Consider the following 57,671-nt stretch of genomic DNA (forward strand, 5'->3'; position numbering starts at 1 on the left):
CGCTGCTCGATGCGCCGCGCCTCAATTACCGCCACTACAATATCGGCTCCGGCTCCAGCCAGACCATCGGCGAGATCATCGCCTGGGCAAAGGAGCGCGTTCCGGCGCTGAAGGTTGAGGTGACGCCCGGAGAAGACGCCAATATCGTACAGGACGTGTCGCTGAAAGGCGGCATGTGGGGCGCCTACGACATCGCGAGGATCATGCGCGATACGGCATGGCGGCCGCGCCCGGGCAAGGAGGCGTTCCACGCCTATATGGACTGGATTTCGGCCAACGAGACGAAGTGAGAGGGATTGCCATGACAAGCGCTGCCTCACAACCGGTCCAGCCGCGCGACTTCGTCGGCTATGGACCGAACCCGCCCTATGTCACCTGGCCGGGCGGCGCGACAGTCGCGATCAATCTCGTGCTGAACTACGAGGAAGGGTCGGAGTACAACTGGCTGGATGACGGCCGCAACGACAATTGGGGCGAATACAACAACCCCGGCCTTTCACCGCATCGCGACCTCGGCACCGAAACGCATTTCGAATATGGCAGCCGCGCCGGCGTCTGGCGGCTGGCTCGGCTGTTCGACCGCTACGATGTGCCGATCACGGTGTCGGCTTGCGCGGTGGCGCTGGAGAAGAATCCCGCCGTCGCCAAGTGGATGAATGCGCGCGGCCACGACCTGCTCGGTCACGGGCTGCGCTGGACCGATTATCCCGGCATGCCGCGCGAGGAAGAGGAGCGGCAGTTGCACGAAGCGATCGCGCTTTACGAGAAGGTGCTTGGCCGGCGCCCGCTCGGCTGGAACTGCCGCTCGTTTCCAAGCGTCAACACCCGCGATCTGCTGGTGCGCGAGGGCGGCTTTCTCTACCATTCCGATCCCTGCAACGACGAGCTGCCCTATTTCGTCGACCATGGTGAGGAGAAAATCCTGGTCGTGCCCTATTCCAAGACGCTCAACGACAGCCGCTTCCTCATCGCGCCGGGTTACAGCAATCCGCGCGACTTCGCCGAGGATTGCCGCTCGGCCATCGATTACATGCTTTGGGAGGCGGAAGAGACGGGCGGACGGATGCTCAACATCTGCGTGCACGCGCGCTGGATGGGTCAGCCGAACCGGGCGTCCGGCCTGCGCGAGGTGATCGAGCACGTGCAAAAGACGCCGGGGGCGATCTTCATGCGGCGCGCCGACATCGCGCGGTACTGGCTCGACAATCACCGGACGTTTGCCGGCAAGCGTGCCGGCTGAACAGCGGAATGTTCGAAGCCCTCATCACCGGCGCGACGATCGTCAACGCGGAGGGCGAAGCCCGCCGCGACATTGCCATCAACGCCGGCAGGATCGCGGCCCTGATCCAGCCAGGAGACGCGGCCGAAGCACGGAAGGTGATCGACGCAAGCGGCTGTCTGCTGCTGCCCGGTCTCGTCGATGCGCACGCGCATCTGCGCGAACCGGGACTGACCCACAAGGAAGACTTATCGTCGGGCACGCATGCGGCCGCGCTCGGCGGCGTGACGACGGTGCTCGACATGCCGACCGACGAGCCCTGGACGGCGACGGCAGACCAGCTTGCCGAGAAGATGTCGATGGCCGAAGGCAAGCTCAACGTCGATGTCGGCTTCCAGGCTGTTGTCAGCGAGAGGCTGGACAGTCTCGAAAGGCTCGCGGCGCTTGCCCCGGTGTCGTTCGAGCTTTTCACGGCGGATGTCCCAGAGCCGTTTCTTTTTCCGACGGTGGACACCGTTCTTCACGCGCTCAAGCGGATGAGCTCGCTCAAGACGATCGTCGGCATCTCGCCCGGCGATCAATCGCTGCTCGTGGGCAGCGCCGCGCGCGTTCATTCTGGCGACATCGCAGCGTTCCGCGAAAGCCGGCCACCACTGGCCGAGGCCAATGGCATCGCGCGGGCGCTGCTGGCGGCGGCCGAGACCGGCGCGCGCGTTCATGTCCGCCAGATCAACTCGGCGCTCGGCGTCGAGACCTGGCGGCGCCTGCGCGATCTTGCCGATGCCAGCGTCGAGACGACACCCCAGAACCTGTTCTTCTGCGCGGACGACTACGAAAAGCGAGGCGCGCGACTGAAGGGATCACCGCCGTTCCGGCCGAGGCAAGATGTGCAGCGGCTTCGCGAGGCTGTAGCGGCCGGGCTGATCGACGTCATCGCCACCGATCACGCGCCACACAGCCCTGCCGAGAAGGCCGCCGACTATCCGGCTTTCGCGCACATCCCGGGCGGTATGCCCGGACTGCAGACGCTGCTCTCCGTCATGCTCAAGCTCGTCGACGAAGGCCTGATTGGGCTGCGCGACATCGCGCGCCTGTGCGCGGCCAATCCGGCCGACCGGTTCGGGCTTGGCCGGCGCAAGGGCAGGCTGGCCGTCGGCCACGATGCCGACATCCTCGTCATCGACCCGACGCGAACCTTTGCCATCCGCGATGCCGACCAGAAATCAAAGGCCGGCTACACGCCGTTTGACGGTTGGAGCATTTCAGCAAGCTTGCGGCAGGTGTTCCTGCGCGGCGAGGAAATCATGCGTGACGGCGCGCTGGTCAAGTCGGGACAAGGCCAAGTGGTGCGGCGGGAAAGCTGAGGCGGGCAAGATGGGTCTTCTGGACGGCAAGGTTGCCATTGTCACCGGCGCGAGCTCCGGCATCGGCCGCGCCATCGCGCAACGCTACGCGCAAGACGGCGCGAAGGTGGTGATCGCCGATACGCGCGAGGGGCCTATCGAAGGCGGCGAGACATCGGTCCGGCTGATCGAAGCGGCTGGCGGTGAGGCGATCTTCATCACCACGGACATTGCCGATCAGCAGGCCGTCATAACCATGATGCGGCAGGCGGTGGACCGGTTCGGGCGGCTGGATATCCTGGTCAACAACGCCGCGATCTACACCTCGACCAATCTGCTCGAGACCACGCCGGAGCAATGGGCGAAGGTGATCGACGTCAACGTCGCCGGCTTCTTCTACTGCTCGCAACAGGCGGTTCTGCAAATGCTCAAGCAGGAGCCGGTCAACGGCGTACGCGGGCGCATCATCAATATCGCCTCGCAGCACGGTATGGTCGCCTGCCCAGGCGATTTCCCCTATTCGGTCAGCAAGGGCGCGATCGTGCAGATGACGCGCCAGATCGCGGTCGATCACGCCGACGACCTGATCGTCTGCAATGCGATAGCTCCCGGCAAGATCATCACCGGCAAGCCGGGCATCGCCAACGATCCAGATGCGCTCGACTATTCGCGCCGTCGCACGCCATGGCCGCGGCTTGGCGAGCCGAACGATGTCGCCGGCGCGGCGCTTTTCCTGGCCAGCGACCTTGCGACATACGTCACCGGGATCAACCTGATGGTGGACGGCGGCTGGATGGCCGGCTGAGCGGTCATCGCGCGAAAGCAAAGGCCGGCTGCAAAGCGGCCGGCCTCCTTTCCTATGCGACGATCACGACGATCGCAGCTACTTATTCGGCACTTCGTAGACCTTGCCGTGCCAAGGTGCTGCATCGATCTGGTCGAGGGCCATCACGTAAAGCTCCTTTTCATCGGGCCCGAAGGCGAAGTTCGGCATGGACGGCGACGGCACCGAAAGCGTGCGCAAGAGCTTGGCGTCCTTGTCCACCACTATGATCTTGCCCGGCGCGTCGAGCGAGCGCGGGCTCTGGCCGATATACATCTCGCCGGCATTGTCCATCTTGATGCCGTCCGGCCAGATATGCGGCTGGTTCGGGAACAGATCGTCGAGCCGAAGGAAGACGCGACGGTTGCTCAAGCTGTGATCGGCCCCGACATCGAACTCGATGATGCGGTTGTCCTCGGTTTCGACCAGGTAGAGCATCTTGCCGTCGTTCGACATGACCAGCCCATTGGCATTGTGCAGGTCGCCAGCCACCTTCTTCACGCTGCCGTCCTTGCCGATGTAGTAGGCCGACGCGTCGATCAGCGGACCGCCCTTGCCGGAGCCGGTGAAGTAGATGCCGCCGTCCTTGTCCGGCGCGAAATCATTGGGGCCGCTGAACGGCTTGCCGTCGGTGTCCTTGTCGTAGGCCGGCAGCGTCTTGCCGTCGGCCGAGATGCGGCCGATCGTGTTGTTGTCGTAGCAGGTGACGACGAATTCGCCCGTCGAAGTCGGCAGCACGGCCGAAGGGCCGCAGCCATCCATCTTCCAGAAAATCGCGTTCTTCTTGCCGTCCCACACGTCCACAGTGCCGCGGCCGTATTCGACGTAGAAAAGCTTGTCCTGGTACCAGATCGGGCCCTCGGCGAACCAGGCGTCGTCATTGACCACCTTGACGTTCGCGGCGTGTGCCGATGCGGTAAGAGCGAGGGCTAACACTGTGCCCAGCAAATGCTGTCTTGTCATGCGCTTCCCCTTTCTTTCGTTGAACTCCAGGCGCTTAGGGCTCGCCGGCGCCGATCTCCTCCTTGCGGCGCGCGACATAGGCGTCCAGCTCCTCGCGGATGGCTGGATCCATAACCGGTTCCTCGTAGTCGCTGAGTGCCTGCCGCCAGAGCTGCGTCGCCCGCTCCAGCGCATCGTGGCCGCCCGCTTCCTGCCAGCTGCCGTAATTTTGCCAATTGGACAGCATCGGCCGGTAGAAGGCGGTCTCGTAGCGCGCCATGGTGTGCTCCGACCCGAAGAAATGTCCGCCGGTCGGCACGGCCTTGATCGCCTCGAAGCCGAGGTCGTCCTCCTCGAACGGCATCGGCCGCAGGAACTCCATCATGTTCTGCAGGATCTCGACGTCGAGGACGAGCTTCTCGTAGGAGGCTGTCAGCCCGCCCTCCAGCCATCCGGCGGCGTGATAGATCAGGTTCGCGCCGCCGAGCACCGCGCCCCAGGTCGCCATCTCGGTCTCATAGGCCGCCTGCAGGTCGACCACATTGGAGGCATTGGCGTTGGAGGTGCGGTAAGGAAGGTTGTAGCGCCGCGCCAGCTGTCCGGCGACGATGTTGGCCTTGGCGTTCTCCGGCGTGCCGAAGGCGGGCGCGCCGGAGCGCATGTCGACATTGGACGTGAAGGCGCCATACATCACCGGCGTGCCGGGATTGACCAGTTGCGTCAGCGTCACGCCGAACAGGGCCTCGGCATTCTGCTGCGCAAGAGCGGCGGCCAGCGTCACGGGGGTCATGGCGCCCATCAGGGTGAAGGGCGTGATCGTCACCGGCTGGCCGTGCTCGGCCATGGCGATCAGGCCTTCGGCCATCGCCTCGTCGAACAGGCGCGGCGAGTTGACGGAAATAATCGTCGTGACCCCCGGCGAATTGCGCAGTGCCTCGATGGTCGTGCCGCGTGCGATCGCCGTCATGGCGATGCTATCCATGGCGCGGCCGCGGCCGATCGCCGAGCAATGGAAGCTCAGATCCGACAGCGTGAGATTGGCGCGATAGGTGTCGAGATGGCGCGAATTCGCCGGCAGCTCCATAGGCGCCACCACCTGGTTGCCGATGATATGGATCGCGTTGAAATGATGCGCGAGGCGGATGAAGTTCTCATAGTCAGCCAGATTGCCCTGCCGGCGGCCGTTGATGCGGTCATGCACATTGGGCGGCCCGGCGACCAGCCCGAACACCAGCGAATTGCTGCCGATGCGGATCTGCTTGTCCGGATTGCGCGAGCTTAGCGAGAAGGACGATGGCGCGTTCCTAAGCGCTTCTCTGACGATACTCTCGTCGATCCGCACCGTGTTCTCGGCCCGATCAACGATGGCGCCCGCGGCCTCGAAGATACCCAGCACCTTCTCGCCCATGACGCGGATGCCGAGTTCGGACAGGATGCGCATCGAGGTGCGGTGGAGCTTGTCCATCTGCTCCTCGTCGAGGATCTGCATCGGCGCGTAGGGGTTTGTGACCCGCTGCCAGGGCAGTTGCGCAATGCCGCCGCCACTGCGCCCGGCCGCTCTGGTGCGCCGTCCGCCGCTTCGCCTGTCATGCGCTGTCATCGGCCTGTCCTCCTTAATAGCCGCGTCCCGGATCGACGACATTCGCCAAAGGCTCGCCACGCCGGTAGCGGGTGAGATTCTCGGCAAACATGCGTGCCGACTTCACGTCCCAGCCGTCGTAGACGGACGAGCAATGCGGCGTGACGATCACGTTCTCGTAGCCCCACAGCTGATGCGCCGGCGGCAGCGGCTCGACGGCGAAGACGTCGAGCGCCGCGCCCTTGATCCGGCCACCGTCGAGCGCCGCAAGGAGCGCCGCCTCGTCGACGATGCCGCCGCGGGAAACGTCGATCAGCACTGCCGAAGGCTTCATCGCCGCGAAGGCTTCGCTGCCCACAATGCCACGTGTGCTTTCGAGCAGCGGCACGGCGCACAAGATGAAATCGGCACGGCCCCACAGCCTGGGCAGGTCGGCCATGCCGTGCACCTCATCGATGTAGTCGGTCGGCTTCGGCCTGGCGCGCACGCCCAGGGTCGTCATGCCGAAGGCCCTGGCCCGGGCGGCGACCGCCTGCCCCGTCTTGCCGAGCCCAAGGATCAGCAGCGTCTTGCCCTGGATCGGCTCGACCTTGCCGGCCGTCCAACTCCTGGCAGCCTGCTCGCGCGCGAAGCCGCGCAGGCCAAGAGAGAAGGAAAGCATCGCGCCGAAGACATATTCGGCCATCATGTCGGCGGCGACGCCGGCCGAATTGGTTATCGTCACCTTGGTCGGATCCCAGGGGCGCAGGTGATCGGTGCCGGAGCCGCCGACCGAAACCCAGCGCACGGTCGGGCTCTCGACCAGCGCCGCGCGCGGATAGTGCGATCCCCGGTCGAATTTGATGGTGAACACCACCTCGGCGCCGGTGTCCGCAATCAGGTCGGGAAGCGCCTCGTAGCTGTCGCAGCCAAGCACCCTGATATCTGGATGGGTTTCCGCCAGCACCGCAATCGGCCCGTCCGGCGCGTCGCTGCTGACGATGATTGTCGGCCGCGCGGACATTTCAGCCCCGCCTCGGACCTGGAATGTGATCGGCAAGAGGACCCAGCGCCTCGAGCAAAGCCTTGCCTGCCTGCGGGCTGGTGTTCTCATGCGGCGCGCGCAGATTGAGCCAGCGCTGGTCGCCGGAGCGCACGGCAAGTGCCGCTTTCATGCCGCCGATCAGCCCGGCGGTCTGAACCGCCTTTCGAAATTCCTTTATGGCGGCATCGGCGGCTGAGACGTCGCGGCCGGCGCGGGCGCCGTCATACACGGCGCGTATAGCCCTGGCGTTGAGGTTCACGGAAGCGGAAATGCAGCCCGCCGCGCCAGCGGCCAGGCCTTGGGTAAGCTGGCCCTCGGAACTCGGGAAGACGGACACGTTGGGCGCCGCCGCGATCACGGCGGCGGTGTTGTCCCAGGTCCCGGCACTGTCCTTGTAGGCGACAACGGTTTCGGGAAATGCCGCGTTGAGCCGCGCCGTCAGCGCCGGCGATACCGACACCCCGGAATTCTGCGGGATGTGATAGAGGATCAGCTTGAGCTTCGGGCTGGCGACTTTCTCGACCAGTTCCGAATAGTAGCGCGCCTGCCCGTCATCGCCCGCCGCGGTGTAGAAGAACGAGGGCAGCACCATGACGCCGGCGCAGCCGAGTTCCAGGGCATGCCGGCTGAGTTCGAGCGTCTCGGGCAGCGCGGTCACGCCTGTGCCGGGCATCATCTTATCCGCCGGGATGCCGGCCTCGGCCAGCCACTCCAGGGCTTGCATGCGTTCGCGCGGCGACAGCGACAGCGCCTCGCCGGTCGTCCCAAACGGCGAAAGGTGATGCGCGCCCTGAGCAAGCACCCATTTCGCATGGTTGACCCACAGATCGCGGGCGACGCTGCCGTCTTTGTCGAAGGGCGTCAGGATGGGCGCAATGACGCCTTGCACGCTGTTCATCGATGGTTCTCCCGGGTCGTCGTGTCGCCGTCGGCGAGCTGCGCCGCCGCGTCGACTGTTCTGATAAAGAATGCTGTCGAGGCGATGTCGAAGAAGATATCGAAGCCCCCCACGCTGCGCACAAGCACGGCTTCGAGATGGGCGACGCGCGTCTGCGCGATCTCGTCATCGGCAAAACGGGCAGGCCTGAGGTCCAGTGCGCAAAGCCTCGCCATCACCGCTTCTGCCGACTGGCCGGAAAGTCGCATCCAGCTCCAGCCCTCCTCGCGCCAGGACCAATAGCCGCGCGGGTCCTTCTCGGCCTGCCAGTCGGCAATAAGCTTTGCGGCGGCGCCACCGGCCCCTATATCGTCAATCGCCAGGAAATCTTCGCTGCCAAGTCTTAGCAGCCTGACGCCGCCCTGTATGGCGATGCGATTGACGGGCGGTAAGGAGAGACCCTGCGCTTCGAGCCAGGCTGAACTGCCCGGACCCTTGATGCCGAAGCGCGATCGGGCCGTCAGATCGGTCACTATCAGCTGCCCGTTTGGCAGAACTGCTTCGGCGGCCGAGCCGTCCGGCGACAGGGGAAATGTCCGCATGGCAAGACCGGCCATCGTTACATCTCCTGCCGGACGTTCTGCGGATCAACGAAGGCGTGACCGATCACCGGCACCTGCACCAATTCGCCGCTGCGACACTTCACCGTGACCTTGCTGCCGGGAGCAGCGTCGTCGATATGGACATAGGCCAGCGCGATTGTGTGGCCAAGCGTTGGCGAGAAGCCAATCGAAGTGATCTGCCCAACCGGGTTGCCGCCGCGCAGCACCAGGCAGGACTCGCCGGGGATATTGCTTGCACCCTCGAAAGAGAGACCGACGAGCCGGCGCGTTTCGCCAAGCCTCGTCCGCATCTCGATCGACCGCTTGCCGACGAAGAAGGGCTTCTTCTTCGAAACCGCCCAGCCGAAACCGAGCTCGTCGGGCGTGGTCAGCGCGTCGGTATCCTGGCCGATCAGGATATGCCCCTTTTCAAGCCGGAGCATGCGAGAGGCTTCGAGTCCATAGGGACCCAGGCCATGCGGCTTGCCGGCCTCGGACAAAGCGTCCCACAGCGCGACCGCGTAGCTCGAAGGACAGTGGAGCTCGTAGCTCACCTCGCCCGTGAAGCCGATCCGCATCACACGCACCGGCACGCCGGCCAGCATGCCTTCGCGCCCGTGGAGATAAGGGAAAGCGTCGCGCGAGAATTCGATATCGCCATCTAGCGCCTGCAAGACCTCACGCGCCTTCGGGCCGGTGACGTTGATGCCGGAAAATGCCGCCGTGACGTTGAGCACGTCGACCTTCAGCCGCCACTGCGCATTCCAGAACAGCATGTCGGCCTGCACGCGGGCGACGGCGCCGGTCGTCGCGGTCACGTAGAACAGGTCATCGGCGAGACGATAGGCGACGCCGTCATCGATAACCGTGCCCATCTCGTTGAGCATCAGGCAGTAGCGGACGCGGCCGACGGGCTGGTTGGCATGCGCCATCGTGTACATCCGATCGAGGAAGGCGCCGGCGTCAGGACCGCGGATCTCCAGCTTGCCCAAAGTCGACACGTCGAGCATGCCGACGCCGTTGCGGACCGCGGCGATCTCTTCGCGGACCAGGCCGTCTATCCGGTCTTCCGGCCCGTAAAAATACGGCCGCCGCCAGGCACCGATCGGCTTCATGCGAGCGTTGAGTGCGAGATGGCGCGCATGCAGCGCGGTGCGCCGCTCCAACGGCTCGTGATGGCCGGCGAGCACGCCGAGCTTCTCCGGTCCGGTCGGCGGCCGCGCCGTGGTGACGCCCACCTCGCCAACCCCACGCTCCGTCGCTACGGCGACGATCCGCGCCGTGGCGAGCGCCGAATGGCGGCCCTGGCTAGGCCCCATGCCGACGGTGGAAAAGCGCTTCACCAGTTCGAGTTCGCGATAGCCTTCCTTGACCGCATTCCGCAGGTCTTTGACCTGCAGATCCTCATCGAAATCGACGAAGTCGCGGCCCTTGGCGTCGCCGGCGAGCGGTTGTGCCCAGGCAGCGGGGTCGGGCTCGCATTCGTTCTGCACGTCAGGAGGATCGCCGTGGCCGAGCCGCCCCAGAGCCTCGCGCGCGGCGCGACGCCCGTCGGCCATCGCAGACTGCAACCGCGATTTGCCGGCAACGGCGCCTGCCAGCCGGACGGCCGCGCCCTCCGGCAGACTGAGCGTCGTTCTCGCCGTCGCATCGTCGTAGCCGACTATCGCTCCCGCGTGGCAGGGCAACTGCCAGGCAGGCACCGAGCCGACGGAGACCGCCACGAGATCGCAGTCGATCCAGCGGCTGCCAATGCGGACTCGCGCGACGTGCCTGTTGCCGCGCGTCCCGGACGCTTCCTCGATCGGGGCGCCTGCGAGGATCCCTATCCCTCTGGCCCGAAGCTCACCGGCGCGGTCGCCGGCATTTGGCCGAGGATCGACGATCGCGGCCAGTTCGACGCCAGCCTCGACCAGATCCAGCGCGCAGTCGTAGCCATCGTCATTGGCGGCCAGCACGACTGCCCGCCGGCCAGGCTGCACCGCGTAATGGCGGAGCAATCGTTGCACGGCGCCGCCGGTCATGATGCCAGGCAGATCGTTGTTGCGGAACACCGCCGGCTGCTCGATGGCGCCTGTCGCCAGGACAACCTCGCGGGCGCGGGTTCGGTAGAGCCGGTTGCCCTGGATCAGCGGCAGCCAATTGTCCTCATACCAGCCGTTGCAGATGGTGCCGGTCATGATGCGCAGATTGGGGAGCTTGGCTGCCTTGGCTGCCAGACTGAACAATATGCCCGGATCGCAGCGGCGATAGGTCAGCGAACCGCCAATTTCGGGATTGTCGTCGCACAACAGCACGTCGGCGCCGGCTTGTGCGGCCGAGATCGCAGCCGATAGACCCGCCGGCCCCGCGCCGACGACCAGCAGGTCGCAGTGAAGATGCGCCTTGTCGAAACTCAGATGCGGCGCCTTGACGTCGACGATCCCGAGCCCCGCCTTGCGACGGATCATCGGCTCCCAGAAGCGGAGCCAGCTGTCCTGTCTCGGACCCATGAAGGTGCGGTAGTAGAAGCCGACCGGCAGGAAACGTCCAAAGCGGTCGATCACCGCATCGCGGTCGTTTTCCAGCGAGCCGTTGACGTTCTGCGCCATCACCATCATGCCGTCCTGGAGCGGCGTCAGGTCGGCGGGAACATTCGGCTCCGACGGCAATTGCACCAGCGTGTTCGCTTCCGCGCCGGCCATGGTCATGATGCCGCGCGGCCGGTGGTATTTGAACGAGCGCGACAGGACCCACTGGTCCGAGGCCGCCAGCGCGCTGGCGATGCAGTCGCCGGCAAAGCCATGATAAGCCTTGCCTTCGAAGGTGAAGCGGATAGGCCGCGTCCGGTCGAGGCGCGAGCCGTATGGCGTGCCAAGCCGCGTCATGGCCGGCTCCCAGGGGCGTAGGTGCGGATGATCTCGTTGGTGACGACGTCGCGCTCGGCGAGGAAGAAGAAGTTGCTCGGCACGTGCCGCCACCACTCGACCACCACACCTTTTCGATTGTCCGCGCGGAAGAGATGCCTTGCCCACTCTGCGTCGGCGGCAGCGTCCGCATCGGGCCCCTGCCGCAGCGGACCGAAGGACTGGAATTCGTCGATGTTGCGCGGGCCGTTCATGGGGCAGTCAAGCAGCTTCATGGTCAGTGGCTCGCCGCCGTGGCGCCCATTTCGTTGAGCAGTCGGAACTTCTCGAAGCGCTCCAGCGCAAACGGCTTCAGCAGGTCGGGAACCCGGCCCCTGGCGATGGTTTCCGCCAGGCGCTTGCCGGCGACCGCAGTCGCCTTGAAGCCCCAGGTGCCCCAGCCGCAATCGAGCCACAGATTGGCGAGCGGGCTGGCGCCCATGATCGGGCTGTAGTCCGGCGTCATGTCGGTGATGCCGGCCCATTGCCGCAGCAGCCGAACGCCTTGCAGGAAGGGAAAGAGATGCACGGCGCCTTCCGCCAGATGCTCCTTCATGTCCAGCGTCGAGCGGGTCGAATAGAGCTGGTACGGATCCGAGCCGCCACCGATGACGATCTCGCCGCGCGAAGACTGCACCAGATAGGTGTGCAGCGACACGGACGAGACCAGCGTGTGGAGCCAGGGCTTCAGCGGCTGCGTCACCATTGCCTGCAAGGGGTAGCAGCGGATCGGCAGTTCCACGCCGGCCATCATGGCAACATCGTAGTTCATGCCGCCGGCGGCGATGAGCACGGAGCCGCAGGCGACCCGTCCGCGGTTCGTCACCACAGCGCGCACCTGACCGTTCTCGACCTCAAAACCTTGAACTTCGGTGCGCTGGTGGATTTCGGCGCCGCGGCGCGAGGCCTGCGCGGCGAAGCCCCAGGCAACCGCATCGTGGCGGGCCGTGCCGCCGTCGGCATGCCAGAGGCCGCCGAGAATCTCGAGCGCACCGCCGCGATCCATGTTGAGTTCGGGCACCAGCTTCTCGATCTCTTTTGCGTCGATCACCTCGGTGCGCGTGCCCATATGCTTGCCCATCTCGGCGCGCAGATGGAAGGCGCGCAGCGTCGCTTCCGTGTGTGCGAGCGTCAGCTGGCCGCGCTGCGAGAACATGACGTTGAAGTCGAGTTCCTGCGACAGCGCTTCGAAGAGCGAAACGCCTTCCTTGTAGAAAGCGACGCCTTCCTGGGTGATGTAATTGGAGCGGATCGTCGTGGTGTTGCGTGCCGTATTGCCTCCGGCCAGATAGCCTTTTTCGAGCACCGCGATGCTGGCGATACCATGGTATTTCGACAGATAATGCGCGCAGGCCAAACCATGCCCGCCGCCACCGACGATGACCACGTCATAGGACGGCTTCAGCTCAGGCGTCGCGGGAATGTCGCCCGTCACCGGATAGTCGCGGCTAAGCCCGTATTTGAGCAGCCTAAGCGGCATGGCTGCCCTGGCCGCCAGGAGGATCGTAGACGAGAGCGGTCAGCTCGGAAAACCGGCGGTCGGCGTCGATCAGGCCGAGAATACCGTCCCGGATCGCGGCGGCCCTGGTCGAGCCGAGAACGGGCGACGCAAACTCCATATACTTGGCGACGATATCGGCTTCGCTGAACGGGGCTTCGGGGCCGCCGCGTGCGTGGACATCTCCGGACTCCAGCCGCCGGCCGTCAACCGTCTCGATCTGCACGTCGGCCCAGCGCCCGGCGGGGAAACGGTCGCTGTGCTTCGCCGCCTCGTTCACCTCGACGCGCTTCAGCATGTCCGCGACGGCGGCATCGCGCAGACCCGAGCCCGAAATGTGCTCCACGCCGATCCGACCATGGAGGATTATCGTGGCCACGGCGAAGGGCAGGCTGTACTGCGCCTTTGATGTCGTGTCCGGCATGCCGGCAAACAGCGTCGCCGCATAGTGGAAGCTGTTGACATGGACTTTGCGTATGTCTTCCGGCCGAAGCCCATGCTGCAGGCAAAGCGCGCGCGTCGCGTCGATCGCGGCATGGGCCCAGCGGCAGACCGGATAGGGTTTTATGTATTGCCGGGTCATCTGCCAGAACAGGCCGAGGTCATCCCAATGTGCCGCGACCTCCGGCGCCTCGACAGTGATCGCCGGCGCGCCGGCGAAACCGGCTTCGGCAAGCACGGCGGCCGACAGCCCGACCAGCGCCCCCATGCCTGAGCCGTCGTGAAGCATGGTCGGCGTTGCGATCTCGCGCATCATCTGGCTGCGCGGCCCGTGATACTCGGCGATGCCGAAAGCATGGCGCAGTTGATCGTCGTCAAGCGAAAGCAGGCGGGCCGCGACCGCCGCCACGCCAAGAGAATTCCACGCGCCGGAGGTGTGATAATCGGAGACGGTTGCGTGCAGCGCAATGCCGGCCCGCCCCGCGATCTCATAGCCGACGACGATCGCGGCAAGCGCCTCGGGGCCGGTCAACTCCGGCTTTTCTTCTGCGAGCGCAAGCAGCGCCGGGATAACCGCCACGCCGATGTGCCCCTTGGTCGGCGGGTAACCATCATGGCCGTCGAGATTGTCGGTCTGGGTCGCTGCCGCGAAGGCGGCGCCGGCCATGCTGGCGCGCCTGCCGTCGAAGATCATCCTCGCCGCGTGCCGGTCGGCGCCGGAACCGTAGAGCATAACCGCGGCGTCGCGCGCGATTTGCCCCGCCTGCATCGGGCCGGCGGCGATGGCAATGCCCATCGTGTCGAGGAACTGCAGGGCTGCCGATTTCAGAACATCGCGTGGGAACGCGCCGGCCAACCTGCGCAGCACGAAGTCGGCAACACGGGCAAATGCGGTGGAAGCAGACTCACCTTCCGCCGTCCGCTGGTCCATGGCGCCACCTTTCCCGTCCCGATCGCTCCAAGATAACTACGAATAATTTGGTCTCATGACCCCGGCACGTAATTAGTTTGGCGCCATCGCACAAAAAAATCGAGGTCAAGGCGGTTGCGGAGGCCAACGAAGCCGGTCTAGTTTTCGCTTTGCCAAGGAGCGATCGCATGAAGCCGCCACCCCCACTGAACTATATCCGCTCGTTCGAGTGCTCGGCGCGGCATCTCAGCTTCACCCTTGCTGCCAACGAGCTCGGCTATACCCAGGCGGCCGTCAGCAATCATGTGCGGGGGCTGGAACATTATCTTGGCCGGCAGCTTTTCGTGCGCTATCCGCGCAGCCTGAAGCTGACCGAAATGGGCGAGGCTTTCCTGCCGACGCTGCGGCAGGCGCTCGACCAGATCGATCACGCCACGGAGGCGATCGTCGCCTCCTCGCGCAACAGGACGGTCGTCATCTCCTGTCCGATGAGCCTGGCCGAAAACTGGCTGGCCGGCTGCATGGCGGCGTTCCGGCAAATCCATCCGGAGATCGAGGTCGTTCTGCACGGCACGATCTGGGAAGACCTCAGCGAGCAGATCGCCGACATCACCATCTCGACCCGCCGCTTCGACGACCGCCCTCCGAGTGGCGTTCCGCTGTGGAACGACCAGCTCGCCATCCTCTGCGCACCCGGCCTGCTGTCCGGCCCGAAAGGTCTGCGCTCGCCGCGCGATATCCTCAACGTCGACTGGATCTTCGTGCATGGCCGCCAAGAATATTGGCAATGCATGGGCGACGCGCTGCAGATCGACATTTCGGATTATGAGAAAGGCATCACCACGAACGCCTCGAACATCGCGCTGGAACTGGCGGCGATGGGTGCGGGCTGCGTCGCCACGCAATATTCGCTGGCCAGAACCTATATCAGCCGCGGGCTTCTGGTGGAGCCTTTTCCCGTGCGAGCCGCCAGTCCATGGACCTATTATCTTTCGGAGAGCCAGCTTTCGAAAGGCAGCGTGGTGAGGACCGTCAGAGGCTGGATCATGGAACGAGCCAACGCCCATGTAGAAACCGTTTAGGCTGACGGCTCGGCAGCCATGATGATGACCGTAGCCTCAGCCATGCCCCCGTTTCCCATCCTCCACTCGCGTCCGGGGGAAGGAAGCAATCGACAACTACCCGAGGGTCTGACTTGCTAAGGCATAGGTCTTCGGCCTAGCCGAGCCGCCGTCGGAAAAATCGGCGAGGCATTTGCCCTTCGACATGGTCAGCACCGTGTCGAAGACCGGCATTCCGCTGTGCGACAGGAAGGCGGCGAACTCGCCATTGTCCATGTGCGTGTCGATCCTGAGGAAATATCCCGAATGGTCGGCCACGTGCGGCCTGACGACCGCCAGGGCGTCGGGGTCGCTTCCCGCCACCACCGGCCCTATGACATGGCCCCGTCCGAACGGTCGGCAGAGGGCAAAAGCGGTCAGCTTGTTCCCGTCGAAAAGCCCATAGCCGGCCGATTGCCCGAAGAGCTTTTCAACGAGCGCTGTGCGCCTCACGCCAAATCCCGCCGCGTCCAGCGCGATCGCTGCCGCAATATCGCCCGCGTCCAACGTCCGGACGCTACCGTGCGCCTCCGTCGGCCGGCCCGCTGTCGGCACGCGGGCGATGCCCTGGCATTGATAGACGGTCTTCTCCGGCTGGAAATCGAGGGAGAGATAAAGCCGCCGCGCAGCACGGGTTGCATTGAGGCGCAGATCGCGCCCGGGGATCCTGTCGAAGATCCGCTTCATCAGCCATTGCGCCGCCCCCTGCGTCTGAAGCCGCGGCGAGGTGATGACCATCCCCAAGGTGGCGAAATTGGCGCCGTGCGGGAACCACATGGCCGAACCGAGAGCCCGGCCGATCTCATCGAGCGCCACGAAGCCTTGGCCCGATTCACGCAGGAATTGCCAATCCTCGGCGCGATGCGGCCATCCCACCGACAGGGAGAGCGCGTGCAACCTCTCTAGGTCGACATCTTGGACGTCGCCGATACGCATGGAGAAGGCATCGATTTTCAAGCTCTCGGACGGCTTCACTTCCATGGCCCTGAAAGAACCCTCAAAAATAAAGAACCCTCAAAAATCAACGGGCGAGCAGACCGCTGCCCCGTGCCCGCCAACGCTAGACAAGCAAACCCCACAGGATTTGCTCGAAAGCCGTGCACCAACGCAAGATTCAACTGAAACACTTCCGCTTTCGGCATGCAATCGCGTGGGAACGCACCCATCCTCTGCGGAAATTCGCCAGCATGCGGCATCGATGCCGGCAAAACCCTAAATGCCCTGAGGGCTGGAATGGACGTCTTCGACATCCTCGACCGTCTCGTCGCCTTTCCGTCGGTCGCCGGCAAGCCGAACGGCGACATTGCCGGCTGGATCGAGGCTCATCTCGCCGAACAAGGCGCGAAGGTCACCCTGCTCCCAGGGCCAGAGGGCGACCGTTTCAATCTTTTCGCCACCATCGGCCCGGCCGAGGTTCCGGGCTACATCCTATCCGGTCATATGGACGTCGTCCCCGCCGGCGAGCCGCAATGGAGTTCGGCCCCTTTTTCGCTGCGCCGCGAGAGCGAACGGCTCTACGGACGCGGCACCACCGACATGAAGGGGTTTCTCGCCGCCGCGCTCGCCGCTGTGCCTGCGCTTGTGCGGCTGCGCCTCGCCAGACCGATCCACCTCGCCTTCTCCTATGACGAGGAGATCGGGTGCCGGGGCGTGCCGCATTTGATCGCCGGGCTGCCCGAGCTTTGCGCCAAGCCGCTCGGCGTCATCGTCGGCGAGCCGAGCGGCATGCGCGCCGTGCGAGGCCACAAGGGCAAGGCGGCCGCCCGCGTAATCATCAGCGGCCGCTCCGGCCACTCCTCGCGACCGGATCTTGGGCTTAACGCCATCCATGCGATGTCCGATGTGCTGAGCGCCGCCGTGAGTGAAGCGGAGCGGCTGATGCATGGCCCGTCCGACCCAACCTTCGAGCCGGCCTATTCCTCGCTGCAGGCCGGTGTGATCGCAGGCGGCCAGTCGGTCAACATCATCCCCGACAGCTGCACGCTCGACCTGGAGGCGCGCGCAATACCGGGCATCGAACCGGCTGGCTTGCTCACCCCGGTCAAGGCGCGGGCTGAAGCTCTTGCCGCTCAAGGCTATGTTGTTGAATGGAAGCCGATCAGCGCCTATCCGGCGCTGTCGCTGCCGCAAGACTCGGCTCTGGCGGGACTGCTGCGCGAATTGACCGGCGAAGCGCCTTTAGCAGCCGTCAGCTACGGGACGGAGGCCGGACTTTACCAAGGCTCCGGGCTCGATGCGATCATCTGCGGCCCCGGCGATATCGGGCGCGCCCACAAGCCGGACGAATATATTCTCGCCGGCGAGCTCGCCGCCTGCCAGCAGATGATCGAGGCGCTGGGCGCGCGATGCGCGGCCTGAAGGAGCAGCCGGAATGACATTCCTCTTCAATTCCGACGCGCGGCGTGGCGCGATCTTCGCCGAGGCCTTCGCGAAGGAGTTGCCGGACCTCCCCTTCACGATCGATGCCGCTACGGTCGATCCCGACGCAGTGCGCTACCTGATCACCTGGACGGTGCCGGAGAACCTCGACCGCTACACCAACCTCGAAATCCTGTTCTCCATCGGCGCCGGCGTCGATCAGTTCCGCTTCGACGCGGTGCCCGCGCCGGTGAAGATCGTGCGCATGGTCGAGGAGGGCATCGTGCGCATGATGCAGGAGTATGTGACGCTCGCCGTGCTTGCGCTCCACCGCAACTTGCCGGCCTATCTGGCGCAGCAGCGCGCCGGAGAATGGCGCGACATCCCTCAGCCTCAAGCCGCGTCGCGCCGGATCGGCGTGCTCGGCCTCGGACAGCTTGGCCAAGCCGTCCTCGACCGGCTGAAACCTTTCGGCTTCCAGCTCTCCGGATGGAGCCGCTCCCCGCGGCGGCTCGAAGGGGTGACCTGTTATCATGGCGAGCTTGGGCTGGAGCAGATGCTGGCGGCCAGTGACATACTGATCTGCCTGCTGCCACTGACCGAGGAGACGCGCGGATTTCTGAACGCCGGCCTGTTCGCGAAACTGCCTGACGGGGCGGCTCTCGTTCATACGGGTCGAGGCCCGCAGCTCGATCACGAAGCGCTTGTCGCCGCGCTCGATAGCGGCCATTTGTCGTCGGCGATGATCGACGTGACCGATCCCGAACCGCTGCCCGCGGGACATCCGTTCTGGTCGCATCCGAAGATCATCCTGACTCCGCACATAGCCAGCGTGACCCAACCCGCGACCGCCGCCCAGGCCGTCATCGACAACATCAAGCGCCACCGCGCCGGGCTCGATCCCATCGGGCTCGTCGACCGGTCGCGCGGCTATTGAAACTCAACTGGAAAGGCCATCCTTTGTCCCTGCTCAAGTCCATCGATATCGACCCAAACTTTTCGCCCCGCGAATCGACCGCGCTGCCGGAGCGGCTCATTGCCGGCAATCCCGCCTTCAAAACCTGGGCGCAGGACGTGGCCAAGGACGACCTTGTCCATACCGGCGTCTGGGAGGCCACGCCCGGCGAAACGCGCTCGATCAAGGGGGAAACCTTCGAGTTCTGCCATATCCTCGCCGGCGTGGTCGAAATCACGCCCGACGCCGGCGAAACGGTGACCTACCGGGCCGGCGACAGCTTCGTCATGAAGCCGGGCTTCACGGGTGTTTGGAAGACCATCGAGACCGTGCGCAAGATCTACGTCACAGTGGGCTAGCGAGCGCCCGCGCAGGCCCTGACCGCCGCGGAAGATTTTGCCGTCTCTTGTGCCCAGCACGCAACATTCGTCGGCGGCGGATCGCCCAACAGCGCATGCTGCGTGTCGGCACGGGCTAGGCTGAGGCCGATGCTGCCGAGTGGTTGCCCATGAGCCTGAGCTTCGATCCCGATACAATCTCGCTTCCCGTCGGCCACTTCATCGATGGGGAGCTGATTTCGGCCGAGGGTGCGATCGAGATGCGCCGTCCGTCCGACGGCAAGTCCTATGCCGCCTGCCCCGTGGCCGGTGCGGACTTGGTGAACCGGGCGGTGGAAAGTGCCAAAGCGGCGCTGAAAGCCAGCAACTGGGGCGGCGTCCGGCCGCGCGAGCGCACCAGGGCGCTCCACGCCTGGGCCGATCTGATGGAAGCGGAAGCCGAAACGCTCGCCAGGATCGAGGCGCTGTCCTCGACCCGGCCCGTGGGCCAGCTCGCCGCCGGCGACATCGCCGTGACCGCCGAGCAGATCCGCTTCTTTGCCGAGTTCGCCGATAAGGAAGGCAGCGAACTGGCGCCGACCGACGACGCCAGTTTCGGCATGATCATGAGCGAACCCTATGGCGTCGTGGCCGCGATCACGCCCTGGAATTTTCCGATCTCGATGGCCGGCTGGAAACTCGGCCCGGCGCTGGCCGCGGGCAATGCAGTCGTGCTGAAGCCGTCCGAAATGACGCCGTTCTCGACCGTCTATTTGGCGCAGCTCGCCGTCAGAGCCGGCCTGCCGGCAGGACTTATCAACGTGGTGCTCGGCGACGGTCCCACGACCGGCACGGCGTTGACCGGCCATCCCGAGATCGCCAAGGTCAGCTTCACCGGTTCGACCCGCGCCGGCTCGGCGATCATGGAGAACGTCGCCCGCACCGGCGTCAAGCCGATGACGCTGGAGCTCGGCGGCAAGAGCCCGCAGCTCGTCTTTGCCGATGCCGATCTCGACAAGGCGGCGGCCGCAATCGCCGGCAGCGTCACCTTCAATGCCGGCCAGGCCTGCGTGGCCGGCACGCGCCTGATCGTCGAGAAGAGTGTGGCCGGCAGGCTGACGGCCTCGATCCTGGAAAAGATGAAGGCGGTGAGGCCCGGCCCGACCTGGGACGAGACCACGCAGTATTCGCCGATCATCTCGGAACGGCAGCGGGGACGTGTCGACGCCATCGTGCGGGCCGCGGTCGAGGCCGGCGGCGAATGCCTGACGGGCGGCACTTTTATGGACAGCCCCGGCTATTTCTACGAGCCGACGCTGATCGCCAATGTCGACCAGGCCAATCCGGCGATCGTCGAGGAAATCTTCGGCCCGGTCCTGACGGTCCAGACCTTCGAGACCGAAGACGAGGCGCTGGCGCTGTCCAGCCATCCGACTTACGGACTGGCTTCCGGCCTGTTCACCGCCGATCTGTCTCGCACGATCCGTCTCGCGCGCAAGCTGGAAGCGGGCACCGTGTGGGTCAACCGCTACAGCCGCTCGCGCGACCACATCCTGCCGACCGGCGGCTACAAGCGCTCCGGTATCGGCAAGGACCTTGGCCGCGAGGCCTATCTCGCCAACCGCAGGACCAAGAGCGTCCTGATCAGCCTGTGAAGAGATGCCGATGAAGACCTACTCGATCGCCCTGATCCCCGGTGATGGCATCGGTCGCGATGTGACCGCCGCCGCCTGGACGGTGCTGGAAACCGTGGCCAAGCACTCCGGCTTTGCCCTGACTGGGACCGAGTTTCCATGGTCCTGTCGTTTCTTCAAGGAAACCGGCCGCATGATGCCCGAGGACGGCATCGAGACATTGCGCCGCTTCGACGCCATCCTGCTCGGGGCCGTCGGCTGGCCGACGCAGGTGCCTGATTCCGTTTCTCTCCATGGACTTTTGCTGCCGATCCGCAAGGCATTCGTGCAATACGCCAATATCCGGCCGCACCGGCTGCTGCCGGGTGTGAGGGGGCCGCTGCGGGCCGAGAGCTTCGATATTCTGTGCATCCGCGAAAACACCGAAGGCGAATATTCCGGCGCCGGCGGGCGTGTGCATCAAGGCACGCTGGACGAGGTCGCGGTGGAAACCTCGATCTTCACCCGGGCCGGGGTCGAGCGCATCCTGCGCTTCGGCTTCGAGCAGGCACGGGCGCGGCGTGGCAGGCTGGCTTCCGTCACCAAGTCCAACGCGCAGAAATATTCAATGGTGTTCTGGGACGAGATCACGCGCAAGCTGGCCGCCGACTATCCGGACGTCGACGTGACCAGCTATCACGTCGACGCGCTCGCTGCGCGCATGATCATGGATCCGCAGAGCCTCGACGTGGTCGTCGCTTCCAATCTCTTCGGCGACATACTGACGGATATCGGCGCGGCGATCCAGGGCGGGCTCGGCTACGCGGCTTCCGCCAACATCAACCCCGACCGCTCGGCGCCGTCCATGTTCGAGCCGGTGCACGGCTCCGCGCCCGACATCGCCCACCTCGGCATCGCCAACCCGATCGCCGCCATATGGTCGGGCGCAATGATGCTCGATCATCTGGGCGAAAAGGACGCAGCCGGCCGCGTCATGAACGCGATCGAAGCGACAACGGCGCGAGGGGTGGGAACCACGGCCGGCAAAGATCGCACGGACGCCATCACATCCGCCGTTGTCGCGGCGCTCACCTGATTTGCGAGGTCGTTTTCGATGAAAAGCCTGAAAGACAAAACTCTCTTCCGCGAGGCCGGCCTGATCGGCGGCAGATGGGTCGCGGCAGGTTCCGGCAGAACGGTCGATGTGATCGATCCGGCAACACAGATATCGATCGGCACAGTGCCCGACATGGCCGGCCCGGAGGCCCGCGCGGCCATAGAGGCCGCGGCTTCCGCCTATCGGGATTGGAAAAAGAAGACCCACGCCGAACGCGCCGCCCTGCTGGAGGCCTGGCATGGTCTGATGCTTAAGCATCTGGACGATCTCGCACTGATCCTGACCACGGAACAGGGCAAGCCGCTGGACGAGGCCAAAGGCGAGATCCGCTACGGCGCATCCTTCGTCAAATGGTTCGCCGAGGAGGCGCGCCGGATCAATGGCCACACCATCCCCTCGCCTACATCAGACCGCCGCATCATCGTCCTGAAGGAACCCGTCGGCGTGTGCGGCATCATCACGCCTTGGAACTTTCCCAATGCGATGATCACCCGCAAGGTCGCGCCGGCGCTGGCCGCCGGCTGCACGGTGGTGATCAAGCCGTCCGAGTTCACGCCCTATTCGGCGTTGGCGCTCGGCGTGCTCGCCGAACGCGCGGGTATTCCCGCCGGCGTCATCAACATCGTCACCGGCATGCCGGCCGAGATCGGCAACGAGATCATGGCGAATGAGACCGTGCGCAAGATCTCCTTCACCGGTTCGACCAGGGTCGGCTCGCTGCTGATGCGCGGAGCGGCCGACAGCGTGAAAAGGCTCAGCCTCGAGCTCGGCGGCAACGCGCCCTTCATCGTCTTCGACGACGCCGACCTCGATCTCGCGGTCGAGGGGGCGCTGGCGTCGAAGTTCCGCAATGGCGGCCAGACCTGCGTGTGCGCCAACCGCATTCTCGTCCAGGCCGGAGTTTATGACGCCTTCTCCGCCAAGCTCAGCGCCCGCGTCAATGCGTTGACGGTGGGACCGGGCACGCAGCCCGGCGTCGCCATCGGGCCGATGATCAACATGGCGGCGGTCGAGAAAATCAATCGGCACGTCGAGGATGCGCTTGCCAAAGGCGCGACGATCGTCACCGAGAAGCCGGTGCTGCCGGAGGGTCCTCAATATGTCGCGCCGCTGGTGCTGGCCGGTGCGACAAACGAAATGGAACTCGCCAGCGAGGAGACTTTCGGTCCGGTCGCACCGCTTTTCCGTTTCGAGACGGAAGAGGAAGCGGTCGCGCTTGCCAACGGCACACCTTACGGGCTTGCCTCCTACTTTTACACCGAGAACCTGAAGCGCGCCTGGCGCGTCGGCGAGGCGCTGGAGTTCGGCATGGTGGGTCTGAACACCGGCTCGGTTTCGATGGAGATAGCCCCCTTCGGCGGCGTCAAGCAGTCCGGCCTCGGGCGCGAGGGCGCGCAGGCCGGCATCGAGGAATATCTGGAACTGAAGAGCTTCCACATGGGCGGGCTGGGTTAACCCCAGCCCCGATCACTGGATCCGGTCGAGCGCCTTGTAGTAGAGACCGACCATCGGCAGGAACCAGGGCTTGCCGGAATAGCCGGGAATGGCAGGCCACTCGAGCCCCTTCATCGGATTGCGGTCCGCACGACCAAGCATGGCATCGGCCATGATCATGCCGAGATGGGTGGAAAGCTGCGCGCCGTGGCCGGAATAGCCCATCGCGTACCAGACCCCGTCATGGTAGCCGGCCCGCGGGAAGCGGTCCTTGGTCATGTCGACCAGCCCGCCCCAGCAATAGTCGATCTCGACCCTGGCGAGCTGCGGGAAGATCGCCGCGAGGCTCGCCCGCAATATCTGTCCGCTCCTGGCATCGGAGCGCTGGTCCGATGTCGCCGAAAAGCGTGCGCGGCCGCCGAAGATCAGGCGCTTGTCCGGCGCAAGCCGGAAGTAGTTGCCGATGTTCATCGAGGTCACGCATGTCCGGTTGCCGGGCATGGTCGCGGCGATCTCGGCGTCGCTCAGCGGTCGCGTGGCGATGATGAAGCTGCCGACGGAAATGATCCTGCGGCGAAAATAGCCGAAATTCGGCGTGGTGTAGGCGCCGGTCGCCACCAGCACATTGTCGGCGCTGATGCGGCCGCGGGAGGTGGTCAGCTGATGGCGCGTGCCCGACTGCCTATGATCCGTCACCGCCGCATTCTCGTGGATGACGGCGCCATGGCGAACCGCGGCTGTCGCCAGCCCGGCCACGTAGCGGCCCATATGCATCATGGCGCTCTTCTTCGACAGCATCGCGCCATGGAAGGGCGAGCCGATCTCGGATTTGAGATCGTTCGGCGACAGCAGCGCCGTGTCCGGATCGACCTCGGCATGGACGGCCTCGAAGTTACGGGCGATCGCTTCGAAATGCTGCGGCTTGGAGGCGAGCTTCAGCTTGCCGGCGCGGCGGAAGTTGCAGTCGATACCCTCCTCGGCGACCAGCGCCTCGATGGTGTCGACGGAATCGTCCAGTGCCCGGTAGAGCGCGATTGCGCGCTCCTTGCCGAGCTCCGCCTTGGCCGAAAGGTAGCTGTGGGCGAGGCCGTTGTTCAGGTGCCCGCCATTGCGCCCGGACGCGCCCCAGCCGACCCGCTCCGCTTCCAGCACCGCCACCTTGGCGCCGGCCTTCGCCAGTTGGCGGGCGGCGGCGAGACCGGTGAAGCCGCCGCCGATGATGGCGGCGTCGTAGTGTCCCTCGACCGGGCCCTGCGCCCCGCCGGAAAAAACAGGGGCGGTGTCGTGCCAGTAGGAGACCAGCTTCATTTGCAATCCGTGAGTTTCAAAGCCCGACCACGCCCGGAAGACCGGAAATGTCGGCGATCTCGACATAGCCGTAATAAGGGTTGGCCGGCTCGTGGCCGCGATTGACCCAGACCTTGTTCTTGATCCCGAGATCATGCGCCGACATCAGGTCGTAGCGGAACGAGGACGAGCAGTGAAGAACATCCTCCGGGCCACAGCCCAGCCTATCGAGCATATATTCGAAAGCCTTGAAGCGTGGCTTGTAGGCCTGCGCCTGTTCGGCCGTGTAGACGGCATGGAATGGCGCGCCGAGCTTCTCGACATTGGACATGATCTGCGCGTTCATGGCGTTGGAGAGGATGACCAGCGGAATCTCCTTGGCAACCTTCGCCAGCCCGGCTGGAACGTCCGCGTGGGGCCCCCAGGTCGGGACACGCTCATAGACCATCGTCGCGTCGTCCGGGCTGAAGGCGACGCCGTTGCGCTTGCAGGCGCGCTCGAGCGCGTTGTGGACGACGTCGGCATAGGGCTTCCAGTCGCCCAGGATCTCGTCGAGCCGGTAAGCCGCGAAGTTCTTGATGAACGCCTGCATGCGCGGCTCGTCGAGCCGGCTCCCATAGAGGTCACGCGCCGCCTCGGCCATCTGGAAATTGGTCAACGTGCCGTAGCAGTCGAAGGTGATGTATTTGGGCCTGAAAGAAGCCATATCCGTCGATCTCCGGTGGAAGCACATCCGTGTTGGGACGTCTTTCATCATAAGCCGGCAGGAAGCGACCCACCTGACCGAAAAGCGCCTGCCGAAAGCAGAAAGTTCCGTATCCGCGGTTCCGTTTGGCACGCTGTAGCATCTTGAGCGTCGAAGGATGCCGCCGGTCGAGGCGCTAAACGCATCCAGTTCCATAGGGGCCAGCACAAGATGCGGCGCACGCCCTCAGCAACGGCGAATGATACCGCCGAAGTCGAGACCTTCAGACGATCTGCGGCGCACCGATGATCGAGACTTGGGGTCAGACTGAAAGGTGCGTCATGCAGCAAGGCGAGATCGAACTCCAGGACTTCGGGCCGGATCATATCGAGGGTGCAGTCGCGCTATCTCGGCAGGAGAATTGGCCGCATCGCCCGCAGGATTGGCAGATGGCGCTGCAGCTTTCGAGCGGCGCGGTTGCGCTCGACGACCAGGGCCGGGTCGCTGGGACAATCCTGGTAACGCCTTACGGCGCCGATTGCGCCATGATCAACATGGTGATCGTCGACAGGAACGCGCGAGGCAAAGGGCTCGGGCGCCGGCTCATGGAACAGGCCTTCGCCCTTGCCGGCGATCGTCCGCTGCGGCTCGTCGCCACGACCGACGGCATGCCTCTTTATGAGAAGCTTGGCTTCGTGCCCTCGGGCACGATTCTTCAGCATCAGGGCCAGGTGGCAGCGCTTGAGGCTCCCGGCGCTGTGGAATCCGCGGGCGCGCACGATCTGCCGGAAATCAAGGCCCTGGATCGTGACGCCTACGGCGCCGACCGTGAAGCTTTGATCGATGCGCTGGCCGAGCGGGGTGAATTCGCAGTCATCCGCCGCAGTGGCGTCATCGCGGCCTATGCCGCAATTCGCCCGTTCGGACGCGGCGAGGTGATCGGCCCCGTCATCGCGGAAAATGCCGACGACGCCAAGGCCCTGATCAGCTTCTTCGCCGCGTCTCGCCCTGGCGCCTTCCTGCGCGTTGATACCGAAAGCAGAAACGGCATCGCCGGCTGGCTCGGAGAAATCGGCCTAGCCCATGTCGGTGGCGGCGTCGCAATGGACCGTCCGGCCAAGAATGGGGCCGAACAGGCCAGGCCAAAAGTTTACGCCCTCGCCAACCAGGCGCTCGGATAGTCCGGAGGACAACAATGCTCGCCAATTCCCTGATCGAACTCGACCGCGCCCATCTCATCCATCCGGTCGCCTCATATCGCGGCCATGAGGCGCTCGGCGTGCGGGTGCTGAAATCGGCGAAGGGCGCTACCGTGACCGATGCGTCCGGCCGGCAACTTCTCGACGGTTTCGCCGGACTGTGGTGCGTTAATGCCGGCTACGGTCACGACAGCATCGTTGAGGCGGCGGCCCGGCAGATGCGCGAGTTGCCCTACGCCACCGCCTATTTCGATCTCGGCTCGGAGCCCGCCATCCGGCTCGCCTCGGAGCTGGCCGACCGGGCGCCGGGGGATCTCAATCACGTCTATTTCACGCTGGGGGGATCGGACGCGGTCGACAGCACGATCCGGTTCGTCCGCTACTACTGGAATGCCAGAGGCGAGCCTGAACGCGACCAGTTCATTTCCATTGAGCAGGGTTATCACGGATCGTCGGTGGTCGGCGCGGGCCTGACCGCCCTGCCCGCCTTTCATGCCGGTTTCGGCATTCCGTTCGAATGGCAGCACAAGATCCCCTCGCCCTATCCCTATCGCAATCCGGTTGGCGATGACCCGAACGCGATCATCGCCGCATCGCTCGCCGCGCTGAAGGCGAAGATCGAGGAGATCGGGCCGGAGCGGGTCGCCGCCTTCTACGCCGAGCCGATCCAGGGCTCGGGTGGCGTTATCGTCCCGCCGAAAGGCTGGATCAAGGCGATGCGCGAGCTCTGCCGTGAATACGGCATCCTCTTCATCGCCGACGAGGTGATCACCGGTTTCGGCCGCACCGGCCCCCTGTTTGCCTGCACGGAGGAGGATATCGTTCCCGACTTCATGACCACCGCGAAGGGCCTGACCTCGGGCTATGTGCCAATGGGCGCGGTCTTCATGGCCGATCATGTCTATAACGTCATCGCCGATGGCGCAGGCGCCTCGGCCGTCGGCCACGGCTACACCTATTCCGCCCATCCGGTCAGCGCCGCCGTCGCGCTCGCGGTGCTGAAGCTCTATGAGGAAGGCCTTCTGGAGAACGGCGCCAGGGCCGGCGCGCGCTTGATGGCGGGCTTGTCTGCCTTGAGCGATCACCCACTGGTCGGCGATGTGCGGGGTCGCGGCATGCTCGCCGCCATCGAGCTGGTGGTCGACAAAAAGAAGAAAACGCCGCTTCCAGCCTCGGCCATGCCGGCGCGGCGCGTCTTCGACAGGGCCTGGGACAATGGCCTGATCATCCGCGCCTTCGCGCATGGGGTTCTCGGCTACGCCCCGCCGCTCTGCTGCACCGACAGCGACATCGATGCGATCATCGAGCGCACGCGCCGGACGCTGGACCAGACGCTGGACGACGCCGATGTCCGCCGGGCGCTTGCATGAAGGGCGACGCATTTTTCGCATCTCGAAATATCGCTGGGGCCGACGATTTCGCAATTTTGTGCCGCTACCTCGCGCCTTTTCGGCGAATCCAGCGCGGGGGAAGTGCCAGACTGCTTTTTAAGACAAGGCCAGAAAGCCCGGATTTCCGGGCTTTTGAAAAAGGCCGACGCCCCGGACAGCACGGAATTTTGTTCTGTTCAGCATGAGTAATTCGGCCGCGCGCAGAGGAGAGCCAGTCTTGGCCAGGGGCTTTAGCGAATTCAAATACATGACCTTCGATGTGGTCGGCACGCTGATCGACTTCGAAGGCGGCATAACGACCTGCCTGGCCGGGATCGCTGCGGAGACCGGTGTCTCAATCGACGGCGAAGAAGCGCTGGCCCTTTACCGGCAGGCCCGCTACATGCCCGATGCGAACCTGTTCCCCGACGATCTCGCGCGTGTCTACACGGTCATCGCACCGCGGCTCGGCCTGCCGGCCGAGGAGAAATACGGCGCCCGCCTGCGGGATTCGGCCAGCGTCTGGCAGGGCTTCTCCGACAGCAGGGCGGCGCTGGCCGACCTTGCGAAGTCTCATAAGCTGATTGCCACGACCAATGCCCGGCGCTGGGCTCTCGACCATTTCGAGAAGCAGCTCGGATCGCCCTTTTTTGCCACCTTCACCGCCGACGATACCGGCACGGAAAAGCCGGATCCCGCCTTTTTCCAGAAGGTCTTCGATTTCGTGGCGTCGCGCGGCGACAGCAAGGACGACATCCTGCACGTCGCACAAAGCCAGCATCACGACATCGGCATATCCCGGGCGCTCGGCATGACCAACTGCTGGATCGAGCGCCGTCATGCCCAGAAGGGCTATGGCGGCACGATCGAGCCCGAGCGCTTCACCGTGCCGGACTACCACTTCACCTCGATGGCCGCGTTTGCGGCGGCCGTGCGGGAGAGCCTGAAGGAACGAACCTGAACCCGAGCCCGGAAAAGCCGCAGCAAGACGCGCGTCCTGACCAACCAACGAAAGGGGAATGACATGACCGACAAGATCACCAACTGGACCGGAGCAGACGATGCGATGGTCGAAAACGCCATCCGGCGAGGCGCGAGCCGCCGCGAACTCCTCAAAATGCTGCTGGCGGGCGGCGCCGCGGTTGCCGCGGGCGGCGTTGTGCTTGGCCGTGCCACGCAGGCCGTCGCCGCCACGCCGGTCTCCGGCGGAAATTTCAAGGCGGCCGGCTGGTCGTCATCGACGGCCGACACGCTCGATCCGGCAAAGGCATCGCTCTCCACGGACTATGTCCGCTGCTGCTCGCTCTATAACCGTCTGACCTTCCTCGACAAGGATGGCAAGACGCAGATGGAACTGGCCGAAAGCATCGACAGCAAGGACGCAAAGACCTGGACGGTGAAGCTGCGCAAGGGCGTCACCTTCCACGACGGCAAGGACCTGACGGCTGACGACGTCGTCTTTTCGCTCAAGCGCCATCTCGACAAGTCGGTCGGCTCCAAGGTCGCCAAGATCGCCGCACAGATGACCGGCTTCAAGGCGGTCGACAAATCGACGGTCGAAATCACCCTCGCCGATCCGAATGCCGACCTTCCGACCATCCTGGCGCTGCACCACTTCATGATCGTGGCCGACGGCACCACCGACTTCTCCAAGGGCAACGGCACAGGCGCCTTCGTGCTGCAGACGTTCGAACCTGGCGTCCGTTCGGTCGTCACCAAGAACAAGAACTACTGGAAGTCGGGCAAGCCCTATCTCGACTCCTTCGAATTCATCGCCATCAGCGACGACAGCGCCCGGGTCAACGCCTTGCTTTCCGGCGATATCAATTTTGCTGCCGCGATCAATCCGCGCGCAATGAAGCTGCTGCAGAGCCAGCAGGGCTTCGAACTGTCGAAGACGACCTCGGGCAACTATACGGACCTCAACATCCGGCTCGACATGGATCCGGGCAGCAAGGCCGATTTCGTGACCGGCATGAAATACCTCGTCAACCGCGAGCAGATCGTGAAATCGGCATTGCGCGGCCTCGGCGAAATCGGCAATGACCAGCCCGTCTCGCCGGCTAACATCTTCCACAATGCGGACCTCAAGCCGAAGGCTTTCGACCCGGACAAGGCGAAGTTCCACTTCAAGAAGGCGGGCCTGCTCGGCCAGTCCATTCCGGTGGTCGCCTCGGACGCCGCGACCTCGTCGATCGACATGGCGGTCATCATCCAGGCCGCCGGCGCGGAAATCGGCATGAAGCTCGACGTTCAGCGGGTCCCGTCCGACGGCTACTGGGACAATTACTGGCTCAAGGCGCCTGTCCATTTCGGCAACATCAATCCGCGCCCGACGCCGGACATCCTGTTCTCGCTGCTTTACGCCTCCAACGCGCCCTGGAACGAAAGCCAGTACAAGTCCGAGAAGTTCGACAAGCTGCTCGTCGAGGCGCGCGGCCTCCTCGACCAGGCCAAGCGCAAGGAGATCTACGGGCAGATGCAGACCATGATCTCCGAGGAAGCAGGCACCATCATCCCGGCCTACATCTCCAACGTCGATGCCCTCTCCAGCAAGGTGAAGGGTTTGGAGGCGAACCCGCTTGGTGGCATGATGGGGTACGCAATGGCGGAATACCTCTGGCTCGAAGCCTAAGAGGCGCCTGTAGGGGACCGGTCAGCCGGTCCCCTACACTGCATTGCGCAAGATTGTTTGGCCGAACGCAACCGCAGGGAGCTTCCATGAAGTCTGGGGTTCTAAACCTCGTGCTGAAGCGGCTGGCGATCGCGATCGTCACCCTTCTGATCGTCCTGTTCGCCGTGTTCTTCGCCACCAGCATGCTGCCGGGCGACACGGCGTCGATCCTGCTTGGCCAGGCGGCGACGCCCGAGGCGGTCGCCGGCCTGCGCGAGGCCATGCATCTCAATGATCCGGCGATCCTGCGCTTCCTGCGTTGGCTTGTCGGTCTGCTCCACGGCGATCTCGGTACCTCCTACGCCAACGAAATGCCGGTCGCGGCCCTGATCGGCGGGCGCTTCGTCAACACCATGAAGCTCGCCGGCATCACCACGCTGATCTCGGTGCCGCTGGCGCTGACGCTCGGCATCACCGCCGCGATGCTACGAGGCTCCGTCTATGACCGCACCGTCACCGTGCTTTCGATCGGCGTGATCTCGGTGCCGGAATTCATGGTCGCGACCCTCGCCGTCCTGCTCTTTGCCGTTTATCTGAAATGGCTGCCGGCGTTGTCTTCGGTCAACGAGGCGCACTCGCTTGCCGACCTCGTGCGCATCTATTCGATGCCGGTGATCACCCTCACCTTCGTCATCTCGGCCCAAATGATCCGCATGACGCGCGCCGCGGTGATCGAAACGCTCTCAACGCCTTATGTCGAGATGGCGCTTCTCAAAGGCGCCTCTCGCAGCCGCATGGTGCTCAAGCACGCCCTTCCGAACGCGCTTGGGCCGATCGTCAACGCGGTCGCGCTCTCGTTGTCCTATCTGGTCGGCGGCGTCATCATCGTCGAGACGATCTTCAATTATCCCGGCATCGCCAAGCTGATGGTCGATGCGGTCGCGACCCGCGACCTGCCGCTGATCCAGAGCTGCGCGATGATCTTCTGCCTTGGCTATCTCCTGCTCATCACGGCCGCCGACATCGTCGCCATCATGTCCAACCCGAGGCTCAGATGACAGTGGCGCGCGCGGCATCCTCCCGACGGTCCTTCCTGGGCCACAGCTACAACCTCGTGGGCGTCGTGGCCTCGCTGGTCATTCTGGCATGGACGCTGGTCGCGATCTTCGCGCCCTACATCATTCCCCATCCGATCGGCGACATCGTCGACGACGATTATTTCGGCCCGATGCGCCAGGGCCTGTGGCTCGGCTCGGACTATCTGGGGCGTGACATGCTCTCCAGGGTTCTCATGGGCGCACGCTACACCGTCGGCATATCGCTTGCCGCCGTCTCGATCGCCTGCTTTTCGGGGGTCGTGCTGGGGATGATCGCGGCCGTCACCGGCGGCTGGTTCGATACCTGCCTCAGCCGCTTCCTCGACGCCATGAACTCCATCCCCAGCAAGCTGTTCGGCCTTGTTGTCGTCGCCGCGGTCGGCTCATCGATCCCGGTGCTGATCCTGACGCTCGCCGTCATCTACATCCCGGGCGCCTACCGCTTCGCGCGGGCGCTTGCCGTCAACATCAACACCATGGATTTCATGACCGTCGCCCGCGTCCGCGGCGAGAGCACTATCTATCTCATCGGCTCCGAGATCCTGCCGAACATCATCCGGCCTGTGCTTGCCGACTTCGGCCTGCGCTTCGTCTTCATCGTGCTGTTGCTCTCCGGCCTGTCCTTCCTCGGGCTCGGCCTGCAGCCGCCTTTAGCCGACTGGGGCGCGCTGGTGCGCGAGAACATCGGCGGCCTGCCCTTCGCGGCCCCAGCCGTCATCGTGCCGTCGCTGGCGATCGCCAGCCTGACCATTAGCGTCAACCTCTTAATCGACAACCTGCCGCAGAAGATCAGGGACCGGGACGCATGACCAATCTCGTCGAGGTCAGAAACCTTCGGATCGAGGCAAAGACCGACGCCGGACGTCTGGTCGAAATCATCAAGGGCGTCAGCCTCGACATCGCCGATGGCGAGATCGTCGCCCTGATCGGCGAGAGCGGCTCCGGCAAGACGACGGTGGCGCTCTCCCTCATGGGCTATGCGCGGCCCGGCTGCCGGATTACTGGCGGCGAGATCAATGTCAACGGCAAGAACATGGCTGCGCTTACCGAGCGGGAACGCGCCAGGTTGCGCGGCACCGACATCGCCTATGTTCCGCAAAGCGCCGCCGCCGCCTTCAACCCCTCGTCGACCATCATGGAGCAGGTGATCGAAGTCACGCGCATCCACGGCCTGATGCCACCCGAGCAGGCGCGAAAGCGCGCGGTCGAGCTGTTCCGGGCCTTGTCGCTGCCTGATCCGGACGGTATCGGCGCCCGTTATCCGCACCAGGTTTCAGGCGGGCAATTGCAGCGACTGGCGGCCGCCATGGCGCTGATCGGCGATCCCAAACTGGTCATCTTCGACGAGCCGACGACCGCACTCGACGTGACGACCCAGATCGACGTGCTCAAAGCATTCAAGTCGGTGATGAAGGCGGGCGGCATAGCGGGTGTCTACGTTTCCCACGACCTCGCGGTCGTCGCCCAGATCGCAGATCGCATCGTGGTGCTGAAGGGCGGGGAGGTGCAGGAGACCGGCACGACGGCCGGAATCCTTTCGGCTGCCCAGCATCCCTATACACGGGAATTGCTGGCCGCTTTCGAGCCGAAGTCGAGGCAGATACGGGCCGATGAAGATTCCGGACCAAAACCGCTGCTTCGCATCGACAATCTGATAGCCGGATACGGCCCGGTGAAACGTGACGGGCAGCCGGTTATCCGCGCGGTCGATTCCGTCAGCCTGATCGTGGAGAAGGGCCGCAATCTCGGTGTCATCGGCGAGTCCGGTTGCGGAAAATCGACGCTGGCGCGCGCCATCGCGGGCATTCATCCGGCGGCGACCGGCGATATCGTCTTCGACGGCAAGGCACTGGAACGCGCCGCCCGGAAACGCACTCGCGACCAGTTGCGCGAGATGCAGATCGTGTTCCAGTATGCCGATACCGCGCTCAATCCCGCCAAACCCATTGAGGACATAATCTCGCGACCGCTGGCCTTCTATCACGGGCTCGACAGGCAGGCGCGCTCGAAGCGTGTCGACGAGTTGCTCGACATGGTGCGCCTGCCGAGGTCGCTGCGCTACCGTCATCCCTCGGAGCTCTCGGGCGGCCAGAAGCAGCGCGTGAACTTCGCGCGCGCGCTGGCGGCCGGTCCGAAGCTCATCATCTGCGACGAAATCACCTCAGCGCTCGACACGGTTGTAGCGTCCGCCGTGATCGAGCTGCTCAAGGAGCTGCAGCGCGAGCTGGGGCTCTCCTATATCTTCATCAGCCACGACCTCTCCGTCGTCGAGGCCATCTGCGACGAGATCATGGTCATGTACAATGGTGAGCGGGTGGAGCAGATCACGCCCGACAAGGTCAAGTCGCCCACGCACCCCTATTCCAAACTTCTGTTCTCCTCCGTGCCGAAGCTCGATCCGACCTGGCTCGACGGCCTCGTCCGCGACCCCGAGCTGGTCAGCCAGTACGGCCACCGCTGACCAAACTGACCGTAGGGGATTCGCCGGACTACAGTTGCGAGCAGAGCCGGTAGGCCTCATAGATTGACGAGTAGATGTCCCTGCTGGCGACCGCGTCTCCAATGCGGTGCAGGACGAAGGATCCTGGAGCTTGGAGCCCTTGCACCCCCTTTGTCGCCACTTCCGTCATGAGCGCGATGTCGGTGACGCCCTTATTGGCGGAGCGGGCACGCAATTCCTGATAGATATCTTCCACAGGTGCCGTGCCGCGCTCGACAATGAGTTGGGCCGCGGTCATTTCCGTTTCTGCACCGGTGAGCTCATGCCGGAACCGGGCGGCGATGCCGTTGCCGTGGCGCGCTGCCTTGATGAGCCGCAGATCGCCGACGACCGTGATGCCGAGTTCGGACGCGAGTTTGCGGAAACTGACCCGGTCCGGATAGGGTGTCTCGATCGCCAGGGTGTCGTCCGCCATGGCCACGCTGACCGCATGTCCCAGGCGGGCAAGATGCAGGGCACAGGATATGGCGGCCTGACGCCCGGTCTCATCGTAGATGAGCACATCGGCCTTCGCGGGCACGACCCCGGTCAAGATATCCCAGACGCTGTCGCAATGTTCGGCGCCCTCCAGCCACTCCATGTCGGGGATGCCGCCTGTGGCGACGATAACGGCATCCGGTTTCTCGGCAAGCACTCCATCTGCGTCCGCATAGGTGTTGAGACGGACATCCACGCCGAGGCGCGCGAGTTCGTCGATGCGCCAGTCGACTATACCGAACAGATCCTTGCGGTCGGACGCCGAGGCCGCAACGAGCACCTGCCCGCCGAGCCGAGCCCCGGCTTCGAACAAGGTCACGCTGTGCCCGCGCTCGGCGGCGACCCGGGCCGCCTCCATCCCGCCCGGGCCAACGCCGACGACGACCACCCGTTTCGGCGTTTCGGTCCGGTCAATGATGTGGCTGACGGTCGTTTCACGGCCGCTGGCGGGGTTGTGAATGCAATGGACCTTCTTGTACAGGCAGTAGGACGCGCCGACGCACGGGCGGATGCGGTCTTCTTCGCCCCGCATCACCTTGTTGACGATATGCGGGTCGGCAATATGCGCCCGCGTCATGCCGACCAGATCGACAAGGTTTGCGCGGATCGCGTGCCGCGCCGTGGCTACGTCCCTGATGGCGGCGGCGTGGATGACCGGCAGCCTGGTTTCCCGCTTGAACTGCCCAACCAACGGCAGAAACGGCGCGCTCCTGATAAACATGCCGGGCATATTCTGCTCGGCCAGCGACAAGTCGGTGTCCATGCGGCCGAAGATGCAGTTGAAGAAATCGACATGGCCTTCGCGCTCGAACAGCCGGGCGAAGGCAAGGCATTGCTCGAAATCCGATCCGTCGTCGACCGCCTCGTCGATCACGAAGCGGATCCCGACGGCGAAGTCGTTGCCCACCGCGCGGCGGACCGCTTCGTGAACCATCAGCCCGAAGCGCGCGCGGTTTTCCAGCGAGCCGCCGAAAGCGTCCGTGCGCCTGTTGGTTCTGCGCGACAGGAATTGGCCAATCAGATGGCCGCCGGTGACGGTCTCGACGCCGTCCAGGCCGCCGTCAACGCAGCGCCTGGCGGCACTGGCGTAGTCCTTGACGATCCTGTCGATATCCGCGGCGTCCATTTCCTTGGGGAAATTCCGGTTTCGCGTCTCGCGGACGCGTGACGGCGCAACTGGCGGCAGCCAGTGACCGGCATAGGCAGTAGCGCGCCGGCCGAGATGCGAGACCTGACACATGACCGTCGCGCCGTGGCGATGAATTCGCTGCGACAGCGATTGGAGATGAGGGACGATGCGATCGCTGGAAAGATCCAGCTGACCGCCGCCCCAGCTCGAATCGGGCGACGTCATCGCCGAGCCGCCGACCATGGTCATCGCCAGGCCGCCGCGCGCTTTCTCTTCATGATAGCGCTGATAGCGCTCGAGCGGCAGGCCGCCCTCGTCCAGCATCGAGGCATGGCTGGTGCTGACGACGCGATTGCGCAGCGTCAGACCCTTGAGCCGAAACGGCTGAAGCAGTGGATCGCCGGATGTGCTCCCCGCTTGGAATGCCGTTGCCGGCACATGCTGCTCCGAACCATTCATGAGGGTTATAGTTCGCGATTTGCAGGTCTGCAGAAAGCTTGAAAATTGTTGGAGTGGCTATACGCTTGGCGTATGGCCGGTTTCGCTAAACTCGTCCCGTCCGCACGCGGACTCCTCGTTTTCGAGGCCGCTCTCCGTTCAGGAAGTTTCACCGCCGCGGCGCGCGAGTTCAACGTCACGCAACCGTCGATCAGCCGCGGCATCGCTCAGCTGGAGGCCGATCTCGGCGTGGCTCTGTTCACGCGCGGTCCAACAGGATTGTCTCCGACCTCGGAGGGGCGCGCCCTCTATTCGGCTGTACGGCAAGGATCTGACGGCATCGAGGAGGCGATCGGCACGATCAAGCGGAACAGTGCCGCAAAGCCGGTGGTTACCCTTTCGCTCTCGAGCTCTCTCGCTACGCACTGGTTCGTTCCGAGGTTAACGGCATTCAACACGCGATTTCCCGACGTGGACCTGAGGTTCGAACTCATCGCCGGCGTTCTGCGAGGACCCGCCGAGAATGTCGACCTTGCCACCAGAATCCTGGCCGACGACGACACCCACTATCACCGCTGGGCCTTCTCGCCGGAAATCATCGTTCCGGTGTGCAGCCCATCCTATCTGTCGCACCACGGCCACTTGAACCATGACTCGGACGGCGAAGGTCATATCCTGCTTCATCTCACCGACGCCAAGCAGCAGTGGCTGGATGCCTGGGGCAGCGTAGCCCGCCGCAAGACCAGCAGGGCAAAGTGGCTCGAATTCTCGGACTACGCAGTCGTGCTTCAGGCCGCGATGAACGGAGAAGGCGTGGCGCTCGGCTGGCTCAGTAATGTCTCAAGGGCACTGCTTCAGGCAACGCTCGTTCCGGCCTCGGACAGGCAGATCAACACCGGACGGATCCATGAATTGATTGCACCTCGCTCACGGCCGGTGCGGCCGATCGTCTGCGATATCCGCGCCTGGATGATCGCCGAGATGCAAGCCGAGTTGAAAGCGTTGCACCCACTATTGCAGCCCGGCGTCCTGTAGCCCGGACCGCAGCAGACAACTGCAGCGCCCGGCACAGCCTACCCGCTGACTACATCGGAAACAGGCTGGGCAGCGGCATGTGCGATTTGACAATGGGCGACTTCAGCACCACGAAGCTGAAATACTTGTCGATGCCGATATCCATATCGGTCAGCCGCTCCATGATCGTCTGGTACTCGCCAATGCCGGCGGTCACGAACTTCATCAGATAGTCGTAACCGCCCGACACGAGGTGGCATTCGATGACCTGATCGATCTTCTCGACGACGGCGAGAAAGCGGGCAAAGTCCACCTGGCGATGGTTCTTCAAGGTGATTTCGGTGAACACGGTCAGTGTCTGGCCGAGCTTGCCGATGTTGACCTGCGCGGAATAGCCTTCGATATAGCCTTCCGACTGGAGCTTCTTGACCCGCATCAGGCACGGGCTCGGCGACAGGTGCACCAGTTCGGCCAGCTCCACATTGGTGATGCGGCCGTTCTTCTGCAATTCATGCAGAATCTTGATGTCGATCCGATCCAGTTTCACGTCCATCTCCGAAGAACGCAAGCCACAGCACAAAATGCCGCCACTTCTCTAGCCGTGACACTACCATAGCCCGCAGGCCTGTCCATCCGATGGACCTGCTCTGACACGCAGGGACTCTCGATTTCATTGCGCCCTACGGAATAAAATTCTGCCTGAAGCATAACTGCGGCAGCGGCTGCCTGCGCAACGCGCTAGATTCGAGCCTCAAAGGCAGAGAGAGGACCATGCGCGCGCCGCTGCAACAGATCGAGACATCCGACGAACTGCCGCAATCCGCGGATGCGGTGGTGATCGGCGGCGGCATTGTCGGCGTCTTCGCGGCCTACTACCTGGCTAGGCGCGGCTTGGAGGTCGCGCTTGTCGAAAAAGGACGCATCGGCGCCGAGCAGTCCAGCAGGAACTGGGGATGGTGCCGCCAACAGAACCGCGACGCCCGCGAGCTGCCTATGGCGACGCGCAGCCTCGATCTCTGGGAGCGCTTTGCGGCCGAAAGCGGCCAGGACACCGGCTTTCGCCGCTGCGGCCTGCTCTATCTTAGCAATGACGAGGCGGAGCTGGCCGGCTGGGCGCGCTGGCGTGACTTCGCCAGAACGGCGGGCGTCACCACGCACATGCTCGACAGCGCCGAGGCCAGCGAGCGGGGCCGCGCCACCGGCAGGACCTGGAAAGGCGGCGTCTTCTCGCCGACCGACGGCACCGCCGATCCGTCGCAAGCCGCGCCAGCGGTCGCCCGCGCCATCCTCCAGCTTGGCGGCACGGTGCATCAGAATTGCGCCGCGCGCGGTATCGAGACCGAGGGCGGTCGCCTGTGCGGCGTGGTCACGGAAAGCGGTACGATCCGCACGAAGGCGGCGGTTTTGGCCGGTGGCGCCTGGGCGTCCTCCTTTTGCCGTCAGTTCGGCTTCCGCTTCCCGCAGGCCTCGATCCGCTCCTCCATCCTGTCCGTCTCGCCCGGCGCGGGGGGCTTGCCGGATGCGCTACACACGGCAAAGATCTCGGCGACGCGGCGCGGTGACGGCGGCTACACGCTCGCCATAAGCGGCCGCGGACGCGTCGACGTGACGCCGCAGCAGCTGCGCTTCGCTTCGCAGTTCGTCCCCATGTTCCTGAAGCGCTGGCGCAGCCTCGCGCCCGGCGGGTTGCAGGGGGTGCGCTCAGGCCACGAAACGCTCCAACGCTGGCGGCTCGACCGGCCGACGCCGATGGAGCGGATGCGTATCCTCGATCCGATGCCGGATCAGGCGACCATCCGCCTGACCCATGCCCGCGCGCTCGAGCTGCTGCCTGCGCTGCGGCAGACGAAGATCAGCGCGGCCTGGGCGGGCTACATCGACAGCACGCCGGACGGCGTGCCGGCCATCGGCGAGATACACGCCGTTCCAGGCTTCTTCCTGGCTGCCGGATTTTCGGGTCACGGCTTCGGCATCGGACCCGGTGCCGGGCACCTCGTCGCCGATCTTGTCACCGGGTTGGAGCCGATCGTCGATCCGAAATCCTACGATCCGCGGCGCTTCGATGCCTCGGCGTGGGGCAAGGTCGCCGACTTCTAGTTTCAAACTCGACATTCCGACATCGCTTGGCAGGTGAACCCTCCGGATTGCATCAGCTCTCCCGAAGAAAGCCGCCGATGGGGGCCGGTCGGACGGGGGCCTGCCCGCGAAACCGGCCGACATCCTCGGGCCTACAGCCGGCTTGGGCTGCGACGAGTTCGGCGGCTGCCAACTGGCAATAACGCCCCTGGCAGCGCCCCATGCCGACGCGCGAGAGCGATTTCACCTTGTTGGCCTCGCCGCCGCCGAGAGTCGTGCCCTCGCGCACGGCCCCGGCAGTGACGTTCTCGCAGCGGCAGACGATCGTATCGTCGGGAAGCGACCTCACCATCGCGCCCGGCCAAGGAAAGGCCTGGGCCAGACCGCGGGCAAAGCGCTCGAGCCGTGCGAGCCTGCGCAGGTCGGCGCCGACGGAGGGCACCGGGCGTCCAAGATCGGCAAGGCACTCCGCCGCGGCAAGGCGCCCGGCGATCTCCGCGCCGTCCGCCCCGAGAGGACGGGCCCCATCACCGGCTAGGTAGATGCCATTGCCGGCCCGTCCCATCCGGTCGGTCTTCGGGAGCCACTGCCGCCATTGCTCGTCATAGGTGAAGGCGCATCCCGCAAGGTCAGTCAGATGAGTCTCCGCCCGCAGGTGCCAGCCGATCCCGATCATGTCGCATGGGGTGACGCGCTCCCGGCCGCCGGCGTCGCGCCAGCGCATCCCGGTGACACCCCGTCCGTCGGCATCGATTTGCAGAGGCGTCACGCCAGCGTGGTAGCGGCGACCAAGCCGCGCCCGCAGGGCCAGCCCGCGCAACGCCACGATTGGTCGGGCGGCAAGTCCCCAGAACCCGCGCATCTGCTGGCGCCACGAAGACGTATCAAGCACCGCCGCCACATCCGCTCCGGCCTTGAGGAGTTGCATGCCAACCAGCGTCAGCAAGGGGCCCGACCCGATAAGCACGATGCGCCGTCCGAGCGCGACGCCCTGCGCCTTGAGCGCGATCTGCGCCGCGCCAAGGCTGAAGACGCCGGCGTTCTGCCAGCCAGGGACCGGAGCGACGCGGTCTGAAGCGCCGGTGGCGAGGATCAGGCGGTCGTAGAAGACGACCTCCGCGCCGCCCTCCCCCAGCACCTGCAGCCGCCCCTCATGCATCGCGATGACGGAGCTGCGCGCGCAATAAGTGAGCCGCCCTTCTTCGGCCATCCGGTCGAAGAGCAAATGCAATGCGCGCGCCTTGTCCGCCTCAAAGCCGTACAGCTGCTCCGGAGTTCGGACGAACCCGGCAGGCGGGCGGCGATAGATCTGCCCACCCGCGCGGTGCCCTTCATCGATCACCACCGGATGGAGGCCGGCCTCGACCAGTGTCGCCGCGGCCCTTATGCCGGCGGGGCCCGCACCTACGATCACGATGCGCGGCGATGACGGCTCGCTCACGGCCAGTTCTCCGGCGGCGTCGTGCGCAGCCGCATGCCTTCGACGACAAGAGTTGTGCACGCACGCAGGCGCGGTCCCTCTTCTTGCCACACCCAGCAGTCCTGGCAGGCTCCCATCAGACAGAAACCTGCGCGCGGCTCGGGATCGAACTCAGAACTCCGGAGCGCATGTGCTGTAGCCAGCATTGCGGTCAGCACGGTGTCGCCGTCCAGCGCGTTGCGCGTCTCACCGTCGAGAAGGAACTGCACCTCCTCGCGATCGCGCTCGGCCAGCCGGACAATGCGGCCGGCCGTCATCATTCCGCCGCCTCTCGTACCGGCCCCGGACGTGGCAGTTCGGGAAAGCGTTCGCAGACCACCTCGAAGGCCGCTTGGACGCCTTTCGGCCCGGAGCGACCTTTCATGCGGCGAAAAATCTCCGTCTTGGCGAAGAACCGCCAGTGGATCGGCAAGGCGTCCAGGAGAGCGTGGAGCCGGTCATAGGCGGCCGGCGTCCACTGCGCTTCGTAGCTGTCGCGCTCCGGCCCGAAATGGAAATGGCCGGCGGCCGGCTTGTGCCTCGCGCGCAGCCGCTCCGTCGCGTGCTCGTCGACTTCGCCGCCGCGGATAACGACCCCGTAGTCGCTTTCGGCTGCGGCCGGCGAGAGATAGCCGCGCCGCACATCCTCAGCGACCCGCCAGGGCTCGCGCTGAAACGGATCGCCGCGTCCGCCGCCGCCGGCGGAGCGGATCGCGAGCACGTCGCCCGGCTGCAGCACCGCCGTGTCGATGTTGCCCAGCCGCCGCTCGCGGTCGGTGCCCGGATTGACGACCATGTCCGACAAGCCGGCCGCCTTGCCGCCCAGCACGCCCCAGGGACGGAAGAAGCTGCGGTCGCGATTGCGCGCCGTAATCCGGGAGTCGGGGGCAAAGACACGAAAAGCCATCTCGGTCGCCAGCCCGCCGCGCCAGCGGCCCGCACCGCCGCTGTCCTGGGCGAGCCCATATTTCACGAATTCGACCGGCGTCTCGGTCTCGGTGATCTCGATCGGCGTGTTCTTGAGATAGGCGGCATCGGCGCCCGATCCATTGGTGCCATCGCGACGCGGCATCGCGCCGCCGCCGCCCACGACGGGGTTGACCGCCGCGATGACGCTCCGGCTGGTGCGCTCATCGATGGTCATGACGTTGACGATGCAGTTGTTGCCGGCCGGCGCCGCCGGCAAGCGCTCCGGCAGCACTTGCGAGAAGGCCCCGAAGATGACCGAGCGCAGCCGGGCGCAGGTGAGCGAGCGCATGCCGACGGCGGCGGGATGGACGGGGTTCAGCACCGAACCTTGCGGGGTGATGCAGGTGAACGGCCGGGTGAGGCCGGTGTTGAGCAGGATTTTCGGGTTGAGCGTGTAGAGCACGTAATACACCCCGACCAGCAGCATCGTGTGGCGCGGGTCGCCGCCCGAAGGCACGTTGAGTGAGGAGCCGAGCTGCGGATCGGAGCCGGTGAAGTCGAGCACGGCCTCATCGCCTTTGATCGTCAGCGTCAGCTTCAGCCGGCAGGGATTGGCCTCGACCGAATCCTCATCGGCATAGTCGGCGAATTGCCAGGTGCCGTCGGGCATGGCGCGCAGCACGGCCCGCGCCTGCGCCTCGGCATGGTCGAGAAGAGCTGCAACGCCTTCGACGAAGCCGGCCTTGCCGAACTTTTTCACCATCGCCTGGATCTTGCGCTCGCCGGTGTTGAGCGCGCCGACCAGCGCCTTGATGTCGCCGATGTTGAGGTCCGGCTTGCGCACATTGGTGCTCATGATCCTGAGGATCGTCTCGTCGAAGACGCCTTCCCTCACCAGCTTCATCGGCGGAAAGCGGACGCCTTCCTGATGGATTTCGGTGAGCGCGCGGCTGAGCGAAGCCGGCACAGCCCCGCCCATGTCGGTGTTGTGGATGTGCCCTCCCGTCCAGGCGACGATCTCGCCGTCGACGAAGACCGGCTTCCACAAATGCGTATCGGGCGCGTGCGTGGCGACGTGGCCGGAATAGGGATCGTTGGTGAAGGCGACGTCTCCCGGCCGGTAGTCGTTCACCATGGCGATCGCACGGTGATAAGAAAGCCCCGGATACCAGGTGGCGCCGAGTTCCATCGGGACGGCGAAGGTCGCTCCCGAGCGATCCATCAGCATCACCGTAAAATCCTGCGTCTCCTTGACGAAGGCGGAGTGCGCGGTGCGGTGCAGCGTGTGGGCCATGTTCTCGGCCGCCGCGCGGGCATGGTTAGCCAGAACCTGAAGATTTGTGCGGTCGAACAAGGCGTCACTCCGCGAAAGTCAGAACGAGATTGAGGTGGCGATCGACCCGCGCCTGCGTTCCGGCGGGGAGAGCGAAGGTGGTATCTTCCTGGACCACCACCGCAGGCCCGTGAAACGCGCTGCCCGGCACCAGGGTCTGGCGGTCATGGAGGTCGATGGTCTCGACGGTCAGACCGGTGTAGACCGGCACCCGGCGCGCCGGATGGGTCGGGACGTTGATCTCCTCGGTCTCGGGGAAGGAGAGCGCCGGACCTGCGCCTATCGCGGACAGCCGAACATTCACGAGCTCGATCGCGCCGTCCGGATCGTGGAAGTCGTAGAGCTGCTCATGGGTACGGTGGAATGCCTGCTCGATCGCGGCCGCATCGCCGTCCGCCAGCCATTGGGGCGAAAGGACGACCTCGATCTCATAGCTCTGGCCGAAGTAGCGCATGTCGCAGGAGAGTGTGAGTTGCGCGGCCGCATCGTGCCCCTGCGCCGCAAGCCAGTCGCGGCCCTCCTGCGCCAGCGCCTCGAAGGCCTCGCGGATTCCGGGAAGCGACGCGCCGGATAGCGGGCTGAAGATGGTGCGGATGAAGTCCCCGCGCAGATCAGCCACCAGCCCACCCAGCGCCGATACCACGCCGGGGCGGCGGGGCGCCATGACGCGCTTGATGCCGAGCTCGCGGGCCAGGAAGGCGCCGAGCATCGGGCCGCCGCCGCCGAATGGCATCAGGGTGAAATCGCGCAGATCGACGCCGGCGCGCGAGGCGAGCTTCTCAACCTCGACGAACATTTCCGACACCGCGATGTCGAGGATCGCCTGCGCGGTCTGCTCGACCGGGCGGCCGAGCCGCATCGCAAGTTCGCCGACCGCGCGATGCGCCAGTTGGGTCTCGATGCTGAGCTGGCCATAGGCCATCTCGCTATGGCCGAGCCATCCGCACACCACCATGGCGTCGGTTACCGTCGCCCGCTCGCCGCCACGGCCGTAGCATGCAGGTCCCGGCGTCGAACCGGCCGATTCCGGCCCGACCCGCAGCACTCCTTGCGCGTCGACGCTGGCGATCGAGCCGCCGCCGACACCGATCGAGCTCACCGACACGGAAGGGATATGGAGCGGAAATTCGCCGATCAGCTCGCCGGTGCCGAACTGCGGCTCGCCGTTTATGATGAGCGCGAAATCGGCCGAGGTTCCGCCGATGTCGAGGGTGAGAACCTTATCCTCGCCGGCCTGACGCGCCAGCCACGAGGCGCCGATGACGCCCGAGGCCGTTCCCGACAGCAGCATGTTCACGCAGGCGCGCTTGCCTTCGGCGGCGTTCATCAGCCCGCCGTTCGACTTCGTCAGCATCGGCCGGGCCGGCACGCCGCGATGCTTCAGCCGCTCTTCCAGCGCGGTCAGATAGCCGGAGACGCGCGGATGGACATAGCCATTGAGAATGGCGGTCGAGCTGCGCTCGTATTCGCGGATGACCGGCCACACCTCGGCGGAGGTGAAGACGAAGAGGTCGGGCGCCAGGCGCGCGATCGCCGCCTTTACCGAGGTTTCCTGCGCGGCGTTGCGCCAGGAATGCAGGAAAGACACGACGATCCCCTGCGCCCCGTTCGCTTTCGCGGCCGCGACCGCGCTCTCCACAGCCGCCGTGTCGGGCGCCTGGGTTTCATTGCCATCGGCGCGCATGCGGGCCGGAATGCCGAACACCATGTCGCGCGAGATCAGCGGATCCGGCCGCGCGCAGAACAGCGAATACATGTCCGGCATGCGAAGCCGCGCGAGCTCGATCACGTCCTCGAAGCCGGCATTGGTGAACAGCGCCAGCGGCGCGCCCTTGCGCTGGATGATCGTGTTGATACCGACGGTCGTGCCATGCACGAAGCGCGTCATATGGGTCGGGTCGAAGCCCTCGCGTTCGGCCAGCAAGGTGAGCCCCGTCATCAGCTCGGCGCCCGGATCTTCCGGCGTCGTCAGCACCTTCAGCGAAGCGACGCGTCCGGATTTTGCTTCGAGCGCGCAGAAATCGATGAATGTCCCGCCGATATCGACGCCGACCTTCCAGTCGGCCTCCTTGCGTGCCTCATCCGCCGCAATGGCTCCATCCATGATGCGTCCCTTTCCGTCTGCTCGGAAACTCGCACGAGCGGACAGTCACGGTCCAAGATGGATGATGGGCAAGAATATAAGTCGTACTTATACCTTGACGCTATGCTCGCCGACAACGGCGGAGCAGGCCGTGCGGATGTCATCGCGCATCGTTTCGTCGGCCCTCGAAAGGGCTCGTGCGCGGGACGTGAGCAGCGCGATCGGGAATTCCGGGCCGCCCGCCAGCGGCCTGACGGCGAGGCCGGAAAACTGGTGCCACGGCAGCAGCGCGTCGACGAGAGCCACGCCCAGACCAGCCTGGACGAAGCCGACGGCAGAAATCGAAACGTCGATCTCCAGCGACGGTGAAAGGGCCACGCCTTGCGCGCGGGCTGCGTGGGCCAGCTCGTCGGCGGGACGCGTGTTGCCGCGATAGGATATCAGTTGCTGCCCGACGAGATCGGCGAGCGTCAGCTCGGGCTTCTTCTGCAGCGCGTGTCCGCGCGGCAGCAGGCAGGCGAAGCCGACGCTGCCGATCACCTCGGCCTCGATATCGGGAGGCAGGCGGTCATCCATGGCCACGCCGAGGCTGGCATCGCCGGCGCGCAGCATGTCTACAATCGCGGCGATCGGCGCGCTATGGGAACGCAGCAGCATGTCGGGATGCTGCGCCCGAAATGCGGTGAAGGCGCGCGGCAATATCGCCATGGCCGGCGGCGGCGAGGCGGCGACCCGCACCAGTCCGGTCCGACCGAGACGCAGATCGGTGGTCTTGCGGCGCAGGCCGTCGAGCCCCGCCGACAGCCTCTCGGCATCGGGAAAGATCTCGAGCGCCTCAGGGGTCGGCCGCAGCCTGCCCTTGACCCGCTCGAACAGCGTGAAGCCGAGCTCGTCCTCAGTGTGGAGCAGTATCTGGCTGAGCGCGGGCTGGGAGATGTTCAGCATTCGCGCCGCGGCGGTCACGGTGCCCGCGCGCATGACGGCGATGAACACTTCGAGCTGCCGGGCCCGCATTCCTACTCCATAGGTAGAACTTATGGCTTTTATCCAAAGCCATCTTTGACGCATTGCCGCGGCGCCGACAAGATGGATCAGGATCAGCCCTCTTGGCTAGGGAACGACAATGGATGTGATCGTGCTGGGCGGCGGCCTGATGGGGACGGCTTCCGCCTATTTCCTGGCCAGGCGCGGCGCCCGCGTGACGCTGATTGAGCGCAACCGGATCGGCAGTGGAGCAACCGTCGCCTCCTTCGGCAACATCCGGCGCACGGGGCGTCATCTGTCGCAGCTTCCGCTGGCGCACCGCTCGCTCCGGCTGTGGGGCGAGGCGGAAAAAATGCTGGGGCGCGATGTGGAATTCCGCGCCACCGGTCACGTCCGGCTGATCTTCGATGAAGGCAGTCTCGCCGACATGCGCAGCTATGCCGAGGGTGCGCGTCCCTGGGGACTCGAGCTGGAGGAGCTCAGCCCGCGCGAGATCCGCGCGCGTTTTCCCGGCCTCGGTCCGGACGCGATCGCGGCGTCGTTCTCTCCGCATGACGGCAGCGGCAATCCGCGGCTGATCGCGCCGGCCTTCGCCGAGGCCGCCCGCAAGCTGGGCGCGAAAATCATCGACGAAGCTCGGGTCGAAAAGATCGAGCGGACCGACTCCGGTTTCCTTGTCGCCAGTTCAAAAGGCGCATTGGCCGCAGAAGGCCTGCTCAACACCGCCGGCGCCTGGGGCGCGCGCGTCGCTGCGCTGTTCGGCGAAGAGGTGCCGCTCGATGCCCGCGGCCCGCAAATGGGCGTGACCGAGCCACTGCCACACCGGATCCTGCCAGTGGTCGGCATCTGGACGCGCGACAAGGACTATGGCGCCTATCTGCGTCAGGTCGAGCGCGGCAACATCGTCTTCGGCGGCGCGGCCGAAAGGGTGCCGGTCGACCTCGATCCGGGCCATGCGACCGCCGACCCCATGCGCCTGCCGGCGCAATTGCGAGCCGTCGCGCGGCTGTTGCCGGCGATCGCCCAAGTCGCGGTCATCCGCACCTGGTCGGGCTGCGAAGGCTATGTCCGCGACATGCTGCCGGTCATGGGGCGCTCGGCGACGACGCCGGGCCTGTTCCACGCTTTCGGCTTCAGCGGGCACGGCTTCCAGCTCGGTCCGGGTGTCGGCGACGCCATGGCCGAGCTTATCACGACTGGTGACTGCGAAACGCCCCTCGACGATTTTAAGATAGATCGCTTCAATCACGGAGCCTGACGAGGCGAGTCGATCACCTGGACGCCAGGCGTCCTTTGACGCGCAAGAAGGGAGCTTCCATCTGTTCGAATGACGGCGTGTTGGGTGAGCAGAAGGTCGCTTTCGGATGGCTGAGACTGAAGTTCGCCCCCAGCAAACGGCGGCCGCGGATTGGAGCGCGTGGGCGCTGCGCGACAAGCGATTTATAAGTGTCGTTGTACGAGCATTCCCCGATCGGCGATTCTTATTTCATGCTTTGCTCAGCCCTATCGGCTTAATGTCGGAACGCAGGATGCCGCGCAGAACATGGCGCGCTTCTACGGACTTTCCATCGAAACGACATTGTTTGCGGCGCTTCGGCCAAAGGATGACGACTGAACCTAGACAGTAAGGAGCTTGCGTACATCGGGCCTGTCCAGATCCTCGGCAGGGCCGGTATGCACGATCCGGCCGCGGTCCATGATGTTGACCTCGTCGGCAAGCTCGCGGCAGAAATCGAGATATTGCTCGACCAAAAGCACCGCAATGCCGGCCTGGTCGCGCAGGTAGCGGATGGCACGGCCGATGTCCTTGATGATCGAGGGCTGGATGCCCTCGGTCGGCTCGTCGAGCACGAGCAGCTTGGGCCGCATGACCAGCGCCCTGCCGATGGCGAGTTGCTGCTGCTGGCCGCCGGAGAGATCGCCGCCGCGGCGCCCCAGCATCTGCTTCAGCACCGGAAACAGCTCGAATACATGGGCCGGGACGTTGCGGTCGGCGCGCCTCAGCGGCGCGAAGCCCGATTCCAGATTCTCACGCACCGTCAGCAGCGGAAAGATCTCCCTGCCCTGCGGCACGAATGCGATGCCCGACCGGGCGCGGTCATACGCCGCGCTCCGGTCGAGCGCCTTCCCCTCGAAGGCAACACTTCCGCTCGTCAGCCGGTGATGGCCGACGATCGATCTCATCAAGCTGGTCTTGCCGACGCCATTGCGGCCGAGCACGCAGGTGATCTTGCCGGCGCCGGCTTTCAGAGAGACGCCGCGCAGCGCCTGGGCGGCGCCGTAATGCAGCGTGGCATTGGAGACTTCGAGCATGGTCAGGCCCTTCTCCAGCGCTTCAGGAACGCAACATCGAACCGGTGGAACGGAACCCGCCAGACCATGCTCACCGCCCCAGATAGACTTCAACGACGCGCTCGTCGGCCGAAACGAAATCGAGCGTGCCTTCGGACAGCACCGAGCCCTCATGCAGGCAGGTGACCTTGACGCCGAGCTCGCGCACAAAGTGCATGTCGTGCTCGACGACGACCACCGAATGGTCGCGAGCGATGTCCTTGAGCAGGCGCGCGGTCTCCTCGGTCTCGGCGTCGGTCATGCCCGCGACCGGTTCGTCGACGAGAAGCAGCTTCGGATCCTGCGCGAGCAGCATGCCGATCTCCAGCCACTGCTTCTGGCCGTGGCTCAAATTGGCGGCGATCTCGTCGCGCTTGTCGCCGAGGCGGATGATGCCGAGTATGTCGTCGATGCGCCGCGTCTCGGCCGCCGAGCGGCGATGGAACAACGCCGGGAAGATCGAGCGCGGCCCCTTCAGCGCCAGCATCAGATTGTCCTCGACGCTGTGGCTCTCGAAGACGGTCGGCTTCTGGAACTTGCGGCCGATGCCCATCATGGCGATCTCGGCTTCGTCATGCCGGGTGAGATCGACCTGACCGTCGAAGAATACCTCGCCCTCGTCCGGCCGCGTCTTGCCGGTGACAATATCCATCATCGTCGTCTTGCCGGCGCCGTTGGGTCCGATGATGGCGCGCATCTCGCCCTTGTCGAGCACCAGCGACAGGTTGTTGATGGCGCGAAAGCCGTCGAAGGAGACCGAGACGCCGTCGAGATAGAGGATGGTGTTCGACTTGCTCATGGTCGCTTACTCCGCCGGCTGCGGTTCGGGGCCGTTGGCCGACCACGCGCCCGGCGTTCTCGCCGCCGAGCGCTGGATCTTCGGCTGCGCTTCCGGCGGATCGATGCCGGCTTTCGCGGCGAGCGAGGCCGCGCGCAGCGCCCTGGCCTTGCCGCGCCAGCTATCCCACATGCCGACCACGCCCTTGGGCAGGAACAGCGTTACGGCGACGAACAACCCGCCAAGCGCGAATAGCCAGAATTCAGGCAGCACGCCGGTGAACCAGGATTTGCCGGCATTGACCAGGAGCGCGCCGATAATCGGGCCGACGATGGTGCCGCGCCCGCCGACGGCGGTCCAGATCACCACTTCGATCGAATTGGCGGGCTCGAACTCGCCGGGATTAATGATGCCGACCTGCGGCACGTAGAGCGCGCCGGCGATGCCGGCCATGACGGCCGAGACGCTGAAGGCGAAGAGTTTTACATTCTCGGCCCGCCAGCCGAGGAAGCGGGTGCGGCTTTCGGCGTCGCGCACCGCCATCAGCAGCTTGCCGTATTTGGAGCGCACGATCGCCGCGGTGACAAAGACGGCGAACGCCAGCGTCACGGCGCTTGCTGAAAACAGCGCCGCGCGCGTCGCGTCGGCCTGGATGTTGAAGCCGAGGATGTCCTTGAAATCGGTCAGGCCGTTATTGCCTCCGAAACCCATGTCGTTGCGGAAGAAGGCAAGCAGCAGCGCATAGGTCATCGCCTGGGTGATGATCGACAGATAGACCCCGGTGACGCGGCTGCGGAAGGCGAACCAGCCGAATACGAAGGCAAGTAGGCCCGGCACGGCCAGCACCATCAGCACGGCGAACCAGAAATGGTCGAAGCCGTGCCAGAACCAGGGCAGTTCCTTGTAGTTCAGGAACACCATGAAGTCCGGCAGGATGGGATTGCCATAGACGCCGCGCGAGCCGATCTGACGCATCAGATACATGCCCATCGCATAGCCGCCGAGCCCGAAGAAGGCGCCGTGGCCGAGCGAAAGGATGCCGCAATAGCCCCAGACCAGATCGAGCGCGAGCGCCAGCAGCGCGTAGCAGAGATATTTCCCGACCAAAGTGACGATGTAAGGCGGAATGTAGAAGGCGCTTTGAGGCGACACCGCGAGGTTTAGCAGCGGCACGATGACGGCCGCCGCCAGCAGGACGAGGATGGCGATCGCGATGCGCCGGTCGGTGCCGAAGAAGCGCTGCGTGATCATGCTTCCACCGCCCTGCCCTTCAGCGCGAACAGGCCGCGCGGCCGCTTCTGGATGAACAGGATGATCAGTACCAGCACGACGATCTTGCCAAGCACCGCGCCGGCGGACGGCTCGAGGAACTTGTTGACGATGCCGAGCGAGAAGGCGCCGACCAGCGTGCCCCAGAGATTGCCGACGCCACCGAAGACCACGACCATGAAACTGTCGATAATGTAGCCGCGGCCGAGATTGGGCGAGACGTTGTCGATCTGGCTGAGCGCCACGCCGGCGATCCCGGCGATACCGGAGCCGAGCGCGAAAGTCAGCGCGTCGACCCAAGGCGTCCTGATGCCCATGGATGCGGCCATGCGCCGATTGGCGGTGACGGCACGCATCTGCAGGCCCCAGGGCGTTCGCTTCATGACGTAGAGCAGCACACCGAACACCAGCAGCGCGAACACCAGTATCCACAGCCGGTTCCAGGTGATGGCCAATTGACCGATGTCGAACGATCCCGACATCCAGGACGGATTGCCGACCTCCTGGTTCGTCGGGCCGAAGACGGTGCGCACCGCCTGCTGCAGGATCAGCGAGACGCCCCATGTGGCAAGAAGCGTCTCCAGCGGCCGGCCGTAGAGGAAGCGGATGACGCCGCGCTCGATGACGAGGCCGACCAGCGCCGAGACCAGGAAGGCGAGCGGCAGCGCGATGACCAGCGACCAGTCGAAGAGGCTCGGAAACGACGTGCGGATCACCTGCTGGACGACGAAGGTGGTGTAGGCGCCGAGCATCACCATCTCGCCATGCGCCATGTTGATGACGCTCATGACGCCGAAGGTTATGGCAAGCCCGATCGCCGCCAGCAGCAGCACCGAACCGAGCGAAATGCCGTACCAGATGTTCTGGCCGGCATCCCACAGCGCCAGCGTCGAATTGATATGGCCGATCGCGGCGGTTGCCAAGTTCTTGACCGCTCCCTGCGCGCCAGCCTCAACGGAGGTCAGCAGGGAAAGCGCATCGCGGTCGCCGCGCGCCGCGATGGCCGAGATGGCGGCGAGCTTGTCGGCTTCCGGCTTGTCGGAAACCAGAACCGACGCCGCGCGCGCCTGCACGAACATCGTCTTGACGGCTGGGTCGGTCTCAGCAGCGATCGCGGCATCGAGCGGTTCGATATTCGCCGCGTCGGGCGTCTTGAACATGGTCGCGGCGGCGGCAAGGCGCACGCTCGCGTCCTTGGCGCGCAGCGTCAGCGTCCCCAGCGCGTCGCGTATGGCGCGGCGAAGACCGTTGTTGACCTTGATCTTGGTGAGATCGGCCTTGGCGGCGTCGGCTGCTTTCTCGCCGCTCAGCGGATCGAGCAGTTCGATGCCGTCGCCCCCTTCCTTGCCGACGAAGACCTGGGAATCCGCCTTTCGGATGTAGAGGTTGCCGTCGGCGAGCGCAGAAAGCGGACGTTCGACCAAAGGATCGCCGCTCGCCGCAAGCTCGCGGACGACGGCCTCGGTGCCAGAGAAATTGGAGGCTGCCGCGAACTTGGCAATGATCGGGCGAAGATCGGCTTCGGCCGCGCTCGACGGCAGCAGGCTTGCCATCGTCAGCAGCAGCGTCAGCCAAATCGCGCGCAACAGGATCATCATCTTCCAGCGGTTCTCAAGGTTCGAGGTTTTCGCCCGGACGGGCCGAGGCCCGCCCGGGCTGCGGTCGCCGGGTCGCGGAACCACGCCGCGACCCGGCCCACCCCCTGGGAGGGTCAGTTGGTGCCCTTGCCGCCGCACTTGCCGGTGGCGACATTGAAGTTGCCGCACGACAGGGGCGCGCGCCAATCGGAGATCAGGTTCTTGGAATCGGGCAGATAGTCGGACCACTCGTCGCCCATCACCAGACCCGGGGTCTGCGAGACGGTTTCGAACTGGCCGTCGGCCTGGATCTCGCCGATCAGCACCGGCTTGGTGATGTGGTGATTGGGCATCATCGTCGAATAGCCGCCGGTGAGGTTCGGCACCGAGACGCCCACCATGGCGTCGATGACCTTGTCAGGATCGGTTGTGCCGGCTTTCTCGACCGCCTTCACCCACATGTTGAAGCCGATATAGTGGGCTTCCATCGGATCGTTGGTGGTGCGCTTGTCGTTCTTGATGAACTTATGCCAGTCGTCGATGAACTTCTTGTTCTCGGGCGTGTCGACGCTCTCGAAATAGTTCCAGGCGGCGAGATGGCCGACCAGCGGCGCGGTGTCGAGACCGGCCAGTTCCTCCTCGCCGACCGAGAAGGCCATGACAGGGATATCCTCGGCCTTGATGCCCTGGTTGCCGAGCTCCTTGTAGAACGGCACATTGGCGTCGCCGTTGACCGTCGACACGACGGCGGTCTTCTTGCCGGCCGAGCCGAACTTCTTGATCGCCGAGACCTCGGTCTGCCAGTCGGAGAAGCCGAACGGCGTGTAGTTGACCATGATATCCTCGGCCGGCACGCCCTTCGACTTGAGGTAGGCTTCGAGGATCTTGTTGGTCGTGCGCGGATAGACATAGTCGGTGCCTTCGAGCACCCAGCGCTTCACCGAGCCGCCATCGGCGCTCATCAGGTAGTCGACGGCCGGAATGGCCTGCTGGTTCGGGGCAGCACCGGTGTAGAAGACGTTGCGCTCGCTCTCCTCGCCCTCATACTGGACCGGATAGAACAGGATGTTGTCGAGCTCCGAGAACACCGGCAGCACCGATTTGCGCGAGACCGAAGTCCAGCAGCCGAACACCGCCGCGACCTTGTCCTTGGAGATCAGCTCGCGCGCCTTTTCGGCAAACAGCGGCCAGTTGGACGCCGGATCGACCACCACGGCCTCGAGCTTCTTGCCGAGCAGGCCGCCCTTGGCGTTCTGCTCTTCGATCAGCATCAGCATGACGTCCTTCAGCGTCGTCTCCGAGATCGCCATGGTCCCCGACAGCGAATGCAGGATGCCGACCTTGATCGTGTCGTCGGCCGCCCTGGCGGGCGCCGTCAGCAGGCTGGCCGCGAGAACGCCAGCCGAGAACATTTTTGTTATTGTCGAGAAACTTCCCCTCATATTGCACACTCCCAAGCTGGTTGTTTTGCATTGCAACATTGCGGTGCAAGCGACGTGCCAAACCTGACAGTCCAAAGTGCCGGGCAAAAAATCGATCAGTTACAGTTGGTTATAATTTCAACTCAAGTTTTCAACGGCCGCTTCCGCTTCAACGCGTTGTCAAATTTTGGGCTTCTGCCTCTATTTTCATCGCAATTTTCTATTGCGTGTTTTTACATCGCCGTTTGCCTTCTGCCGGCCCCGTAGTCGCACGGCGAGAGATGTCGGGAATTGAAATCTTTGCGCCGCGGGCGGCTAAGAAGTGAGGGGCCCGGTCCCTCTCGGCGGCGGGCTTTTCCTATCTGGAGCAAATTTGTAGACCGCTCGATTGGTGTCGTCGGTGACGCGAACCCATTGGGTCTCGACTCGCCGGTCCTGTACGTGGCGGCCGGTCACCCATTCAGCGGCTTCTTTAGCTGAGGCGGTCCTCGCGTAGGCAATACTGCATCCGTCCCCGACATCGTTTCAACGGTAGGGGACGGGCTCTTTTGTCGGGTCTCCTCTGATCAGTCAGCCTTTTCCAATGGGGCCGATATGCCATCCCGACGCAACAGCGCCGCCCAGCGACCGAACTTCGACAAGGGGCGAAGGTCCCAGGAGTTGTTCACCGGCGGCTTTTGTCGAGTGCCGCCGCTCGACAGGCGCGCGACAGGTGAACGAAATAGGCCCCCCTGACGCGTTTTCTGCACCCCACTACCTCCGAAGGCTCACGCGCGGCCTAGCCCGGCTTCTGTGGCAAATGGCAATGGTTCCAACATCGCCCTGCCCGATTTCACATGCCCTTCGCTTCGGCAGCGCAGACCAGCCGTCAGCGTGTTGGCGATAGAGCGTGAATTTCTCCTCGAGCGCCACGACTGCTTCGCCCTTGCTGCGTTCAGTGGCCCGCCCACCGACATGCGCGCGCCGGCCGCCGAACATTGGTCATGACGGTCCAGAACAACGTCCCGGCACTGGGCCCATCCGCCGCCAAGGATCCGACGCTATCGGAGCCGAGGAACGTCGGGGAGAATCGCAGGGACTCGGACTGCAAAGACGAGTGTCGCTGACTCGCCCCGGGCAACTCCGGCGGCTGTGCAATCGACTTTCCTTCGCGGCCGCCTAGCAGTTCGCGTCAGTCTGCGGATCGCACGCCTTGTTTTTCTGGCCCCGTGGCTTCGGATAGGCCTGAATCATTCCCACTCGATGGTGCCCGGGGGCTTCGACGTAACGTCGTAAACGACGCGATTGATGCCTTTCACCTCGTTGATGATGCGGGTGGCGGCGGCGCCCAGGAAGTTCATGTCGTAGTGGTAGAAATCGGCCGTCATGCCGTCGACCGAGGTCACAGCGCGCAGCGCGCAGACGAATTCGTAGGTGCGGCCGTCGCCCATTACGCCGACGGTCTGCACCGGCAAGAGCACGGCGAAGGCCTGCCAGATGGCATCGTAGAGGCCGGCCTTGCGGATCTCGTCGAGGTAGATGGCGTCGGCCTCGCGCAGGATCTCCAGCTTCTCGCGGGTGATGCCGCCCGGGCAGCGTATGGCAAGGCCAGGACCCGGGAACGGATGGCGGCCGATGAAGCTTTCGGGCAGGCCGAGCTCTCGGCCCAGCGCCCTCACCTCGTCCTTGAACAACTCGCGCAGCGGCTCGACCAGCTTCATGTTCATGCGTTCGGGCAGGCCGCCGACATTGTGATGCGACTTGATCGTCACCGACGGGCCGCCGGAGAAGGAGACGCTTTCGATGACGTCGGGATAGAGCGTGCCCTGCGCCAGGAAGTCGGCGCCGCCGAGTTTCTTGGCCTCTTCCTCGAACACCTCGATGAACAGGCGGCCGATGGTCTTGCGCTTCTTTTCCGGATCGCTCTCGCCTTCCAGCGCCGAAATGAAGCGGTCGGAAGCGTCGACCAGGATCAGCGGCAGATTGTAATGCTGGCGGAACATCTCCACCACGCTTTTCGCCTCGTCCTTCCGCATCAGGCCGTGGTCGACGAGGATGCAGGTCAACTGGTCGCCGACCGCCTCGTGGATCAGAAGCGCAGCGACCGAGGAATCGACGCCACCTGACAGCGCGCAGATCACCTTGCCCTTGCCGACCTGCTTGCGGATCGCCTCGACCGCCTGCTCGCGATAGGCAGCCATGGTCCAGCCCGTGCTGAGGCCGGCGATATGGTGGACGAAGTTGCTCAGCAGCCTCGCGCCGTCCGGGGTATGGACGACCTCGGGATGGAACTGCACCGCGTAAAACTTCCGTGCCTCGTCGGCAATCGCTGCGAAGGGCGCGCCGGTGGAGGTGCCGACGATCTTGAATCCTTCCGGAATGGCGGTGACGCGGTCGCCGTGGCTCATCCAGACCTGATGACGCGTGCCCCTGGCCCAGACACCGTCGAACAGCGCGCAGTCATCCTCGATCTCCAGGAAGGCCCGGCCGAACTCGCGGTGATGGCCGGCTTCGACCTTGCCGCCGAGCTGAGCGCACATCGTCTGCTCGCCATAGCAGATGCCGAGCACCGGAATGCCGGACGAAAAGACCTCGTCGGGCGCGCGGGGCGAGCCGATGTCGACGGTCGAGTGCGGGCTGCCCGATAGGATGACGGCCTTCGGCCGGATGCGGCGGAAGCCCTCCGCGGCTGACTGGAACGGAACGATCTCGCAGTAGACCCCGGCCTCGCGCACGCGCCGCGCGATCAGCTGCGTGACCTGGCTGCCGAAGTCGATGATGAGAACGGTGTCGGGATGTGTCGTCATGGCGAGCCTTTAAAGAAAGAACCGATTCGGCGCAATGGTGGCGCGTTGCGGCGTTCGGTCCTTGCCAAAACGCCTAAAGCGCGTCGCGTCGAACGGGCCTAGGCGACGAGCTTCAAGTTTCATCTGATGCATGTCGTTCTCCCAAAACCGCTGCGCACTTTTGGGCGACATGCATTAAGTAAGGCCGATCGCGCCGGACGCAATCGCCTGCTCTAGCAGACCTATCGCCGCCGCCAGCTTCTCGTCGATGACGTGCAGATACTCGGTCCAGTCGCCGACATGCCTGAGATCGGCCGCGCCGTCGGAAATACCGCGCAGGCCGATCAGCGGCACGCCGAACAGCTGGCAGGCGCGCAGGCAGGCGAAGGTCTCCATGTCGACCATGTCGGCGTCGATCGCGTCATAGGCGGTCCCGGTGACGATGGCGCCTCCGGTCGACAGCGTCGCGGTCCTGATGCCGGGAATGACGAAGGGCAGCGGCACCGTCACCGGCAGGTCGAGGAACGGCGTCGCGCCCTTCGCGAAGCCGAGCGGCGAAGCGTCGATGTCGCGGTAGCTCACCGACACGGCCTGGTAGATTTCGGTCTGTTCGAGCGTTCGGCTTCCCGCGGAGCCCAGCGATACGACGAGATCCGGCAGCGCATCCTCGGCCTTCAACGTGGCGAGCTCGGCGCCGAGGCGCACACCGGCCTCGACCGGGCCGACGCCGGTCATCAGCGGCGTGAACAGCTTTTTGAGATGCGGACCGTATTCGGCCTCGGCCGCCATGACGAAGAGGACGGATTTTTCCCCTATCCGCGCAACGCTCGCCATGGATCACCCCTCGATGCCGTCGCGGCCGACCACCGTCATCATTGTGCCGGTCATGGTGGCGATCAGCTTGGCCTCGCCATCGGCGGCGAAAGCATAGGCCTGGCCGTCGGCAACAATGATGGTGCGGCCCGGCTTGGTCACCGAGCCGCGGAACAGGAAGCGCTCGCCCTTCCCCGGTGCCAAGAGGTTGACCTTGAATTCGATGGTCAGCACGCTGGAATTCTGCGGCATCAACGAGAAGGCGGCATAGCCGCAGGCCGAGTCCAGCGCGGTCGAGATGACGCCGGCATGCAGGAAGCCATGCTGCTGGGTGAGCGAAGGGGCGTAGGGCATCTCGATCTCGATGATGCCGGGCGTGACCAGCGTCAGCTCCGCGCCGATGGTGGCCATGGCCTTCTGGCGGGCAAAGGAAGTCCTGACGCGATCCTCATAATCGGGAGCGGGTACGATCTTGGCTGCCATGGCCTTCGCCTCATTTTTGCTGGCGAAGCTTATTGCAGAGGCAGGCAGGACAGGCAATCTCTTATGTTGCAGCGCAGCAAATACCGGCTGCCCTCATGCGGCCCTGCGCAGGGCGTGGAAATAAAACCCGTCAGTGCCACTGAGCGCCGGCGACAGCGAGATGCCACCGGCTTCGCCAATACGCGCAGCGCTCTCGTGGCCGGGGAAACGGCCGTCCCAGAGCTGGCGGTGGTCGACCGGCGCAAAGTCGCCGTGGCGCTCGCGGAAGGCGGCGACCTGCTCGCCGTTTTCGGCATCGAACACCGAGCAGGTGATGTAGACGAGCAGCCCGCCGGGCTTCACGAAAGCCTGCGCCATGTCGAGGATCGCCTGCTGCTCGCCTTTGCGGGCGTCGAGCTGTCTGTCCGTCAGCCGCCACTTGGCGTCGGGGCGCCGCCGCCAGGTGCCGCTGCCGGTGCAGGGCGCATCGATCAGCACGAGGTCCATATGACCGGTGAGCGGCGCGAGTTCCGCGGGCTTGCTGACGACCTGGATGTTGCGGCT

The 57,671-nt window shown here is 64.8% G+C and carries 49 protein-coding genes (2 of these 49 running past the window's edge); 21 read left to right on the forward strand and 28 right to left on the reverse strand.

What is annotated here, in order from left to right:
- The 4 genes in view from CK221_RS01050 to CK221_RS01065 are tightly spaced (at most 11 nt apart) and all read left to right on the forward strand, a layout consistent with a single transcriptional unit that may run on beyond the window.
- Nucleotides 1-290: the 3' portion of an NAD(P)-dependent oxidoreductase gene (locus CK221_RS01050; RefSeq protein ID WP_095776330.1), read on the forward strand. Its footprint begins 736 nt before the window's first position; the window shows 290 of its 1,026 coding nt (coding positions 737-1,026); its start codon lies beyond the left edge, outside the window; its stop codon occupies nt 288-290.
- Nucleotides 291-301: 11 nt separating this feature from the next.
- Complete coding sequence (locus tag CK221_RS01055) at nt 302-1,240, forward strand: polysaccharide deacetylase family protein (protein WP_095776331.1); 939 nt, start codon at nt 302-304, stop codon at nt 1,238-1,240.
- A gap of 8 nt (nt 1,241-1,248) precedes the next feature.
- The gene (locus CK221_RS01060) at nt 1,249-2,583 is read left to right on the forward strand and encodes a dihydroorotase family protein (protein ID WP_095776332.1); all 1,335 of its coding nucleotides are present in this window, start codon (nt 1,249-1,251) and stop codon (nt 2,581-2,583) included.
- A gap of 10 nt (nt 2,584-2,593) precedes the next feature.
- Complete coding sequence (locus CK221_RS01065) at nt 2,594-3,367, forward strand: glucose 1-dehydrogenase (RefSeq protein WP_095776333.1); 774 nt, start codon at nt 2,594-2,596, stop codon at nt 3,365-3,367.
- Between the two features lie 78 nt (nt 3,368-3,445).
- Here the strand turns inward: CK221_RS01065 and CK221_RS01070 are convergent, their stop codons facing one another.
- From CK221_RS01070 to CK221_RS01110, 9 genes are read right to left on the reverse strand one after another with little or no spacing between them, the layout of a single operon-like run.
- The gene (locus tag CK221_RS01070; protein ID WP_179295054.1) at nt 3,446-4,348 is read right to left on the reverse strand and encodes an SMP-30/gluconolactonase/LRE family protein; all 903 of its coding nucleotides are present in this window, start codon (nt 4,346-4,348) and stop codon (nt 3,446-3,448) included.
- 34 nt (nt 4,349-4,382) lie between these two features.
- Nucleotides 4,383-5,927, reverse strand: a complete 1,545-nt coding sequence (locus CK221_RS01075) for a trimethylamine methyltransferase family protein (protein ID WP_095776669.1) — start codon at nt 5,925-5,927, stop codon at nt 4,383-4,385.
- Nucleotides 5,928-5,940: 13 nt separating this feature from the next.
- Nucleotides 5,941-6,909: a D-2-hydroxyacid dehydrogenase gene (locus CK221_RS01080; protein WP_095776335.1), complete on the reverse strand. Its 969-nt coding sequence runs from the start codon at nt 6,907-6,909 to the stop codon at nt 5,941-5,943.
- Nucleotide 6,910: 1 nt separating this feature from the next.
- Nucleotides 6,911-7,828: a dihydrodipicolinate synthase family protein gene (locus CK221_RS01085; protein ID WP_095776336.1), complete on the reverse strand. Its 918-nt coding sequence runs from the start codon at nt 7,826-7,828 to the stop codon at nt 6,911-6,913.
- Nucleotides 7,825-8,424 carry a hypothetical protein gene (locus CK221_RS01090; RefSeq protein ID WP_095776337.1) on the reverse strand — a complete coding sequence of 200 codons (600 nt, stop codon included), beginning with the start codon at nt 8,422-8,424 and terminating at the stop codon, nt 7,825-7,827. The genes CK221_RS01085 and CK221_RS01090 overlap by 4 nt, the downstream gene beginning before the upstream one ends.
- A gap of 2 nt (nt 8,425-8,426) precedes the next feature.
- Nucleotides 8,427-11,276, reverse strand: a complete 2,850-nt coding sequence (locus CK221_RS01095; protein WP_095776338.1) for a 2Fe-2S iron-sulfur cluster-binding protein — start codon at nt 11,274-11,276, stop codon at nt 8,427-8,429.
- Complete coding sequence (locus tag CK221_RS01100) at nt 11,273-11,530, reverse strand: sarcosine oxidase subunit delta (RefSeq protein WP_095776339.1); 258 nt, start codon at nt 11,528-11,530, stop codon at nt 11,273-11,275. The genes CK221_RS01095 and CK221_RS01100 overlap by 4 nt, the downstream gene beginning before the upstream one ends.
- A gap of 2 nt (nt 11,531-11,532) precedes the next feature.
- Nucleotides 11,533-12,774, reverse strand: a complete 1,242-nt coding sequence (locus CK221_RS01105) for an FAD-dependent oxidoreductase (protein WP_066989151.1) — start codon at nt 12,772-12,774, stop codon at nt 11,533-11,535.
- Complete coding sequence (locus CK221_RS01110; protein WP_095776340.1) at nt 12,764-14,164, reverse strand: MmgE/PrpD family protein; 1,401 nt, start codon at nt 14,162-14,164, stop codon at nt 12,764-12,766. Before CK221_RS01110 ends, CK221_RS01105 begins: the two co-directional genes overlap by 11 nt.
- Before the next feature lie 167 nt (nt 14,165-14,331).
- On the opposite strand from CK221_RS01110, the gene CK221_RS01115 reads away from it, so the two are divergent.
- Nucleotides 14,332-15,225: a LysR substrate-binding domain-containing protein gene (locus CK221_RS01115; protein ID WP_095776670.1), complete on the forward strand. Its 894-nt coding sequence runs from the start codon at nt 14,332-14,334 to the stop codon at nt 15,223-15,225.
- Between the two features lie 96 nt (nt 15,226-15,321).
- On the opposite strand, the gene CK221_RS01120 is transcribed toward CK221_RS01115, so the two are convergent.
- Nucleotides 15,322-16,224: a GNAT family N-acetyltransferase gene (locus tag CK221_RS01120; protein ID WP_095776341.1), complete on the reverse strand. Its 903-nt coding sequence runs from the start codon at nt 16,222-16,224 to the stop codon at nt 15,322-15,324.
- 252 nt (nt 16,225-16,476) lie between these two features.
- Here CK221_RS01120 and argE point away from each other — a divergent pair, with 252 nt between their 5' ends.
- The 6 genes from argE (at nt 16,477) to CK221_RS01150 (ending at nt 23,058) form a co-directional block, all read left to right on the forward strand.
- Nucleotides 16,477-17,601 carry an acetylornithine deacetylase gene (argE, locus tag CK221_RS01125; RefSeq protein ID WP_095776342.1) on the forward strand — a complete coding sequence of 375 codons (1,125 nt, stop codon included), beginning with the start codon at nt 16,477-16,479 and terminating at the stop codon, nt 17,599-17,601.
- A 13-nt stretch (nt 17,602-17,614) separates the two neighbouring features.
- A complete protein-coding gene (locus tag CK221_RS01130) occupies nt 17,615-18,538 on the forward strand; it encodes a glyoxylate/hydroxypyruvate reductase A (protein ID WP_095776343.1) in 924 nt (307 codons plus the stop codon).
- Nucleotides 18,539-18,561: 23 nt separating this feature from the next.
- Nucleotides 18,562-18,915, forward strand: coding sequence for a cupin domain-containing protein (locus CK221_RS01135; protein WP_095776671.1), 354 nt, complete (start codon nt 18,562-18,564; stop codon nt 18,913-18,915).
- Between the two features lie 149 nt (nt 18,916-19,064).
- On the forward strand, nt 19,065-20,528 hold the full coding sequence (locus CK221_RS01140) for an aldehyde dehydrogenase family protein (protein WP_095776344.1): 1,464 nt from the start codon (nt 19,065-19,067) through the stop codon (nt 20,526-20,528).
- 10 nt (nt 20,529-20,538) lie between these two features.
- Nucleotides 20,539-21,582 carry a tartrate dehydrogenase gene (locus CK221_RS01145; RefSeq protein WP_095776672.1) on the forward strand — a complete coding sequence of 348 codons (1,044 nt, stop codon included), beginning with the start codon at nt 20,539-20,541 and terminating at the stop codon, nt 21,580-21,582.
- A gap of 18 nt (nt 21,583-21,600) precedes the next feature.
- Nucleotides 21,601-23,058 carry an NAD-dependent succinate-semialdehyde dehydrogenase gene (locus CK221_RS01150; RefSeq protein WP_066989163.1) on the forward strand — a complete coding sequence of 486 codons (1,458 nt, stop codon included), beginning with the start codon at nt 21,601-21,603 and terminating at the stop codon, nt 23,056-23,058.
- 12 nt (nt 23,059-23,070) lie between these two features.
- Here the strand turns inward: CK221_RS01150 and CK221_RS01155 are convergent, their stop codons facing one another.
- Both CK221_RS01155 and CK221_RS01160 read right to left on the reverse strand, forming a co-directional pair.
- Nucleotides 23,071-24,345 carry an FAD-binding oxidoreductase gene (locus CK221_RS01155; RefSeq protein ID WP_095776345.1) on the reverse strand — a complete coding sequence of 425 codons (1,275 nt, stop codon included), beginning with the start codon at nt 24,343-24,345 and terminating at the stop codon, nt 23,071-23,073.
- Nucleotides 24,346-24,361: 16 nt separating this feature from the next.
- Nucleotides 24,362-25,030: a haloacid dehalogenase type II gene (locus CK221_RS01160; RefSeq protein ID WP_095776346.1), complete on the reverse strand. Its 669-nt coding sequence runs from the start codon at nt 25,028-25,030 to the stop codon at nt 24,362-24,364.
- A 320-nt stretch (nt 25,031-25,350) separates the two neighbouring features.
- On the opposite strand from CK221_RS01160, the gene CK221_RS01165 reads away from it, so the two are divergent.
- The 7 genes from CK221_RS01165 (at nt 25,351) to CK221_RS01195 (ending at nt 33,750) form a co-directional block, all read left to right on the forward strand.
- Nucleotides 25,351-26,190 (forward strand): GNAT family N-acetyltransferase, encoded by an 840-nt coding sequence (locus CK221_RS01165; protein WP_066989169.1) that lies wholly within the window; start codon nt 25,351-25,353, stop codon nt 26,188-26,190.
- A gap of 14 nt (nt 26,191-26,204) precedes the next feature.
- On the forward strand, nt 26,205-27,578 hold the full coding sequence (locus CK221_RS01170; protein WP_095776347.1) for an aspartate aminotransferase family protein: 1,374 nt from the start codon (nt 26,205-26,207) through the stop codon (nt 27,576-27,578).
- Nucleotides 27,579-27,816: 238 nt separating this feature from the next.
- Nucleotides 27,817-28,539, forward strand: a complete 723-nt coding sequence (locus CK221_RS01175) for an HAD-IA family hydrolase (RefSeq protein ID WP_095776348.1) — start codon at nt 27,817-27,819, stop codon at nt 28,537-28,539.
- A gap of 63 nt (nt 28,540-28,602) precedes the next feature.
- Nucleotides 28,603-30,213 carry an ABC transporter substrate-binding protein gene (locus tag CK221_RS01180; protein WP_095776349.1) on the forward strand — a complete coding sequence of 537 codons (1,611 nt, stop codon included), beginning with the start codon at nt 28,603-28,605 and terminating at the stop codon, nt 30,211-30,213.
- An 86-nt stretch (nt 30,214-30,299) separates the two neighbouring features.
- A complete protein-coding gene (locus tag CK221_RS01185) occupies nt 30,300-31,250 on the forward strand; it encodes an ABC transporter permease (RefSeq protein ID WP_066989177.1) in 951 nt (316 codons plus the stop codon).
- Nucleotides 31,247-32,098 (forward strand): ABC transporter permease, encoded by an 852-nt coding sequence (locus CK221_RS01190; protein WP_066989179.1) that lies wholly within the window; start codon nt 31,247-31,249, stop codon nt 32,096-32,098. Before CK221_RS01185 ends, CK221_RS01190 begins: the two co-directional genes overlap by 4 nt.
- Entirely contained in the window at nt 32,095-33,750 is a 1,656-nt protein-coding gene (locus CK221_RS01195) for an ABC transporter ATP-binding protein (RefSeq protein ID WP_095776350.1), read from the forward strand. Before CK221_RS01190 ends, CK221_RS01195 begins: the two co-directional genes overlap by 4 nt.
- 28 nt (nt 33,751-33,778) lie before the next feature.
- On the opposite strand, the gene CK221_RS01200 is transcribed toward CK221_RS01195, so the two are convergent.
- The gene (locus tag CK221_RS01200) at nt 33,779-35,854 is read right to left on the reverse strand and encodes an NADH:flavin oxidoreductase (protein WP_095776351.1); all 2,076 of its coding nucleotides are present in this window, start codon (nt 35,852-35,854) and stop codon (nt 33,779-33,781) included.
- Nucleotides 35,855-35,926: 72 nt separating this feature from the next.
- On the opposite strand from CK221_RS01200, the gene CK221_RS01205 reads away from it, so the two are divergent.
- Nucleotides 35,927-36,868, forward strand: a complete 942-nt coding sequence (locus CK221_RS01205; protein WP_095776352.1) for a LysR family transcriptional regulator — start codon at nt 35,927-35,929, stop codon at nt 36,866-36,868.
- 49 nt (nt 36,869-36,917) lie between these two features.
- Here the strand turns inward: CK221_RS01205 and CK221_RS01210 are convergent, their stop codons facing one another.
- A complete protein-coding gene (locus CK221_RS01210; protein WP_066989429.1) occupies nt 36,918-37,394 on the reverse strand; it encodes an Lrp/AsnC family transcriptional regulator in 477 nt (158 codons plus the stop codon).
- Between the two features lie 224 nt (nt 37,395-37,618).
- On the opposite strand from CK221_RS01210, the gene CK221_RS01215 reads away from it, so the two are divergent.
- Nucleotides 37,619-38,944 (forward strand): FAD-binding oxidoreductase, encoded by a 1,326-nt coding sequence (locus CK221_RS01215; protein WP_095776353.1) that lies wholly within the window; start codon nt 37,619-37,621, stop codon nt 38,942-38,944.
- Between the two features lie 52 nt (nt 38,945-38,996).
- Here CK221_RS01215 and CK221_RS01220 read toward each other — a convergent pair whose 3' ends face one another.
- The 5 genes from CK221_RS01220 to CK221_RS01240 all read right to left on the reverse strand — a co-directional run bounded on the left by CK221_RS01220 (nt 38,997) and on the right by CK221_RS01240 (nt 45,721).
- Entirely contained in the window at nt 38,997-40,364 is a 1,368-nt protein-coding gene (locus tag CK221_RS01220; RefSeq protein WP_095776354.1) for an FAD/NAD(P)-binding oxidoreductase, read from the reverse strand.
- Complete coding sequence (locus CK221_RS01225; RefSeq protein ID WP_095776355.1) at nt 40,361-40,663, reverse strand: (2Fe-2S)-binding protein; 303 nt, start codon at nt 40,661-40,663, stop codon at nt 40,361-40,363. The genes CK221_RS01220 and CK221_RS01225 overlap by 4 nt, the downstream gene beginning before the upstream one ends.
- Nucleotides 40,660-42,645 carry a hydantoinase B/oxoprolinase family protein gene (locus CK221_RS01230; protein ID WP_095776356.1) on the reverse strand — a complete coding sequence of 662 codons (1,986 nt, stop codon included), beginning with the start codon at nt 42,643-42,645 and terminating at the stop codon, nt 40,660-40,662. Before CK221_RS01230 ends, CK221_RS01225 begins: the two co-directional genes overlap by 4 nt.
- Before the next feature lie 4 nt (nt 42,646-42,649).
- A complete protein-coding gene (locus tag CK221_RS01235) occupies nt 42,650-44,728 on the reverse strand; it encodes a hydantoinase/oxoprolinase family protein (RefSeq protein WP_095776357.1) in 2,079 nt (692 codons plus the stop codon).
- Nucleotides 44,729-44,815: 87 nt separating this feature from the next.
- Nucleotides 44,816-45,721, reverse strand: a complete 906-nt coding sequence (locus CK221_RS01240) for a LysR family transcriptional regulator (RefSeq protein WP_095776358.1) — start codon at nt 45,719-45,721, stop codon at nt 44,816-44,818.
- 109 nt (nt 45,722-45,830) lie between these two features.
- Between CK221_RS01240 and CK221_RS01245 the strand changes: the two genes are divergently transcribed.
- The gene (locus CK221_RS01245) at nt 45,831-46,949 is read left to right on the forward strand and encodes an FAD-binding oxidoreductase (protein ID WP_095776359.1); all 1,119 of its coding nucleotides are present in this window, start codon (nt 45,831-45,833) and stop codon (nt 46,947-46,949) included.
- Nucleotides 46,950-47,308: 359 nt separating this feature from the next.
- On the opposite strand, the gene urtE is transcribed toward CK221_RS01245, so the two are convergent.
- The 9 genes from urtE to CK221_RS01290 form a co-directional block, all read right to left on the reverse strand.
- On the reverse strand, nt 47,309-48,004 hold the full coding sequence (gene urtE, locus CK221_RS01250) for an urea ABC transporter ATP-binding subunit UrtE (RefSeq protein ID WP_095776360.1): 696 nt from the start codon (nt 48,002-48,004) through the stop codon (nt 47,309-47,311).
- A gap of 70 nt (nt 48,005-48,074) precedes the next feature.
- A complete protein-coding gene (gene urtD / locus CK221_RS01255) occupies nt 48,075-48,821 on the reverse strand; it encodes an urea ABC transporter ATP-binding protein UrtD (protein ID WP_095776361.1) in 747 nt (248 codons plus the stop codon).
- A gap of 6 nt (nt 48,822-48,827) precedes the next feature.
- On the reverse strand, nt 48,828-50,051 hold the full coding sequence (urtC, locus tag CK221_RS01260) for an urea ABC transporter permease subunit UrtC (protein WP_095776362.1): 1,224 nt from the start codon (nt 50,049-50,051) through the stop codon (nt 48,828-48,830).
- The gene (urtB, locus tag CK221_RS01265) at nt 50,048-51,664 is read right to left on the reverse strand and encodes an urea ABC transporter permease subunit UrtB (RefSeq protein ID WP_095776673.1); all 1,617 of its coding nucleotides are present in this window, start codon (nt 51,662-51,664) and stop codon (nt 50,048-50,050) included. Before urtB ends, urtC begins: the two co-directional genes overlap by 4 nt.
- 116 nt (nt 51,665-51,780) lie before the next feature.
- Nucleotides 51,781-53,058 (reverse strand): urea ABC transporter substrate-binding protein, encoded by a 1,278-nt coding sequence (gene urtA, locus CK221_RS01270; protein ID WP_245425907.1) that lies wholly within the window; start codon nt 53,056-53,058, stop codon nt 51,781-51,783.
- A gap of 1,238 nt (nt 53,059-54,296) precedes the next feature.
- Complete coding sequence (gene guaA, locus CK221_RS01275; protein ID WP_095776364.1) at nt 54,297-55,853, reverse strand: glutamine-hydrolyzing GMP synthase; 1,557 nt, start codon at nt 55,851-55,853, stop codon at nt 54,297-54,299.
- A gap of 174 nt (nt 55,854-56,027) precedes the next feature.
- Entirely contained in the window at nt 56,028-56,666 is a 639-nt protein-coding gene (locus CK221_RS01280; protein ID WP_095776365.1) for a 5'-methylthioadenosine/S-adenosylhomocysteine nucleosidase, read from the reverse strand.
- Nucleotides 56,667-56,669: 3 nt separating this feature from the next.
- Entirely contained in the window at nt 56,670-57,128 is a 459-nt protein-coding gene (locus tag CK221_RS01285; RefSeq protein ID WP_066989431.1) for a PaaI family thioesterase, read from the reverse strand.
- Nucleotides 57,129-57,221: 93 nt separating this feature from the next.
- A protein-coding gene (locus CK221_RS01290; protein ID WP_095776366.1) for an RsmB/NOP family class I SAM-dependent RNA methyltransferase crosses the window boundary here: on the reverse strand, nt 57,222-57,671 show its end. It continues 840 nt past the right edge of the window; 450 of the gene's 1,290 nt are visible here — the last part of the coding sequence; its start codon lies off the right edge, out of view; it ends in the stop codon at nt 57,222-57,224.

This window comes from Mesorhizobium sp. WSM3868, from assembly GCF_002294785.1.
Lineage (GTDB): Bacteria > Pseudomonadota > Alphaproteobacteria > Rhizobiales > Rhizobiaceae > Mesorhizobium.

Excerpts from the sequence above, each read along its gene's own strand:
- CK221_RS01155 (WP_095776345.1), bottom strand. The coding sequence starts at position 24,345 with ATGAAGCTGGTCTCCTACTGGCACGACACCGCCCCTGTTTTTTCCGGC.
- CK221_RS01130 (WP_095776343.1), top strand. The coding sequence starts at position 17,615 with ATGACATTCCTCTTCAATTCCGACGCGCGGCGTGGCGCGATCTTCGCC.
- CK221_RS01065 (WP_095776333.1), top strand. The coding sequence starts at position 2,594 with ATGGGTCTTCTGGACGGCAAGGTTGCCATTGTCACCGGCGCGAGCTCC.
- CK221_RS01180 (WP_095776349.1), top strand. The coding sequence starts at position 28,603 with ATGACCGACAAGATCACCAACTGGACCGGAGCAGACGATGCGATGGTC.
- CK221_RS01145 (WP_095776672.1), top strand. The coding sequence starts at position 20,539 with ATGAAGACCTACTCGATCGCCCTGATCCCCGGTGATGGCATCGGTCGC.
- CK221_RS01245 (WP_095776359.1), top strand. The coding sequence starts at position 45,831 with ATGGATGTGATCGTGCTGGGCGGCGGCCTGATGGGGACGGCTTCCGCC.
- urtA (WP_245425907.1), bottom strand. The coding sequence starts at position 53,058 with ATGTTCTCGGCTGGCGTTCTCGCGGCCAGCCTGCTGACGGCGCCCGCC.
- CK221_RS01070 (WP_179295054.1), bottom strand. The coding sequence starts at position 4,348 with ATGACAAGACAGCATTTGCTGGGCACAGTGTTAGCCCTCGCTCTTACC.
- CK221_RS01195 (WP_095776350.1), top strand. The coding sequence starts at position 32,095 with ATGACCAATCTCGTCGAGGTCAGAAACCTTCGGATCGAGGCAAAGACC.
- CK221_RS01215 (WP_095776353.1), top strand. The coding sequence starts at position 37,619 with ATGCGCGCGCCGCTGCAACAGATCGAGACATCCGACGAACTGCCGCAA.
- CK221_RS01105 (WP_066989151.1), bottom strand. The coding sequence starts at position 12,774 with ATGCCGCTTAGGCTGCTCAAATACGGGCTTAGCCGCGACTATCCGGTG.
- CK221_RS01190 (WP_066989179.1), top strand. The coding sequence starts at position 31,247 with ATGACAGTGGCGCGCGCGGCATCCTCCCGACGGTCCTTCCTGGGCCAC.
- CK221_RS01240 (WP_095776358.1), bottom strand. The coding sequence starts at position 45,721 with ATGCGGGCCCGGCAGCTCGAAGTGTTCATCGCCGTCATGCGCGCGGGC.
- CK221_RS01100 (WP_095776339.1), bottom strand. The coding sequence starts at position 11,530 with ATGAAGCTGCTTGACTGCCCCATGAACGGCCCGCGCAACATCGACGAA.
- CK221_RS01090 (WP_095776337.1), bottom strand. The coding sequence starts at position 8,424 with ATGGCCGGTCTTGCCATGCGGACATTTCCCCTGTCGCCGGACGGCTCG.
- CK221_RS01080 (WP_095776335.1), bottom strand. The coding sequence starts at position 6,909 with ATGTCCGCGCGGCCGACAATCATCGTCAGCAGCGACGCGCCGGACGGG.
- CK221_RS01055 (WP_095776331.1), top strand. The coding sequence starts at position 302 with ATGACAAGCGCTGCCTCACAACCGGTCCAGCCGCGCGACTTCGTCGGC.
- CK221_RS01165 (WP_066989169.1), top strand. The coding sequence starts at position 25,351 with ATGCAGCAAGGCGAGATCGAACTCCAGGACTTCGGGCCGGATCATATC.
- CK221_RS01140 (WP_095776344.1), top strand. The coding sequence starts at position 19,065 with ATGAGCCTGAGCTTCGATCCCGATACAATCTCGCTTCCCGTCGGCCAC.
- CK221_RS01160 (WP_095776346.1), bottom strand. The coding sequence starts at position 25,030 with ATGGCTTCTTTCAGGCCCAAATACATCACCTTCGACTGCTACGGCACG.
- CK221_RS01285 (WP_066989431.1), bottom strand. The coding sequence starts at position 57,128 with ATGGCAGCCAAGATCGTACCCGCTCCCGATTATGAGGATCGCGTCAGG.
- CK221_RS01280 (WP_095776365.1), bottom strand. The coding sequence starts at position 56,666 with ATGGCGAGCGTTGCGCGGATAGGGGAAAAATCCGTCCTCTTCGTCATG.
- CK221_RS01060 (WP_095776332.1), top strand. The coding sequence starts at position 1,249 with ATGTTCGAAGCCCTCATCACCGGCGCGACGATCGTCAACGCGGAGGGC.
- urtD (WP_095776361.1), bottom strand. The coding sequence starts at position 48,821 with ATGAGCAAGTCGAACACCATCCTCTATCTCGACGGCGTCTCGGTCTCC.
- CK221_RS01085 (WP_095776336.1), bottom strand. The coding sequence starts at position 7,828 with ATGAACAGCGTGCAAGGCGTCATTGCGCCCATCCTGACGCCCTTCGAC.
- urtE (WP_095776360.1), bottom strand. The coding sequence starts at position 48,004 with ATGCTCGAAGTCTCCAATGCCACGCTGCATTACGGCGCCGCCCAGGCG.
- CK221_RS01205 (WP_095776352.1), top strand. The coding sequence starts at position 35,927 with ATGGCCGGTTTCGCTAAACTCGTCCCGTCCGCACGCGGACTCCTCGTT.
- urtC (WP_095776362.1), bottom strand. The coding sequence starts at position 50,051 with ATGATCACGCAGCGCTTCTTCGGCACCGACCGGCGCATCGCGATCGCC.
- CK221_RS01115 (WP_095776670.1), top strand. The coding sequence starts at position 14,332 with ATGAAGCCGCCACCCCCACTGAACTATATCCGCTCGTTCGAGTGCTCG.
- CK221_RS01225 (WP_095776355.1), bottom strand. The coding sequence starts at position 40,663 with ATGATGACGGCCGGCCGCATTGTCCGGCTGGCCGAGCGCGATCGCGAG.
- CK221_RS01150 (WP_066989163.1), top strand. The coding sequence starts at position 21,601 with ATGAAAAGCCTGAAAGACAAAACTCTCTTCCGCGAGGCCGGCCTGATC.
- guaA (WP_095776364.1), bottom strand. The coding sequence starts at position 55,853 with ATGACGACACATCCCGACACCGTTCTCATCATCGACTTCGGCAGCCAG.
- CK221_RS01110 (WP_095776340.1), bottom strand. The coding sequence starts at position 14,164 with ATGGACCAGCGGACGGCGGAAGGTGAGTCTGCTTCCACCGCATTTGCC.
- CK221_RS01075 (WP_095776669.1), bottom strand. The coding sequence starts at position 5,927 with ATGACAGCGCATGACAGGCGAAGCGGCGGACGGCGCACCAGAGCGGCC.
- CK221_RS01235 (WP_095776357.1), bottom strand. The coding sequence starts at position 44,728 with ATGGATGGAGCCATTGCGGCGGATGAGGCACGCAAGGAGGCCGACTGG.
- CK221_RS01185 (WP_066989177.1), top strand. The coding sequence starts at position 30,300 with ATGAAGTCTGGGGTTCTAAACCTCGTGCTGAAGCGGCTGGCGATCGCG.
- CK221_RS01200 (WP_095776351.1), bottom strand. The coding sequence starts at position 35,854 with ATGAATGGTTCGGAGCAGCATGTGCCGGCAACGGCATTCCAAGCGGGG.
- CK221_RS01095 (WP_095776338.1), bottom strand. The coding sequence starts at position 11,276 with ATGACGCGGCTTGGCACGCCATACGGCTCGCGCCTCGACCGGACGCGG.
- argE (WP_095776342.1), top strand. The coding sequence starts at position 16,477 with ATGGACGTCTTCGACATCCTCGACCGTCTCGTCGCCTTTCCGTCGGTC.
- CK221_RS01170 (WP_095776347.1), top strand. The coding sequence starts at position 26,205 with ATGCTCGCCAATTCCCTGATCGAACTCGACCGCGCCCATCTCATCCAT.
- urtB (WP_095776673.1), bottom strand. The coding sequence starts at position 51,664 with ATGATCCTGTTGCGCGCGATTTGGCTGACGCTGCTGCTGACGATGGCA.
- CK221_RS01120 (WP_095776341.1), bottom strand. The coding sequence starts at position 16,224 with ATGGAAGTGAAGCCGTCCGAGAGCTTGAAAATCGATGCCTTCTCCATG.